Source organism: Luteimonas sp. A534 (assembly GCF_054072805.1).
Genome location: NZ_JBSVRR010000007.1, coordinates 53,982 through 101,036 on the forward strand (window position 1 = coordinate 53,982; position 47,055 = coordinate 101,036).

The 47,055-nt window shown below is 70.7% G+C and carries 37 protein-coding genes and 1 pseudogene (1 of these 38 cut by a window edge); 11 read left to right on the top strand and 27 right to left on the bottom strand.

Translation table 11 applies throughout. The features are described 5' to 3' along the window. Together ACW5F0_RS13850 and ACW5F0_RS13855 are read right to left on the bottom strand one after the other, a co-directional pair. Positions 1-140: the 5' end (the start) of a TerC family protein gene (locus ACW5F0_RS13850; protein ID WP_456965141.1), read on the bottom strand. It extends 598 nt beyond the left edge of the window; the window shows 140 of its 738 coding nt (coding positions 1-140); its start codon is at positions 138-140; its stop codon lies beyond the left edge, outside the window. Positions 141-186: 46 nt separating this feature from the next. Continuing rightward, positions 187-567, bottom strand: coding sequence for a diacylglycerol kinase (locus ACW5F0_RS13855; RefSeq protein ID WP_456965140.1), 381 nt, complete (start codon positions 565-567; stop codon positions 187-189). 106 nt (positions 568-673) lie between these two features. Between ACW5F0_RS13855 and ACW5F0_RS13860 the strand changes: the two genes are divergently transcribed. Both ACW5F0_RS13860 and ACW5F0_RS13865 read left to right on the top strand, forming a co-directional pair. Beyond that, positions 674-1,420 (top strand): SGNH/GDSL hydrolase family protein, encoded by a 747-nt coding sequence (locus ACW5F0_RS13860; RefSeq protein WP_456999951.1) that lies wholly within the window; start codon positions 674-676, stop codon positions 1,418-1,420. Positions 1,421-1,550: 130 nt separating this feature from the next. Next, on the top strand, positions 1,551-2,099 hold the full coding sequence (locus ACW5F0_RS13865) for a hypothetical protein (RefSeq protein ID WP_456999952.1): 549 nt from the start codon (positions 1,551-1,553) through the stop codon (positions 2,097-2,099). A gap of 298 nt (positions 2,100-2,397) precedes the next feature. Here ACW5F0_RS13865 and ACW5F0_RS13870 read toward each other — a convergent pair whose 3' ends face one another. From ACW5F0_RS13870 to nudE, 10 genes are all read right to left on the bottom strand, one after another. Next, the gene (locus ACW5F0_RS13870) at positions 2,398-3,045 is read right to left on the bottom strand and encodes a C40 family peptidase (RefSeq protein WP_456999953.1); all 648 of its coding nucleotides are present in this window, start codon (positions 3,043-3,045) and stop codon (positions 2,398-2,400) included. 109 nt (positions 3,046-3,154) lie between these two features. After that, on the bottom strand, positions 3,155-4,387 hold the full coding sequence (locus tag ACW5F0_RS13875; RefSeq protein WP_456999954.1) for an ABC transporter permease: 1,233 nt from the start codon (positions 4,385-4,387) through the stop codon (positions 3,155-3,157). After that, the gene (locus tag ACW5F0_RS13880; RefSeq protein WP_456965135.1) at positions 4,384-5,088 is read right to left on the bottom strand and encodes an ABC transporter ATP-binding protein; all 705 of its coding nucleotides are present in this window, start codon (positions 5,086-5,088) and stop codon (positions 4,384-4,386) included. The genes ACW5F0_RS13875 and ACW5F0_RS13880 overlap by 4 nt, the downstream gene beginning before the upstream one ends. Then, positions 5,085-6,584 carry an efflux RND transporter periplasmic adaptor subunit gene (locus tag ACW5F0_RS13885; protein ID WP_456999955.1) on the bottom strand — a complete coding sequence of 500 codons (1,500 nt, stop codon included), beginning with the start codon at positions 6,582-6,584 and terminating at the stop codon, positions 5,085-5,087. Before ACW5F0_RS13885 ends, ACW5F0_RS13880 begins: the two co-directional genes overlap by 4 nt. A 63-nt stretch (positions 6,585-6,647) precedes the next feature. Continuing rightward, the gene (locus ACW5F0_RS13890) at positions 6,648-7,952 is read right to left on the bottom strand and encodes a sensor histidine kinase (protein ID WP_456999956.1); all 1,305 of its coding nucleotides are present in this window, start codon (positions 7,950-7,952) and stop codon (positions 6,648-6,650) included. A gap of 21 nt (positions 7,953-7,973) precedes the next feature. Further along, positions 7,974-8,687: a response regulator transcription factor gene (locus ACW5F0_RS13895; protein WP_132985343.1), complete on the bottom strand. Its 714-nt coding sequence runs from the start codon at positions 8,685-8,687 to the stop codon at positions 7,974-7,976. A 70-nt stretch (positions 8,688-8,757) separates the two neighbouring features. Next, the gene (locus ACW5F0_RS13900; RefSeq protein WP_456965132.1) at positions 8,758-9,060 is read right to left on the bottom strand and encodes an Mpo1-like protein; all 303 of its coding nucleotides are present in this window, start codon (positions 9,058-9,060) and stop codon (positions 8,758-8,760) included. Between the two features lie 38 nt (positions 9,061-9,098). Then, positions 9,099-9,935: a nucleoside triphosphate pyrophosphohydrolase gene (mazG, locus tag ACW5F0_RS13905; protein WP_456999970.1), complete on the bottom strand. Its 837-nt coding sequence runs from the start codon at positions 9,933-9,935 to the stop codon at positions 9,099-9,101. Between the two features lie 197 nt (positions 9,936-10,132). Next, the gene (cysQ, locus tag ACW5F0_RS13910; protein ID WP_456999957.1) at positions 10,133-10,927 is read right to left on the bottom strand and encodes a 3'(2'),5'-bisphosphate nucleotidase CysQ; all 795 of its coding nucleotides are present in this window, start codon (positions 10,925-10,927) and stop codon (positions 10,133-10,135) included. Beyond that, a complete protein-coding gene (gene nudE / locus ACW5F0_RS13915; RefSeq protein WP_456999958.1) occupies positions 10,914-11,468 on the bottom strand; it encodes an ADP compounds hydrolase NudE in 555 nt (184 codons plus the stop codon). The genes cysQ and nudE overlap by 14 nt, the downstream gene beginning before the upstream one ends. Before the next feature lie 38 nt (positions 11,469-11,506). Here nudE and bioA point away from each other — a divergent pair, with 38 nt between their 5' ends. After that, a complete protein-coding gene (bioA, locus tag ACW5F0_RS13920; RefSeq protein WP_456999959.1) occupies positions 11,507-12,916 on the top strand; it encodes an adenosylmethionine--8-amino-7-oxononanoate transaminase in 1,410 nt (469 codons plus the stop codon). A gap of 351 nt (positions 12,917-13,267) precedes the next feature. Continuing rightward, positions 13,268-14,005, top strand: a complete 738-nt coding sequence (locus tag ACW5F0_RS13925) for a 16S rRNA (uracil(1498)-N(3))-methyltransferase (RefSeq protein ID WP_456965127.1) — start codon at positions 13,268-13,270, stop codon at positions 14,003-14,005. A 12-nt stretch (positions 14,006-14,017) separates the two neighbouring features. Here ACW5F0_RS13925 and ACW5F0_RS13930 read toward each other — a convergent pair whose 3' ends face one another. Genes ACW5F0_RS13930 through ACW5F0_RS13940 form a run of 3 tightly spaced genes read right to left on the bottom strand, consistent with a single transcriptional unit; the run spans position 14,018 to position 18,462 of the window. After that, a complete protein-coding gene (locus tag ACW5F0_RS13930; RefSeq protein ID WP_456965126.1) occupies positions 14,018-14,506 on the bottom strand; it encodes a chemotaxis protein CheW in 489 nt (162 codons plus the stop codon). Between the two features lie 10 nt (positions 14,507-14,516). Beyond that, positions 14,517-16,058 carry a chemotaxis protein CheB gene (locus tag ACW5F0_RS13935; protein ID WP_456965125.1) on the bottom strand — a complete coding sequence of 514 codons (1,542 nt, stop codon included), beginning with the start codon at positions 16,056-16,058 and terminating at the stop codon, positions 14,517-14,519. Then, complete coding sequence (locus ACW5F0_RS13940) at positions 16,051-18,462, bottom strand: response regulator (RefSeq protein WP_456999971.1); 2,412 nt, start codon at positions 18,460-18,462, stop codon at positions 16,051-16,053. Before ACW5F0_RS13940 ends, ACW5F0_RS13935 begins: the two co-directional genes overlap by 8 nt. Between ACW5F0_RS13940 and ACW5F0_RS13945 the strand changes: the two genes are divergently transcribed. Beyond that, positions 18,411-19,292 carry a pentapeptide repeat-containing protein gene (locus tag ACW5F0_RS13945; RefSeq protein WP_456999972.1) on the top strand — a complete coding sequence of 294 codons (882 nt, stop codon included), beginning with the start codon at positions 18,411-18,413 and terminating at the stop codon, positions 19,290-19,292. The two genes, ACW5F0_RS13940 and ACW5F0_RS13945, sit on opposite strands and share 52 nt — an antisense overlap. A gap of 826 nt (positions 19,293-20,118) precedes the next feature. On the opposite strand, the pseudogene ACW5F0_RS13950 reads toward ACW5F0_RS13945, so the two are convergent. The 5 genes and pseudogenes from ACW5F0_RS13950 to pilG all read right to left on the bottom strand — a co-directional run. Further along, positions 20,119-22,302: pseudogene (locus ACW5F0_RS13950) on the bottom strand (Hpt domain-containing protein); the annotation flags it as partial. Between the two features lie 11 nt (positions 22,303-22,313). Then, positions 22,314-24,335: a methyl-accepting chemotaxis protein gene (locus tag ACW5F0_RS13955; protein WP_456965124.1), complete on the bottom strand. Its 2,022-nt coding sequence runs from the start codon at positions 24,333-24,335 to the stop codon at positions 22,314-22,316. 30 nt (positions 24,336-24,365) lie between these two features. Then, a complete protein-coding gene (locus ACW5F0_RS13960) occupies positions 24,366-24,923 on the bottom strand; it encodes a chemotaxis protein CheW (protein ID WP_456965123.1) in 558 nt (185 codons plus the stop codon). Between the two features lies 1 nt (position 24,924). Beyond that, on the bottom strand, positions 24,925-25,290 hold the full coding sequence (locus ACW5F0_RS13965; RefSeq protein ID WP_456965122.1) for a response regulator transcription factor: 366 nt from the start codon (positions 25,288-25,290) through the stop codon (positions 24,925-24,927). A 19-nt stretch (positions 25,291-25,309) separates the two neighbouring features. Continuing rightward, positions 25,310-25,711, bottom strand: coding sequence for a twitching motility response regulator PilG (pilG, locus tag ACW5F0_RS13970; protein ID WP_132985356.1), 402 nt, complete (start codon positions 25,709-25,711; stop codon positions 25,310-25,312). A gap of 177 nt (positions 25,712-25,888) precedes the next feature. On the opposite strand from pilG, the gene gshB reads away from it, so the two are divergent. Together gshB and ACW5F0_RS13980 are read left to right on the top strand one after the other, a co-directional pair. Continuing rightward, a complete protein-coding gene (gshB, locus tag ACW5F0_RS13975) occupies positions 25,889-26,848 on the top strand; it encodes a glutathione synthase (protein ID WP_456965121.1) in 960 nt (319 codons plus the stop codon). Between the two features lie 34 nt (positions 26,849-26,882). Next, positions 26,883-27,746, top strand: a complete 864-nt coding sequence (locus tag ACW5F0_RS13980; RefSeq protein WP_456999960.1) for a TonB family protein — start codon at positions 26,883-26,885, stop codon at positions 27,744-27,746. Positions 27,747-27,766: 20 nt separating this feature from the next. On the opposite strand, the gene tsaB is transcribed toward ACW5F0_RS13980, so the two are convergent. From tsaB to mrcB, 4 genes are all read right to left on the bottom strand, one after another. Beyond that, the gene (gene tsaB, locus ACW5F0_RS13985; RefSeq protein WP_456965119.1) at positions 27,767-28,516 is read right to left on the bottom strand and encodes a tRNA (adenosine(37)-N6)-threonylcarbamoyltransferase complex dimerization subunit type 1 TsaB; all 750 of its coding nucleotides are present in this window, start codon (positions 28,514-28,516) and stop codon (positions 27,767-27,769) included. Between the two features lie 59 nt (positions 28,517-28,575). Continuing rightward, positions 28,576-30,648, bottom strand: a complete 2,073-nt coding sequence (locus tag ACW5F0_RS13990; protein WP_456999961.1) for an ATP-dependent DNA helicase — start codon at positions 30,646-30,648, stop codon at positions 28,576-28,578. Between the two features lie 91 nt (positions 30,649-30,739). After that, a complete protein-coding gene (locus ACW5F0_RS13995; RefSeq protein WP_456965117.1) occupies positions 30,740-31,285 on the bottom strand; it encodes a hypothetical protein in 546 nt (181 codons plus the stop codon). Further along, on the bottom strand, positions 31,282-33,675 hold the full coding sequence (gene mrcB / locus ACW5F0_RS14000; RefSeq protein ID WP_456999962.1) for a penicillin-binding protein 1B: 2,394 nt from the start codon (positions 33,673-33,675) through the stop codon (positions 31,282-31,284). The genes ACW5F0_RS13995 and mrcB overlap by 4 nt, the downstream gene beginning before the upstream one ends. A 139-nt stretch (positions 33,676-33,814) precedes the next feature. Here mrcB and ACW5F0_RS14005 point away from each other — a divergent pair, with 139 nt between their 5' ends. Further along, on the top strand, positions 33,815-35,908 hold the full coding sequence (locus tag ACW5F0_RS14005) for a glycosyltransferase (RefSeq protein WP_456999963.1): 2,094 nt from the start codon (positions 33,815-33,817) through the stop codon (positions 35,906-35,908). 9 nt (positions 35,909-35,917) lie between these two features. Here ACW5F0_RS14005 and ACW5F0_RS14010 read toward each other — a convergent pair whose 3' ends face one another. Continuing rightward, a complete protein-coding gene (locus ACW5F0_RS14010; RefSeq protein WP_456965114.1) occupies positions 35,918-37,279 on the bottom strand; it encodes a hypothetical protein in 1,362 nt (453 codons plus the stop codon). A 57-nt stretch (positions 37,280-37,336) separates the two neighbouring features. After that, the gene (locus ACW5F0_RS14015) at positions 37,337-39,502 is read right to left on the bottom strand and encodes a RelA/SpoT family protein (protein ID WP_456999964.1); all 2,166 of its coding nucleotides are present in this window, start codon (positions 39,500-39,502) and stop codon (positions 37,337-37,339) included. A 69-nt stretch (positions 39,503-39,571) separates the two neighbouring features. On the opposite strand from ACW5F0_RS14015, the gene ACW5F0_RS14020 reads away from it, so the two are divergent. Then, the gene (locus ACW5F0_RS14020; protein WP_456965112.1) at positions 39,572-40,051 is read left to right on the top strand and encodes a hypothetical protein; all 480 of its coding nucleotides are present in this window, start codon (positions 39,572-39,574) and stop codon (positions 40,049-40,051) included. On the opposite strand, the gene hrpA is transcribed toward ACW5F0_RS14020, so the two are convergent. Continuing rightward, positions 40,044-44,204, bottom strand: coding sequence for an ATP-dependent RNA helicase HrpA (gene hrpA / locus ACW5F0_RS14025; RefSeq protein WP_456999965.1), 4,161 nt, complete (start codon positions 44,202-44,204; stop codon positions 40,044-40,046). The genes ACW5F0_RS14020 and hrpA overlap by 8 nt on opposite strands. A 77-nt stretch (positions 44,205-44,281) precedes the next feature. Here hrpA and ACW5F0_RS14030 point away from each other — a divergent pair, with 77 nt between their 5' ends. Continuing rightward, positions 44,282-44,866, top strand: coding sequence for a Dps family protein (locus ACW5F0_RS14030; RefSeq protein WP_456999966.1), 585 nt, complete (start codon positions 44,282-44,284; stop codon positions 44,864-44,866). A 105-nt stretch (positions 44,867-44,971) separates the two neighbouring features. Continuing rightward, the gene (gene recQ / locus ACW5F0_RS14035; protein ID WP_456999967.1) at positions 44,972-46,798 is read left to right on the top strand and encodes a DNA helicase RecQ; all 1,827 of its coding nucleotides are present in this window, start codon (positions 44,972-44,974) and stop codon (positions 46,796-46,798) included. Positions 46,799-47,055 lie beyond the last annotated feature (257 nt).

Genomic DNA, 47,055 nt, shown 5'->3' on the forward strand with positions numbered 1-47,055 from the left:
GCGAACTCGCGGCGCTCGGCGGGGAGCCGGCTGACCGCGATCGAAATGAACACCAGGTTGTCGATGCCGAGCACGATTTCGATCGTGGCCAGCGTGACCAGCAGGATCCATACCTGCGGGTCGGTTATGAGTTCGATCATTGCTTGCTTGTCCTTCGGGAATCGATTGCCGTGCAGCGCACGGAGTTCATGGCAGTCGTGGCAGCAGCAGCGCGCCCCACACCAGCAATACGTTGAGCATCAGCACGAAGACCGCTGCAGAGCCCATGTCCTTGGCGCGGCCGGCGAGCTCGTGGTGTTCGTCGCCATAGCGGGCGATGACCGCTTCGACCGCTGAATTCAGGAGTTCCACGGCCAGCACCAGCAGCAGGCACCCTACGAGCAGCGCGCGCTCGACGCCGTCCTGGCCCAGCCACAGGCCCAGCGGCGCCAGCAATGCGAACAGATAGACCTCGAGCCGGAACGACGACTCGTGGAGCCAGGCCGCGCGCAGGCCCTGGAGCGACCAGAGGGTCGCCTTCAGCATGCGTGCCGGGCTGCGGGGCAGGTGTCCGGTCTCGTCGGCCATAAGCGCGCAATTTTGCCACAAGGCGGCGCGCGCGACCGGGTCTTCCCCGGATTGCGTCCGTGGCCGGGCGCTGCTCCACTGGTCCCAGGCCGTTTCCGGTGCAGGCATGCCCACCACCATCACTCTCGCCCCCTTATCGAACCGCCTCCGCGCCGCAGCCCGCGCGGCGGCTGGCCTTGCGGCCGCGGCCGTGCTGCTGGCGGCCTGCGCCACCGCGCCCTCGTCCCCACCCTGGCAGCCGCCGCCGGGCCTGGATCCGGTTTCCACGCCCGACTGGGAGGCCGACATGGCGCGGTTCGCGGCGGAGGACGTGCTGCATCCGCCGCCACGGCGCCCGGTGGTATTCGCCGGTAGTTCATCGTTCAGGATGTGGCCGTCGCTGTCGCGGGATTTCCCCGGCATCCCGGTGCGCAACCGGGGCTTTGGCGGCGCCCAGGTCCGCGACCTCGCCTGGCATGCGGACGCCGTCGCCATCCAGTACCAGCCGCGCGTGGTGCTGCTGTACGCCGGCGACAACGACATCGACGCCGGCCGCAGCCCCAGGCAGGTGCTGGCCGACACGCAGGTCTTAGTCACGCGCCTGCGCGCGGCCCTGCCGCGGGCCACCCTCGCCTGGGTCTCGATCAAGCCCAGCCCCGCGCGCATCGATCAGCTGCCGGCACAGCGCGAGGCCAACGCGCTGGTCGAAACCTGGCTGCGCCAGCAGCCCGGCACGGCCTACATCGATGTCACCACGCCCATGCTCGATGACGCGGGCCGCCCACGCGAGGCGCTTTTCATCGCCGACCGCCTGCACATGAATGCCGCGGGTTATGCCGTCTGGCGCGAAGCCATCGTGCCGTGGCTACGCTGACCAGCGTTCACCCGACGCGCAGGCCCAGGCTGCCACGATGCAGGCGTCACGCAACCGCACCAGGAATCCGCGCATGCGCAGACCCGCTGCTATCCTCGGATCGATCGCCGTACTCGCCTCCGGAGTCGCAATGAATCCTTCGTTCGCACAGGCCACGCCGCAATCCATGCGGCCGGGTGATGCCGGCTACGACGCCATGCTCGAAGCCGCCACCGGACCGCTGCGTGCCGCCCTCGACGGAAAGGTTGAGCTCGACGTCGAACGCATGGATCGCCTCGGCAGCTGGGCCTTCGTGCTCGGCACCATGCGCGCACCCGGGGGCGGCCGGCCGGATCTTTCCGGCACGCGGTTCGCCGAAGCTTCGGCGCAGGGCGCGATGTCCGACGTGTACGTGGTCCTGCTCCGGCACGAACAGGACGCCAGCCCTGTCGACGACGGCGAGGCCGTCGATGCCACGGGCGATGGCGATGCGGCTGCCGATGCCGATGCCGACGCTGCCGCCTCTGCCGCCCCTGCAGCAGCAGCGGCGCGCGACCAGAGGGGCGACTCGACGGGTGCCGATGGCGTCCCCTTCGGCGGCACCTGGCGCGTGCTCGACCACGCCATCGGGCCGGGCGACGTGGCCTGGCTCGACTGGCCGCAGGCGCATGCCGCACCGAGGGCGCTGTTCGGCTTCTGATGCTTTTGGGTGGTGGCGGGGCTGAGGACGCATGGGGTACTCCGCCGGCTGAGCACGTGGTGCTCTTTATGCGGGCTGCGTACCCCATGCGCCCTCAGTCCGACCGCTGCGGCGAGCTTGCGCGGCGCTGCGCGCCGCGGTGGCCGCCGGAGCACGCGCTCGGCTCTTGCCATCCCGCCAGCGCGCGTCGGCGCCTGGATGGCGGGGTGGTTGGGTACGCAGCGCGCATAAAGAGCAGCGCAACTGCTCAGCGCGCGGAGTACCCAATCACTCCGCCACGCAGGCGGCGAGCGCCCCCTCAGCCCGGCGGGGTGATGATTTCGTAGTTCCCCGACGCACCGCCCCAGCTGACGCGCTGCGAACCGTCGGCGTTGACGTTGTTGGAACCGATGAACTTCGGCTGCCCGCCCTCGAAGCCCGCGAACAGCACCACGTGCGACTGCCCGTCGCGCTGCATCAGCACCACGTCGCCGGGCCGGGCGTCGGCCAGCGAGACCGTCTTCCACCCGTCGCCCTTCAGGTTGCTCGCCAGGTTGTCTACCGAGGCACTCGCCTGGCTGCCATCGATCAGCCCCGCCTTCTGCAGGCAGGCTGAAACGAAGTTCGCGCAGTTGACGTTGTTCGGCACCCAGCTCTGCATCGGCAGCTCGTCGCTGTGCTTGAGCTCGCCGGCGTTGCGGCCGATGAACTGCTCGGCGATCGCGGCAGCGCTGTTGCCGCTGACGCCGGTGCCAGACGTGACACCCCCGCTGGCCGAGACGCCGCTGGCGCCGCCGCCACCCGCACCGCCCGACGTCCCGCTGATGTTCAGCGTGTCGCCGGCGTAGATCAGGTCTGCGTCCTTGATCTGCGAGTTGGCGTCCATCAGCGCGTTGACGGTGGTCCCGTAGCGCTGCGCGATCTGCGAAAGCGTGTCGCCCGAGGCGATGTTGTGGATGGCGGTCATGTCGCGTCTCCGGTCCGCTGCGCGGCGCGTTGCAATGGAGACAGTCTCCGCGCGCCCCCGGTGGCCGCCAACCCCGGGCCGGTCCCTATGGGGGCGACCCGAGGTCGGGTTACTGCCGCAGCGCTTCGATCGGATCCAGCATCGACGCCTTGCGCGCCGGGTAGTAGCCGAAGAACAGGCCCGTCGCCACCGAGAAGCCGGCCGCGAGCGCCACGATCTGGCCGTTGAGCACCACCGGCAGGTTGCCGAAACGGCCGACCAGCAGCGCCCCGGCGATGCCGATCACGATGCCCAGCGCACCGCCGACCAGCGACAGCAGCATGGCCTCGGCGAGGAACTGGCGACGCACGTCCGACGGCCCGGCGCCCACCGCCATGCGCAGGCCGATCTCGCGGATGCGCTCGGTCACCGACACCAGCATGATGTTCATGATGCCGATGCCGCCGACGATCAGCGAGATCGTCGCCACCGCGCCGAGCAGCAGCGACATCAACCGCGTGGTCGCGGTGCGCGTGGCCACGATCTCGGAGATGTTGCGCACGGTGAAGTCGTCGTCGTCGCCGGGGCCGATGCGGTGACGCTGGCGCAGCAGCGATTCCACCTCGCCCTGCACGTAGCCGAGATCGTCCGCGTTCGAGACGGTCAACGCGACCTGCATGACTGCCCCCGGCGGCAATCCGATCGAGCCCAGCAGCCGGCGGCGGGCCGTCTGCAGCGGCACCATCATCACGTCGTCCTGGTCCTGGCCCCAACCGCCCTGCCCCTTCGGCGCAAGCGTGCCGACGACCACGAAGGGCACGCGGCCCAGGCGCACCGTCTGCCCGATCGCCGGTTCGTCGCCGAACAGTTCGCGGCGCACGGTCTCGCCGAGGATCACTTCCTTGGCCGCACCGCCGTAGTCCTGCGCGTCGAAGGCCTCGCCCTCGACGATGGTCCAGCCGTTGATGTCGAAGTAGTCCGGCTGCACGCCCTGCCAGCGACTCGACCAGTTGTTCTCGGCATAGACCACCTGGCTGCTGCCGTTCAAGGAGCCGGACACGAACTGCACTTCCGGGATGTCGCTGCGGATCGCTTCGACGTCGCCTTCGGTCAGGGTGTAGAAGCTCGACGCGCTCATGCGCACGCCACCCGGACCGCGGCGCGAGCCGGGCGAAATGTCCAGGCGCTGCGAACCCAGGCCCGAGACCATCTTGTCGATCTCCGACTGCGTGCCCTGGCCCACGGAGACCATCACGATCACCGCGGCGATGCCGATGATCACGCCGAGCGAGGTGAGCACGCTGCGCATCCAGTTGCCACGCAGGGCATGGATCGCGGTGCGGATGACGTCGCTGAATTTCATCGCGCCGCCTCCGCGTGCTCGGGATGCAGTTCGCCGTCGCGGATCACGTAGGTGCGGTCGGCGTGCGCCGCGACCTCGGCGTCATGCGTGATCAGGACCACGGTGTGGCCTTCGTCGCGCAGGCGCTTGAACAGTGCCAGGATTTCCTCGCCGGTCTTCGAGTCAAGCGCGCCGGTGGGTTCGTCGGCCAGCAGCAGCGGCGGCCGGTTGACCAGCGCGCGCGCGATCGCCACGCGCTGCTGCTGTCCGCCGGACAGTTCATTGGGCCGGTGCCCCGTGCGCCCGCCCAGCCCGACGGCTTCAAGCACTTCGGTGGCCATGCGCGCGCGCTCCTCCGGGGGCACGCGGGCGTAGCTCAGCGGCATCGCAACGTTCTCCAGCGCGCTCATCCGCGGCAGCAGGTGGAAGCCTTGGAACACGAAGCCGATCTTCTCGCGGCGCAGCGCCGCAAGCTCTTCGGCATCGAGGGTCGACACATCCACGCCGTCGCAGTGATAGCTGCCCGAGCTCGGTGTATCCAGGCAGCCGACCAGGTTCATCAGCGTCGACTTGCCCGAACCCGAGGGCCCCATGATCGCGACAAAGGAGCCGTGCTCGATGCGCAGGTCCACATCCTTCAGCGCCACCACCTCGGCCTCTGAGCCGGCCGAGTAGACCTTGCCCAGGGCGCGCGTCTCGATGATCGGGACGGCGGTGCTCATCGCGCGGCGCGCTCGCCCGTGACCAGCACATCGCCGGCCTGGAGCCCGCCCGAGACTTCGGTGGCGGTGCCGTCGGTCGCTCCGACGCGGACCATCACCGGCTCCGGCTTGCCACCCGACAGCCTGTACACGGTCGCGCGGGTCGCACCGACCAGGCTCGCCACCGCGGCGTCCCAGCGCTGCGCCTGGCCGTCGTCGAGGCTGGCACGGAAGGCCGCGAAATCGTCCCGGTAGCGCTGCAGCATGCGCTGGCGGATCTGCGATGCCATCGCGCCCGAGGGCGCACCGCCACCGCGCGACCCGCCGAACATCGGGCCACCCGCGGGCCCGCCGCCGGCAGGCGCCGCTGCTTCGCGGGCCTGCTGGCGGGCCTGGATCGCGGCGATGGCCTCGTCGAATGCGGCCTGCTGCTGTGCCGCGAGGCCGAGCGCGCCTGCCTCGCGGCGAAGGTCGTCGGTGACGCCGTTTCGCGCGCCCCCACGCGCCGCGGCCGGGACCGCGCCCCCGGCGCTGGTGGGCTTGTAGCGCAGCGCGGCGTTGGACACCTTGTGCACGTCGTCGCGGCGGCTGACCTCGATCTCCGCGTTCACCGTCAGGCCGGGCAGTAGCGTGCCGTCGCCGTTGTCCACGGTCACGACCACGGGGTAGGTCACCACGTTGCTGGTATTGGTGGCGCTCAGCCGCACCTGGTCGACCACGCCGCGGAACTGGCGGTCGGCAAAGGCATCGGCGGTGAAGCTCACGGCCTGCCCCGCCTGGACCTGGCCGATATCGGCCTCGTCCACGGCGAGCTCGATCTTCATCTTCGACAGGTCCTCGGCGATGGTGAACAGCTCCGGCGCCTGCAGGCTCGCGGCCACCGTCTGCCCGGGCTCGATGGTGCGGGTGAGCACCACGCCGTCCACGGGCGAGCGGATCACGGTGCGCTCGAGGTTGATGCGCGTGGTCTGCGTGGACGCGGTCTGCTGGTTGATCTGCGCCTGCGCGGACGCCACCTGCGCGCGCGCCTGGTCGAGCGCCGCGCGCGCCAGATCGACGTCGCTGCGCGCGACCAGCTGGCGCTCGCCCAGCTCGGTCTTGCGCCTGTGGTCGAGTTCGGCGTTGCGAAGCGCCGCCTGCGCCTGTGCAAGGCTCGCGCGGGCGCTCGCGATCTGCGCCGAGCCCTGCTCGATCTGCGCCTGGTAGCTGCTCGGGTCGATGCGGGCGAGCACCTGGCCCTGCTCGACCTTGTCGTTGAAGTCGACCAGCACGTCGGTCACCTGGCCCGAGATCTGGCTGCCCACGACCACGGTCGAGATCGCGCTCAGGGTGCCGGTGGCGGAGATCGCGACGCGGATGTCGCCCTGCTCGACCTCGACGGTGCGCCAGGTCCCGGCATCGGCGGATGCGTTGCGCTGGCTGAAATACCAGGCGCCCGCGCCGATGGCGAAGACGGTGATGACGGCGATGGCGAGGATCTTGCGGGGGCGCTGGGCGCGCTTGGGTCGGTGGCTCATTCGCTGCGGGATCCGGCTGGGGTCGTGAAGGCTAACGCACCAGCATGGCAGGCGTTGACCGGCTCAGGTCTCCCGACTCGGCTGGAAGCGGAGGATGACGTCGGTACCCTTCCCGGGCGTGCTGTCGATATCCACCGACCAGCCGAAGCGACCGGCCAGCCGCCGCACGACGGCCAGCCCCAATCCGCGCCCGCCGATGTACTGGTCGGCGCGGTAGAACGGCTCGAACGCGCGCTCGAGCACATCGCGCTCCATGCCCACGCCGGTATCGCGCACTTCGATGCGATCCGGTTCCACGACCACTTCGATGGTGCCTTCCGAGGTGAACGTGCAGGCGTTGCGCACCAGCTGCTCCACGATGACCGCCAACGCCCGCCGCGAGCCGCGCAGACGCGGAGCGCCATGCTCCAGCAGCGTCAGGCGCACGGCCGGAGGACCGGCTTGTTCGCGGAGCAGCGTCTCGCCGACCGCGACCGCCTCGATCACCACGTCCAGCGCGTCGAACTCCTCGATGCTGCCCGGTTCGTCCTCCCGCGCCAGGATCAGCAGCGCGTCGACCACCGCCTCCATGTCGCGCGCGGCCACCTGCACGCGGTCCAGCGAACGCTGCATGCGCGGCGGCAATTCGGGATCCCGACGCAACATATCGGCGGCCACGCTGACTACGGTCAATGGCGTCCGCAGCTCGTGGCTGGCCTCGCGGGTGAAATCGCGTTCGCGCTGGATGAAGGCCTGTGTCCTCTCCGCCAGGCCCTTGAGCGCGCCGCCCAGCAGGCGCACCTCGCTGCCCACGTCGCCCGGCAATCGCCCCGGATCGATGGCGTCGAGATCGGGACGCCGCGGATCCCAGCGTGACACCTCGCCCGCCATCGTGGTCACGGGCAACACCATGCTGCGCGCGATGCGATAGCTCAGCCAGCTGACCGTCGCGATTGCGAGCACGGCCAGCACGGACGCGATGAGTACCGACCAGCGTCCCACGTTGTCCATCAGCCGGAACGCGATCTGGAGGTAGAGGCGCCCGCCCGGCCCATCCTCGACGAGCAGCCGCTGGGACGCCCCCGTCGGGTTCAGCCGGTACACGCCGGGCCCCATCGCCACGTACTCCGCCGGGACCCCCACGGCCGTGGGGTCGCTTCCCGTCGGCACGAAATAGCCGTGCACCGACGACGTCCACGGCGGCGGATAGGCAGGATCCTTCGCCTTCTCATCCCAGAACCGGGCCGCCTCCGCGCGCACCCATTGCGTGGACAGCACGCCGCGCGCGAACACCGTGGATACGTACAGGCAGGCGACCACCGCCAGGATCGCCAGCATTGCCTGCAGCAGGAATACCCTGCGCAGCTTGTGCGGCAGGCCATCTGGCATTGCGATGTCCCCGCCTCCGCGTCAGGCCGGCGGCTGTTCGATGTCCGCGATGCGGTAGCCCGCACTCTGCACGGTGTGCAGCAGGGGCTTGTCGAACGGCTTGTCGATGGTCTTGCGCAGGTTATAGAGGTGGCTGCGCAGCGTGTCGGAGTCGGGAAGGCTGTTGCCCCAGATCTCGCGCTCGATCTCCTGGCGGTTCACCACGCGTGGCGACTCGCGCATGAGGATGGTGAGCAGCTTCAGGCCGATCGGCGAGAGCTGCAGCTCGGTACCCGAGCGCGTGGCGCGCAGGCTGGCCGGGTCGAGCACCAGGTCGGCGACCTTCAACACCTCCGAGCCCACCTGCCTGCGTTCGCGCCGGATCAGCGCGCGCAGGCGTGCCTCGAGTTCCTGCACCGCGAAGGGTTTGACGAGGTAGTCGTCGGCGCCGGCGCCGAGGCCGGTGAGCTTTTCGTCCAGGGTGTCGCGCGCAGTGAGCATGAGCACGGGGGTCGACTTGCGTGCTTCCTCGCGCAGGCGCTTGCAGACCTCGATGCCGTCCAGGCGCGGGAGCATCAGGTCGAGCACGACCACGTCATAGTTGTTTTCGCTGGCGAGGCGATAGCCGTCCAGGCCATCGGCGGCATAGTCGACCTCGAAGCCACGGCCCTCGAGGTACTCCCCCACCATCTCCGAAATATTGCGGTTGTCCTCGACGATCAGGACAAGGCCACCGGGTTCCTGCGATCCACGCATACAGTTCTCTCCACGGACGTCTTCAGCTTTGTGAAATGTGCCGTGGAACGAGTCTAGGCCACGTGAAGGCTCAGAACGGGATCCGGCCGGTGAGGATGTCCTTGAACATCACCCAGTCCCCCACGAATGAGTAGAGTGGATGGCGAAACGTGGCCGGCCGGTTCTTCTCGAAGAAAAAGTGGCCGACCCAGGCGAAGGCATAGCCACACACCACCGCCGCGAGCAGCCACCACGCGTTGGCGCGGGCAACGGCCGTGGCAGCGAAGGCCAGCGCGCCGCAGCTGCCTACGAAGTGCAGGCGCCGCGACATGCGATCGCTGTGCTCGCCAAGGTAGAACGGATAGAACTCGCGGAAGCTTGCGAAGCGGGCCATGGGACGGCTCCTGGTGCGGCCTGTGCCGGCATCATGCCTCAGTCGCTGGCATCACGCCCTGTGTCGGACGCGGCCAGCCGTTCGGCGTCCTTCGCACGCGTCCAGTACGCGTCCTGCGCCCGGAGCGGCTGCCCGGCAAGCTGCCTGCCTTCGGACGCGGCCAGCGCTTCCATGGTGCGGAAGCGGCGCTCGAACTTGTGGTTGGCGCGGCGCAGCGCGGCACCGACATCGACCTTCGCGTGGCGCGCGAGATTGGCCGCCACGAAGAGCAGGTCCCCGAGCTCTGTCTCCAGTCGGTCACGGGCAGCCGCATCATCCGGCGCGGTGGCGACCGCATCGAACTCCACGCGGACCTCTTCCAGCTCTTCCTCGAGCTTGGCCATCACCGGCGCGGGCCCGGGCCAGTCGAACCCCACGCGCGCGGCACGGTCCTGCAGCTTCACCGCCCGCTGCCACTCCGGCAGCCCGCGGGCGATGCCGGCCAGCGCGGAATCGTCGCCATCTCCTGCCGCCGCGCGCTCGGCACGCTTGATCTGCTCCCAACTCGTGTGCACCGCTTCAGCATCCTCGCGGTCTTCATCGCCGAATACGTGCGGATGCCGTCGCTCCATCTTGTCCGAGATCGCACGGGCCACGTCCCCAAACGCGAACTCGCCGGCCTCGCTGGCCATCTGCGCGTGGAACACCACCTGCAGCAGCAGATCGCCCAACTCTTCGCGCAGCCCATCCATGTCGCCGCGGTCGATCGCATCGGCCACCTCGTAGGCCTCCTCGATCGTGTACGGCGCAATCGTCGAGAAGTCCTGCGCCAGATCCCACGGGCATCCGCGCTCCGGGTCGCGAAGCCGCGCCATGATCGCCAACAACCGCTGCATTTCATGGACTTGTTCGGACACTTCGGGACTCCAGGGAAAGCTCTTTTTTGCCACGGATTGACGCGGATCACGCGGATCTGGCCGAGGCGAGTTTGTGGGGAAAATCCCTGTTTGAGGGAAATGCGGGAGCAGCGCGTGGTGATCGAACTGGACTCGGCCAATCCGCGTGATCCGCGTCAATCCGTGGCAAAGCGCTCTTAGACCCAATCCCGCCACGGCAGCGCCGGATCGCCCAGCGCAACGAAGTCGCCATTGAGGATCGTGTCGCGCTGGTTGTAGCGGAAGGGACGGCCGCGCAGGTCCAGCACGCAGCCGCCGGCGGCTTCAAGGATGGCCTGGCCGGCAGCGGTGTCCCATTCGCTGGTGGGGCCCAGGCGCGGGTAGGCGTCCATGCCGCCTTCGGCGAGCAGGCAGAACTTGAGCGAGGAGCCCAGGCCGATCGATTCGTGTTCGCCGATACGCTGCAGCATCGCCGCGGTGCGGGCGTCGAGGTGGGAGCGGCTTGCGGCCACGCGCAGCGGCGCGGTGGCCGGGCGACGGGTGGCGATGGCGCGCTCGACGCCGCCGTCGCGGCGGAAGGCGCCCTGCCCCGGCACGCCGTGCCAGACGGCACCACCCACGGGCACCTGGATCACGCCGAACACCGGCACGCCATCGTCCACCAGCGCGATGTTGACGGTGAATTCGCCGTTGCCCTTCAGGAACTCGCGGGTGCCATCAAGCGGATCGACCAGCCAGAAGCGCGACCAGCCACGGCGCTGCTGCAGCGGCACCATGTGCGCGGACTCTTCGGACAGCACGGGGATGTCAGGCGTCAGCAGCGCCAGGCCGTCCACGATGCAGCGGTGCGCGGCCATGTCGGCAGCGGTGACCGGACTGGCGTCGGCCTTGGCGCGCACTGCGATGTCGTCACCGTGCACGGCCAGGATCGCGGCGCCGGCCTCGCGGGCGATCGCGATCACGCCTTCGCGCACGACCTCAACCAGTGACATGGTGCTGCAGCCAGTCGCGAGCGATGAAGAGCGCCGCGATCGAACGGCCCTCGGAGAAGTCCTCGCGCAGGATCAGCTCGTGCAGGCGATCAAGCCGCCACGGCACCACTTCCAGCTCCTCCGGCTCGTCGCCCGGCAGACGCTCGGGATACAGGTCGCGGGCGATCACGAGGTGGGTGGAATGGCTCATGTAGGTCGGCGCCAGCGTCAGGCTGCGCAGCACGTCGATCCGGCGCGCGCCGTAGCCGGCCTCCTCCTTGAGTTCGCGGTCGGCCGCCTCGGCCGGGGTCTCACCGGCGTCGATACGGCCTTTCACCAAGCCAAGCTCATAGCGATGCACGCCGGCGGCGTACTCGCGCACCAGCAGCACCGTCTCGTCGTCGATCAGGGGCACCACCACCACCGCGCCGTGGCCGCGGCCGTGCAGGCGCTCGTAGCGCCGGCGCTCGCCGTTGGAGAACTCCAGGTCCATGCGTTCGAGCCGGTAGGGGCCGGCGTCGGACTCGGTGATGCCGTGGATGATCGGCAGGCGGCGGCTCATGCGCGCGCCCTCGCTGCCCGAGGGGCGATAATGCTGCGATGTCCGACAAGTCTTTCCACGATCCCGCCATTCTAGCCGAGGGCGAAAGCTGGCGATCCCGCGACCTGGCCGTGCTCTGGCACCCCTGCACCCAGATGCGAGAGCACCCCGACACGCTGCCGCTCCTGACCGTTGCCCGCGGCGATGGGGCCTGGCTGGTCGGCCACGACGGGCGCTGCACGCTGGACGCGGTGAGCAGCTGGTGGACCAACATCCACGGTCACGCCGAGCCGCGCATCGCCGAGGCCATCGCGCGCCAGGCGCGCACCTTGGAGCACGTGATCCTCGCCGGCGCTACGCACGAGACGGCGATCGAGCTGGCCGAACGCCTGCTAGCGATCGCCCCGCGCCAGCCCGGCCGCGACCCGCTGGCCAAGGTGTTCTACGCCGACAACGGATCGGCCGGCGTCGAGGTCGCGTTGAAGATGGCCTTCCAGTGGTACCGCAACCGCGGCGACGAGCCCCGGCGCACGAAGTTCGTCGCGCTCGCCAACGGCTACCACGGAGAGACCATCGGTGCGCTGTCGGTCGGCGACATCCCGCTGTACCGCCGCGTCTACGCACCGCTGCTGATGGAGGCGATGTTCACGCCCTCCCCCGATGCCTGGCACGCGCGTCCCGGCCAGTCGGATGCCGACTGCGCCGAGGAAGCCGCCGACGCGCTGGCGCGCCTGCTTGATGAACACCCGGGCGAGGTCTGCGCGCTGATCCTGGAACCGCGCCTGCAGTGCGCCGGGGGCATGCGCATGCACCATCCGGTGTACCTGAAGCGCGCGCGCGAGCTGTGCGACGTGCACGGCGTGTTCCTGATCGCCGACGAGATCGCGACCGGCTTCGGCCGCACCGGTACCATGTTCGCCTTCGAGCAGGCCGGCGTGATGCCGGACCTGATGTGCATGTCCAAGGGCCTGACCGGTGGCTTCCTGCCACTGGCCGCGGTGCTGGCCACGCAGTCGATCTACGATGGCTTCCTCGACGACTCGCGCGACCGCGCCTTCCTGCATTCGCACAGCTACACCGGCAACCCGCTGGCCTGCGCCGCCGCCTTGGCTTCGCTCGACATCTTCGAATCCGACGACATCATCGCCCGCAACCAGGTCACGGCCGCGAAGATGTCCGCCGCCGCCGCGCCGCTCGCCGACCTGCCGCACGTGGCCCAGGTGCGCCAGGCCGGCATGGTGCTCGCGTTCGAACTGACGCGCGACGGTGACCGCAGCACGCCTTTCGACGCCGCCGACAAGATCGGCCTGCGCGCCTACCGCGCCGCCCTCGATCACGGCGTGATGCTGCGCCCGCTGGGCGACATCCTCTACTGGATGCCGCCCTACTGCATCGACGACGACCAGCTGGCGCTGCTGGCCGACGCCACGCGGGTGGCGATCGAGGCGGCGACCGGGAGAACGGTTTAACAACGGATTTACGCGGACAGGTGCGGATTTGCACGGATAGAGCAAAGGCTTTTCGGCCACGGATTTGCGCGGATGGACGCGGATGGAGCAATAGGGCAGTAGAGAAACAGAGCAAAAGCTTGGCCACGGATCTGCGCGAATCACGCGGATCTGGCCAAGGCCAGTCCAAAGACCGCGCGCTGCTCGCTGCATTTTCTCAAACGAGTTCTTCGCAACAAACTTGCCTCGGCCAGATCCGCGTCATCCGCGTCAATCCGTGGCAAAAAAAAAATGCTCTTCCGCTTCTTCCGCTCTATCCGTGTAAATCCGCACCTGTCCGCGTAAATCCGTGGCTAAAAAAGGGGATCCCCCATGCGACTCACCCGCGCCCACATCGAAGCGCCCCTGACCGTCGGCGCGCGTCTCGCGCTGCCTGAGGGCGCGGCGGCGCACCTGTTGCGCGTGCTGCGCCTGGATGTCGGCGACGCCTGCGTCCTGTTCAACGGCGACGGGTTCGATTACGGGGCTCGGGTCACGGCCGCCGGCAAGCGCGGGGGCGAGGTGGAGATCCTGGCCGCGCATGCCGTCGACAATGAATCCGCGCTCCGCATCCTGCTGCTGCAGGGCGTGGCGCGCGGCGAGAGGATGGACTGGATCCTGCAGAAGGCGACCGAGCTCGGCGTGGCCGCCTTCGTGCCCGTGAACAGCGAGCGCAGCGAGGTGCGCCTGGATGCCGCGCGCGCCGCAAAGCGGCTGGCGCACTGGCAGGGCGTGGTCGGTTCGGCCTGCGCGCAGAGCGGTCGCGCCGTGGTGCCCGCGGTGTCGACACCGATGTCGCTTGCAGACGCCGTGGCAGGGCTGCCGGCTGACGCGCTACGGCTCACCCTGGATCCCACCGCCGACGCCGCCGTGCGCGGGCTGGCGCATCCTGGTGGTCGTAGCGTGGTGATCGCGATCGGTCCCGAGGGCGGCTGGTCGCCGCGCGACCGCTCGGTGTTGGCTGACGGCGGCTTCAGCGGCCTGCGCCTGGGGCCGCGGATCCTGCGTACGGAAACCGCCGGCATCGCCGCGATCAGCGCATTGCAGGCCGCGTTCGGCGACCTGGCCTGAAGCGCTTCCCGGTCAGGCGGCCAGCGCGTCGCGGATGGCGGTTTCGATCGCGTCCACGTCCGGGAGCAACGCCGCTTCGTCGTTGAGCAGCACGCGCATCAGCACGCCCAGCGGCAGAATCGCGGCCTCGCCATCGACATCGCCCTCGCCGGCATCGGGCACCAGCGCATCGCGCGGCACCGTGACCAGGCGCGGGAAGCCCTTGGTCAGCAGCGCGACGTAAGGCAGCCGGCTGTCGCCGCCCAGTGCCTTGAGCACCACCACCTTGCTTCCCAGGCCGCCGACTTCGTCGGCGATGCCCGCAAGGCGCGAGAACGAGGCCAGCGGGAGCTGCCAGCCGCGCCAGCGGATGCGGCCAAGCAGCCAGTCCGGCGCGCCGGCCACGGCTTCGGGCTCGGCGTACGACAGCACTTCGGCGATGGTGGCGTTGGGCAGCAGCAGGCGCGCGCCTTCGACCTGGATCAGGACACCGCGGATGTCCTGGATGGCGGGGGAGTTCATGGGCAGGTCCTCATGCGGGCCAACGGTCGAGCAGCGCCGTCGCCAAGTCGCCCGGCTGGGCGGCATCTGCGCCGCGCCCGACCAGCGCGCCGACCGCGGTGCTGTCGTAGCAGCTGTCGGGGGCCTGTGCCAGCACCAGCGCACCCGCCGTGGCCAGGGCCATCGCCTCGTCCACGCGGGCAACCTGGGCGCCGCTCAGGAAGATGACGGCACTGTCCGCTGCAGGCAGTGCGCCGTAGCTGTCGCCATCGTCTTCCGCCGTCGCGAACACCATCCGCGCACGATCCTGGACCACGACGGTGTCGGGTGCCAGGAAGTAGACGGTGCCGGGTTCGGCGGAGCCGCCGGGCTCGGCCAGGGCCACCGGAAGCGAGGTTGCGCGCTGCATCTGCTGGACCAGGCGCTCGTAGCGCCCGCCGTCGAGCTGGAGCCGCACCAGTACCGCCCGCGCGAAGCCCGCATCGAGGCCGCCGATCAGCTGGCGGACGGCGTCCGGCCCGCCGAGACCCGCTTCCACCACCACCGCGCCGCGCAGCACGCCGTGGCCGTAGCTGTCGGGGTCGGCCAGCGACAGTCCGTCGAGCCTGGACGCGAGGGCATCCAGGTCGATCGCCGGCGCATCGGGCGCGCGGGTGGCGATGGGCGCATCGTCGTCGGCCAGCGACAGTCCGTCGCCGAGCGAGAGCGGGTCGATGGCCGGCGGTGCATCGTCTTCGCCGCCGGCCACGACGGCCGCATCGTCATCGGCTACGCCGCCGGGCACGTCGCCGGCACTCCATTCGTCCGAGATATCGAGCTCGAAGGCGTCACTGACCGACGCGGCGTCCGCGTCAACCGCCTCAGCACCATCGATACCGGCGGCAGCGTGCATGTCATCCGCGCCGGCGTTCAGCGACCGGGCCTCGTCGGCGCTGGCGATGAGCCGGACCAGGTCCGGATCCTCGGCCAAGGGGGCCTCGTAGGCCTCCGATGACGACGACCAGTCCATGTCTTCCACGGAGACCAGTCCCGCGAATCCCGCCGCTGGCGCATCCGCTTCCCCAGCCAGCGGCGGATCAAAGGCTTCGGCACGCGGCACTTCCGCGGCCAGGTCATGCGCGGCCCCGGTCAGTGCGCCGATATCGACGCTGGCCGGATCGAACTCGCGCTCCGGGAGCGGGCCGGGCGCCGGATGGATGGCGTCGTCGGCATCCGCACCCGGGGGCAGCACGTCTTCGTGGCCGTTGAGCTTGGCGGCGAGGTGCCGCACCCAGCGCGCGGCGTCCCAGCCATCACGCTGCGCGGCGACTTCGGCCTCGTCGAACATCACCAGCACGCCGGGGTCCGACAGCAGGCTGTCGTAGCGCTCCAGCGAATCCTCGATCGACGGCTCCAGCGCCACCAGCACCGCGGCAGGTGCGAGCGCGATGGCGGCGGCGGAATCGCCATCGACCGGGTCGACCGCGGCCACCAGCTCGGCGCCGGCCTCCGCCAACGCGGCTTCCAGGCGCTGCCTGGCCTCGCCGGCGCGCGCAAGGAGCAGCACCCGCACCGTGGCGCCCTGCTCAGCCATCACGCTGCAGCTTCAGCAGATCGTGGACGTTGCGCAGCAACTCGTTCTCCTGGTACGGCTTGCCGAGGTAGCGCTCGACACCGATCTCGAAGGCGCGTTGGCGATGCTTCTCGCCGGTACGCGAAGTAATCATGATGATCGGCACGTTGCGCAGGCGCGGGTCGGCCTTCATCGCGGTCGCGAGTTCGTAACCGTCCATGCGCGGCATCTCGATGTCGAGCAGCATCAGGTCGGGCACGCGCTCGACCATGCGCTCAAGCGCGTCGATGCCGTCCTTCGCGGTCCCGACCTCGAAGTTGTGGCGCTCGAGCACGCGGCCGGTGACCTTGCGCATGGTGATCGAGTCGTCGACCACCAAGACCAGGGGCACGCGGCGCTGGTCGGGCATTTCCACCGGCGTCGCATCGCGCGGCCGGGCGACCTGCTGGCGGCGCACGAGCGGCGCGATGTCGAGGATCACGACCACGCTGCCGTCGCCCATGATGGTCGCGCCGAAGATGCCCGGCACCGATGCCACCTGCGGACCCACCGGCTTCACCACGATCTCGCGGTTGCCGACGATCTGGTCGACCGCCACCGCCACCCGGAGTTCACCCGAGCGGATCAGCAGCAGCGGCATCTGCATGTGGCCCTCGGCGCGTGCAGCCGCGTGGCCGACCAGGCCGCCGAGGTCGTGCACCGTGTAGTCCTCGCCGCCGTAGGCATAGCTGGCGCCGGGCCGGTCGAACTCTTCGCGCGAGAGGCGGCCCACGCCGCGGACCGATGCGATCGGCACCGCGAAGCTGGTATCGCCGATCTTGACGAAGACCGCCTGCGTGACCGCAAGCGTCTGCGGCAGGCGCATGGTGAACGTCGTGCCCTTGCCACGCGTGCTGGCGATGTCGAGCGCGCCGCCGAGCTGGCGGACTTCGCTGGCCACCACGTCCATGCCGACGCCGCGGCCGGCCAGGCGGCTGACCTCATCGGCGGTCGAGAAGCCGGGCTGGAAGATCAGGCTGTCGAGGTCGCTGTCGATCAGCGCCGCATCGTCGCGGATCAGGCCGCGCTCGATGCCGCGGCGGCGGATCGCCTCGCGGTCGAGGCCGTTGCCGTCGTCGGCCACTTCCAGCACGACTTCCGAACCTTCGCGGCGCACCGAGATGCGCACCGTGCCCTCGTCGGCCTTGCCCGCGTCGCGACGCTTGCCGGGCTTCTCGAGGCCATGGGCCACGGCATTGCGCAGCATGTGCTCCAGCGGCGCGGTCATGCGCTCGAGCACGTTGCGGTCGAGCTCGCCCTGGGCGCCGTCGAGCTTGAGCTGTGCGTGCTTGCCGGTTTCCGATGCGGCCTGGCGGACCACGCGACGCAGGCGCGGTACCAGCGAGTCGAAGGGCACCATGCGCGTGCGCATGAGGCCTTCCTGCAGGTCGGAGCTGACCCGCGACTGCTGCAGCAGCAGGGTTTCGTACTGGCGGGTCAGGTCGTCGAGGGTCCCCTGCAGGCTGGACAGGTCGGCCGCGGACTCGCCGAGCGCGCGCGAGAGCTGCTGCAAGGTGGAGAAACGGTCGAGTTCGAGCGGGTCGAAGGTGGGATCGGCGGAGTCCTGCTCGCGCTGGTAGCGGGCGATGATCTGCGCTTCGGTCTCGATGTCGAGGCGACGGAGCTGGTCGCGCAGACGCATGTTCGTCTGCTCCATCTCGCCCATGGCGCCGCGGAACGCGCCAAGCTGCTGTTCCAGGCGGGCGCGGTAGATCGCGACCTCGCCGGCGTAGTTGACCAGGCGGTCGAGCAGGTCGGCGCGGATGCGCACCTGCTCCTGGGGCGCACGGATGGTGATGTCATCGTCGTCGCCGGCAAGCATGACATCGCCCATGGGCGCGGTGAGCGGCGGCAGCACCACGGCCGGGGCCGGCATGCGCGAACCCGCGGGGGCGCCGCTTTCGGCCGAGAGTTCCTCGCCACGGGCACGGGCGTCGAAAGCGTCGATCAGGCCCTGCGACGGGCTGATCGCACGACCCTCGCCAACGCGCGTGACCATCGCATGCAGGCGGTCGAAGCCGCGCTCGAGCAGCGGCACGTCGTTGCGTGCGAGGTCGAAGCGCTGCTCGGACACCGCCTCGAGCAGCGATTCCATCGAATGGCCAAGTTCGCCGATGGCGAACACGCCGGCCATGCGCGCACCGCCCTTGAGCGTGTGCAGGTCGCGCTGGAGGCCCATCAACGACTCGCGATCATCGGCCGATTCACGCAGTCTGGCGAGCAGGCCGTCCGAGTGGTCGAGCAGGTCGCGGCCTTCCTCGACGAAGATTTCGACCAGTTCGGAGTCGAGGCCGGTGAAGTCGAAGTCGGCGTCGGGATCGTCCTCGGTCGGGATTGCAGTCAGCACGGCCCTGGTCGCGGCGGCGGCGACGCGGTCGACATCCATGCGCTCGGCTGCAAGGCGTTCTGCTTCGATGCGCGCCACTTCGATGCGTTCGGACTCGACACGTTCGGCTTCGAGACGTTCGGCTTCAAGGCGTTCGGACTCGAGGCGTTCGGCCTCCAGGAGTTCTGTTTCGAGGCGTTCTGTTTCGAGGCGTTCTGCTTCGAGACGTTCTGCTTCGAGACGCTCGGCTTCGACGCGTTCCGCTTCGAGACGCTCCGCTTCGATGCGGTCTGCTTCGAGACGCTCGGCTTCGACGCGCTCGGCTTCGAGGCGTTCTGCTTCGACACGCTCGGTTTCAAGGCGCTCCGCCTCGGCACGCTGTGCGTCAGTCCGCTCAGCCTCGGCCTGCTGCGCTTCGACGAGCGCAGCTTCCAGGCGCTCGGCCTCGACGTGCTCCGCTTCGAGACGCTCCGCTTCAAGGCGCTCCGCTTCGACGTGCTCCGCTTCGAGACGCTCCGCTTCGAGACGCTCCGCTTCCAGGCGCTCCGCTTCGACGCGCTCCGCTTCAAGGCGCTCCGCTTCAATGCGCTCCGCCTCAATGCGCTTCGCCTCAATGCGCTCCGCTTCGAGACGTTCCGCCTCGGCGCGCTCGGCTTCGAGACGCCCGGCTTCCACGCGCTCCGCTTCCAGGCGCTCCGCCTCGACGCGCTCCTGCTCCAGGAGCTGCGCTTCCATTTCGGCGAACCGGAGCCGCTCGGCCTCGGCCTCGGCTTCTGCTTCTGCTTCTGCGGCAGCCGCTGCAGCGGCGGCGTCCACATCCGCGTCCACGCGCGCGATCCCGAACCCGTCAGCCGACGCGTGCTCCTCGTCCGGAGTGGCAGCAGCAGTGATCCCGCCTTCGTCCCCGGCCACATCGCCACCATCGGCGGCGCTGGATCCCGCGGGGAAGCCGGTATAGGCACTCAGGTCGATGTCGACCAGCTCCGGCACGCGCTCGCCCAAGGTCGCTTCCGCGGGTTGGCCTGCGTCGTCGGAGGCGTCGTCGCCGACGGACGTGTCAAGGCCCATGGGCGTCGGCTCCGGAAGGCCGTCGCGCAGCGCCGCGAGCCGCGCGGCCAAGGCGGCGGCCACGGGCACCTGCGGCTGCGCCGACAGGAGGCCCGCGATCGCGGCACGCGCCACTGCGGCAAGCTCACCGATGGCGGCCACGCCCTCGACGGACGCCGGCTCATCCGCCGACAGCAAGCGGCGTACATAGCCTTCACCCGGCGTCAGCGCCTGGGCGACGGTCGGCACCTCGGTCATCGCGAAGGCGCCGTTCATCGTATGCAGCGCGCGCAGCAGCGCCTCGGACACCTGCGCCGGGGACGTGGTCGCACGATCCAGCCAGGCGTCGACCGTCACCAGGTGCCCGCCGACTTCCGCTTCAAGGATTTCCAGCAGCAGGGCGTCGACCGAGGCCGGCACCATCTCCAGCGGCACGGATACCTCGGCCGTGTCGGCCTGCGGCACGGGCGCCGCAGGCTCGGCGGCGTCCGCAACGGAGGCCTCCGGCACCAGCGCGTCCATGGCCATCTGCGCACGCGTCGTCTCTTCCGGCATGCCCTCGTCGCCGCTGCCGATGCGCTCGGCCGAGGCCTGCATGCGCTCGAGGTCGGAGCGGACCACGCCATCGCCGCGCAGCGCGGCCTGCAGCTCGGGCAGCGTGTAGAACGCCTGGTCGACCATCGCGACCACGGCGGGGCTGGCCGATCGCGTGCCATCGAGCACGCGGTTGAGCATGTTCTCGACCTTCCAACTGAACTCGCCGAGCTTGCGCGCGCCGACCAGGCGTCCGCTGCCCTTCAGTGTGTGGAAGACGCGACGGATCGGGCGCAGGCGCTCGAGGTCGTCGGGCTGCGCGCGCCACAGCGGCAGCAGCTGGTCGAGGTTGTCGATCTCCTCCGCGAACTCTTCGAGGAAGACCTCGCGGATCTCGTCGTCGATCTCGTCGCCCGTGGCTTCGAAGCCACCCGGAGGGGCCGGAGCCGGCGCGGCTTCGACCGCGACCGGTGCCGGGGCCTCGGCGCCCGGCAGCGATCCCGTGCCGCCACGATCGATCAGCGCCGCGACGGTGCGTTCGATGTCTGCCTCGCTCACCACCGCCTGCTCGGACTCGAGCGGCGCAGCGGCCGCCTGCGAGGAGGGTCTTTCAGCCGGCAGCGGCCAATAGCCCAGGCTCTCCAGGCTCTGGCGGCTGACGTCCAGGATTTCGTCACGGTTGAAGCGGTTCTCGCGCAGCGCTTCGAGGTAGTACTCCAAGCTGGCCAGCGCGTCGGCGAAGGTGTCGAGCTGGCGCCCGTTGGGCACGCGACGGCTGTCGATCAGCTCGTCTTCGATATAGCGGCGCACGCCGGTGAGATACGCCGCGGGCTGCGGCAGCTCCAGCATCTGCAGCGCACCGGTGACCTCGCGCAGCAGGCGCGGCACCTCGACCAGTTCGCCGTGGTCCCAGCCGGTCTCGATGAAGGCGACGAAGGCCTGGCGGGCATCGGCGAAGTTGCTGATCGCTTCGCGCGCGAGCACGTCGAGCACCTTCTCGGCCTCGCCGGCGGTGAGTTCGCCCTGCACGGGCGCATCCTGGTCGCCGGCGCCCAGGCGGGCAACCTGGTCGTCGAGCGTGGCGTCGACATAGAGCAGCGCGCCGGCGACATCGAGCAGGGCGCTTTCGTCGGCGGGCTTGCGGCCCCGCACGATCTCCTCCATCGCCGCGCGCTGCTGCTCGACCACGCCACGCGCGACGCCAAGGCCGAGCATGCCGAGGGTATCGGCGACGCGGCCCAGCGCCTCGACCTGCGGCGCAAGGCGCCCGAGGTCGGCTTCGCCGGTGCGCAGGTGCAGGTCGAGCGCGTCCTTGACCCGGAGCAGGTCTTCCTTGACCGCGGCCGCCACGGTGTCGAGCAGGGCGCGGTTGCGCCCGCTCATGCTGCCCTGGGCGTGGCTGATCTCGGAGTCGGTGGGCAGCTGCTGCTGCAGCTCGAAGGTGTCGTGCAGCGCGCGCAGTTCGGCATGGTCCGTGCTGGCATGGACCACGTGGAACAGGAGCTGGCGGGTCGGCTCGAGCGCGGACTCCGCGCGCGGGATGCCGAAGCCGTCGTCTTCGAACAGGCGCCTGGATTCGCGCTCGACGCTGGCGAATGCCTGGCGCAGCGCGGGCGTCGCCTCGAGCGCGCCATCGGCGACGCCTTTGGCGACTGACGACGCCACCCACAGCATGCGGCGTGCAGGCTCGGCCTGGACGTAGGCGATCAGCGCGTCCAGCGCGCCGGCAAGCGCGCGGGCATTGGCCGGGGCACCGTGCTCCGGCCAGGCAGCCATCGCACCGCGCAGGTCGCCGAGCAGCGGCTGCGCGCGCGCATTGCGCACCGGCACGGGATCATTGGCGACCGTTGCCGGCGCCAGCGTATCTGGGAGCGGACGCTGCAGGTCGGGCGCGAACAGCACGCTCTCCGACAGGCCGGACTCCCCGCGCGCGGCGCGCAGGTCGTTGAGCAGGGGCAGCAGGACGATCGGAATGTCCTTGTGGCCGCTCTGCAGGCGCTCGAGGTAATCGGGCAACAACACCACGCCGCGCATCAGCATCGCGCAGGCGGCATCGCGATCGGCCACGGCACCATCCTGCAGCGCCTGTGCCAGGCGCTCCATCTCCTCGGCCACCATCGCCGGCGCATACAGCTCGACCATGCGCAGCGTGCCCTGCACCTGGTGCAGGTAGCCGGCGCAGAAGCGCATGCGGCTGGTGTCGGCGGGGTCGGCGGCGAAGTCCTCGATTTCGATCCGCGCCTGGCGCAGGGTCTCGTCGAGCTCCGGCTTGACCCAGCCGAGCGTGGTGTAGTCGATCGCGTCGCGCAGAGCGGTCATCGGTCTGGGCTTCAGGCCGGCAGCTTGAAGTCGGCGACCGAGCGGCGCAGGTCGGCTGCGAGCTGGGCGAGGTTTCCGATCGAGGCTGCGGTCTGGTTCGCGCCCTGGGACGTCTGCGCGGTGATGGACTGGATGGTGTTCATCGTGTCGGTGATGTTGCTCGCCGCCGCGGACTGCTGCTGCGAGGCGCTCGAGATGCCTTCAATGAGCGCCGCGAGGCTGGTCGACACGCTTTCGATCTCGCCCAGCGCCGTACCGGCGTCCTCGGCCAGGCGCGCACCGGCGACCACCTCGGAGGTCGTCTGCTCCATCGAGCTGACCGCCTCGTTGGTGTCGGACTGGATCGTCTCGACCAGCGTCTCGATGCGCTTGGTCGCGTTCGAGGCGCGTTCGGCGAGTCGCTGCACTTCGTCGGCCACCACCGCGAAGCCGCGGCCCGCCTCGCCCGCCGATGCCGCCTGGATGGCTGCGTTCAGCGCGAGGATGTTCGTCTGTTCCGAGATGTCGTTGATCAGTTCAACGATGGAGCCGATCTCCTGCGAGCTTTCGCCCAGGCGCTTGATGCGCTTGGAGGTTTCCTGGATCTGGTCGCGGATCGAGTCCATGCCGGCGATCGTCTCGCGCACCACGCCCGCGCCCTTGGTCGCGATCTGCACCGAGCGCTGCGCCACGTCGGCGGACTCGGCGGAGTTGCGCGACACCTGGTTGATCGACTGCGCCATCTCGTTGATGCGGTCGGACGCGGAGTTGATCTCCTGCGCCTGGTGCTCGGCGGCCTCGGCCAGGTGCATGGCGGTGGCCTGCGTTTCCTGGGCGCTGGACGCGACCTGCACCGAGGTGTCGTTGATCGTCTGCACCAGGCTGCGCAGCTGTTCGACGGCGAAGTTGATCGAGTCCGCGATGGCGCCGGTCATGTCCTCGGTCACCGTCGCCTTCACCGTCAGGTCGCCTTCTGCGAGCGAGCCCATCTCGTCCAGCAGGCGCATGATCGCCTCCTGGTTGCGGTTGTTGAGCTCCATCGTGGTTTCGTAGCGCTCGCGGCGGTCGCGGCTGAGTTCGCGCATCAGGCCGACGAGGGCCAGCGCCGCGAGTGCCAGGAACGCGATCGAGATCCAGATGTTGCCCAGGATCGAGGTGTCGCGCAGCGAGCCGAAAGTGGTCAGCGACTGGAACAGGGCCTCGCTGTCGGCAAGCAGCTTGTCGGACCCGGTGGTCAGCGACGCCGCCGCGCTCTGCGCGTCGAACAGGTTCCGGGAGCTGGCCAGAATCGCGTCCAGGTCCTTCTTCATCTCTTCCCACTGCCCGGCCGCCTGGTCGAGCGCCGCGAGCGCGGAGCTGTTGGACAGCGCCTGCACGTTCATGGCCTCGTCGCCCGAGCGCAGGCCGGTGAGCACCTGCTCGAACACGCCCGCGTCGCGGGCCAGCGCGTCGCCGGCCAGCGAAGCACCCGGGCCGCCGGCCTGGATCTCGGTCACGCGCCGGGCCATGGTCGAGGCCAGCACCACTTCGCGAAGCGCGATGTAGATCTGCGACGACGGCGAACCGCTGGCCGACATCGCGCGCACCACCTCGTCAAGCTGCGCCTGCAGCTGCGGGACCGCCTGCGTGAAGCGTGCAGCGTTGCCTGCGAAGGCCACCACCGCCGCCTCGCTGGCGACCACCTGGTCGGCGTTCGCCGCCAGCGGCTCCCAGGTCGCGGCCACGGTGCGGATTTCGCCGGCGACGTCGGGCGTGCCGCCGAAGTCGCGGACGAGCTGTTCGATGTCGCGGTCGATGGCCGCCCTGGTGCCCTTGAACGCCGCGTACGAGTCCGTGTTGCCGTCGACCGCTTCCCGGCCCTGGATGGCCAGGCGCTGCGAGTTCACCTGCAGGCTCGAGGCCGCCGTGCTGGCACCGCCCAGGCGCGCGGCCTTGGTCATCGCGTAGATGGTGTTGCCGGCGAAGACCAGCAGCGATGCCACCAGCAGCCAGATCCAGACCCTGGCGCCGATGCTGCGACCCTTGCCGCTCTCGTTGTCGATGACGTTGCTCATGGGATTACCTCTGGCCTGTCTGATGCGGCATCAGGCCGCTGCTTGTCTGAATTCGGGGGTGCGCGACAGCCGGTCCAGGCTGAACACGCCCCATGCATGCCCGCCCACCTTGTAGGCGCGGTCGATGAAGCTGGAATAGCGGCCCTCGGCGAGGGCCTCGTGGCCGGACTGCTGCTCTTCGAGGAAGCTGCGCTGGCCGAAGAGTTCGTCGATGGTCACCGCGACGTTGCCGCCGGGCTGGCGCACCACCAGCACGCGCTGGCCCTCGTGGATCACCGTGCGCTCGCCTTCCAGGAACAGGCGCAGGTCCACCACCGGCAACAGGGTGCCGCGGATGTTGGCGACGCCGAGCATCCACGACTGCGCGCCAGGTACGGGCGTGAGCTGCGGCAGGGGCAGGATTTCGAGGACCTCGTCGAAACCCGAGGCCAGCAGGCGCTGGCCGACGCGGTAGCCGACGCCGCGCCAGAGGCCCGGCGCATCGAGCTGTTCGGGCAGGCCGACGACGTGCGCGAGGCTGCGGCGCTCGAAGCCGGCGAGGGCCTCGAAGGGCTCGACGGACCGCGTGCGTGCGTCGCGTCGTGCCATCTCAGCCTCCCAGCAGCGCGTTGATGCTTTCGACGAGCTCGCTCTCGACCGGAGGCTTGACGATGTAGCCCTTGGCACCCTGGCGCATGCCCCAGGCCTTGTCGGTCTCCATGCCCTTGGTGCTGACGATCAGCACCGGGATGGCGGTCGTGGCTGCGTCGCGCGACAGCGCGCGGGTCGCCTGGAAGCCGTTCATGCCCGGCAGCACGACGTCCATCAGCACCAGCGCCGGCTGCTCGCGTCGCGCGACCTCGATGCCGTCCTCGGCGTTTCCGCAGGCCAGCACCTCGTGCCCGTTGCGCTCGAGAAGCTGGGTCAGGACCGCGGTGTCTGTCGGCGAGTCCTCTATCAGCAGGATCTTTGCCATGGTGTACCTGCCCCCCCGGTCAGGTGTTGACGTGCGTACGGATCGCGTCGAGGAGTTCCTCGCGCGTGAAAGGTTTGGTGACGTACTGCTCGGAGCCGACGATGCGGCCGCGCGCCTTGTCGAACAGGCCGTCCTTGGAGGACAGCATGATCACCGGCGTGTGCTTGAACAGCTGGTTGTTCTTGATGAGCGCGCAGGTCTGGTAGCCATCCAGGCGCGGCATCATGATGTCGACGAAGATGATCTGCGGGCGCTGGTCGGCGATCTTGGCCAGCGCTTCGAAGCCATCCGTTGCGGTGACGACGTCCGCGCCTTCGCGTCGCAGCAGCGTCTCCGCCGTGCGCCGGATGGTCTTCGAATCATCGATCACCATCACGCGCAACCCGTCGAGGCTGCCGGCGCGATTTTGGTCCTGCGTCATCGTGTCTCCCCGTGCATGGCCCCGTGACTGCCGGCGCCTTGCGAGCGGCCAATCTTCCAGTCCGCTGCTGCAGTGTCAAGCACGACCGCTGCGGACTGTGCGCGTCTGCAGCTTATCCCTGCTCGGGCGCTGCCGTCAGCTGATAACATTTGTCACTATTTGCCGCAGGTGGCCCAAATGTCGCTGGATGTCGTCGTCGTGATGGATCCGATCGGGTCGATCAAGGTCGCCAAGGATTCCACGTTCGCCATGTTGCTGGAGGCACAGCGGCGTGGTCATCGGCTGCACTACGTGCTGCCGGGCGGGCTGTCGATGGACGGCGGCGCCGCCCGTGCCCTCGCCGCACCGCTGAAGGTCCGTGACGACCCCGAGGACTGGTTCGAACTGGGACCGGCGTCACAGCGTCGCTTCGGCGACGGCGACGTGGTGCTGATGCGCACCGACCCGCCGGTGGACGCCGATTACGTCCACGACACCCAGATCCTCGATGCCGCCCGCCTGGCCGGGGCGAACGTGGTCAACGACCCGCGCGGCCTGCGCGACCTCAACGAGAAGCTCGCCGCGCTGCTGTTCCCGCAGTGCTGTCCGCCGACCCTGGTCAGCCGCGATGCCGCCGCGCTCAAGGCCTTCGTGGCCGAACACGGGCAGGCGGTGCTGAAGCCGCTGGACGGCATGGGCGGGCGCTCGATCTTCCGCGCCGCCGCCGGCGAGTCCAACCTCAACGTGATCCTCGAGACCCTGACCGATGGCGGCCGCCACCTGGCGATGGCCCAGCGCTACCTGCCCGAGATCACGCAGGGCGACAAGCGCATCCTGCTGATCGACGGCGTGCCGGTGGACTACAGCCTGGCGCGGATTCCGCAGGGCGACGAGTTCCGCGGCAACCTCGCCGCCGGCGGCCGTGGCGAAGGCCGCCCGCTGAGCGAGCGCGACCGCTGGATCGCAGCCCAGGTCGGGCCGGAAATGGTGAGGCGCGGCATGCGCTTCGTCGGGCTCGATGTGATCGGCGACTGGCTCACCGAGGTCAACGTCACCAGTCCCACCTGCATCCGCGAGCTGGACGCCGAGTTCGGCCTCAACATCGCCGGCCTGCTGTTCGACGCCATCGAACGCGGCGCCCCCGGCACGCCTGCCTGATGGCGGGCGTGGAGACCATGCAGCGGTGAGCGCGATGGCGGCACCCGGCGGCATCGGCGAGCGCGAGCGCCTGGGCGCGACCCTGGTGCTCTCCCTGCTCGTGCACGGCATGCTCGTGCTCGGCATCGGCTTCGCGCTTGAAGAGGCGGCGCCGGTGCTGCCCACGCTCGACGTCATCCTGACCCGCACCACCAGCCCCCTGACCCAGGCACAGGCCGACTTCCTGGCGCAGGCCAGCAACCAGGGCGGTGGCGAAGACGAGGCGAGCCGGCGGCCGCGCGATGCGCAGGCCGGGCAGCTGCCGCAGGACGAAGCCGGCGTCGCGCAGCGCGCGGTGCGCGCGCAGTCCCCGGACGTGGCGCCGCCCCCCGAGGCGCGCGTTGTCACGAGCCGCCACGGGGAGGACGCGGTGCCCACGCCCGACGCCACCCCGCGCGCCGGCGAGCAGCCCCTGCCGAGGGGAGAGGAGCGGATCGAGCGCGATCTCGCCATGGCGCGCCTGGCCGCCGAGATCCACCTGCAGTCCGAGCGCTACGCCAAGCGCCCGAATCGCAAGTTCGTGTCGGCGAGCACCCAGGAGTGGGTCTATGCCACCTACCTGCGGGCCTGGGTCGACCGCGTCGAGCGCGTGGGCAACCTCAATTACCCCGACGAGGCCCGCCGCCGGCAGCTGTCGGGCACGCTCGTGATCAGCGTGGCGATCCGCCGCGACGGCTCGGTCGAGCGCGCGGAGGTGATCCAGTCCAGCGGCATCCGCCTGCTCGACGCCGCCGCGCTGCGCATCGCAAGCCTCGCCGAACCCTACCCGCCGCTGCCGCGGACCGACGAGGAAATCGACGTGCTCCACGTCACCCGCACCTGGAACTTCCTGCCGGGCGGCGAGCTCGTCGACGACTGAGCCCGGCCGCGGCGGCAGCCTCAGCCGCGGCGTTCGCGCGCAGCGACCTGCTCGGCGAGGGTGAGCGCGACGTTGTCGCGGAGATACGCGGGCTCCACCCGCTCCGGTGCGATCGCGTCGCCTGCGGCATACGCGAGCGCAGCCAGGCGCGCGAGGTCGGCGGCGTGCGGAAGGGCCTGGGCATCGACCGATGCCAGTCGATTGCCGAGGCGCTGGACCAGCGCGCCATCCGCGGCGGCAAAGCCGGTGCCCACGCCATGCCACGCGTCGCCGGGCGGAAGTTCGATGGCTTCGGGTGCCGCCACGATTTCCCGATCCAGGGCGCGCAGGCCATCGCCTTCGCGCACGAAGGCCCCGGCATAGACCTGGCCCATGCGCGCGTCGATCGCGGCGAGCACGCACTGCGTGCCTGCGGCGCCATTGCCAGCAACGCCTCCCGTCCCGCCTGCGGTTGCGTCGCGCACTCCGCCCAGGGCCAGCACCGCCAGCGTTGACACCGGAAGCAGCGGCAGCTCGAGCGCCAGCGCGATGCCCTGGGCGATGGAGATGCCCAGGCGCACGCCGGTGAACGCACCCGGTCCGCGCCCGACCGCAATCGCGTCGAGGTCGGCGCGCCGCAGCCCGGCCTCGGCCAGCAGTGCCTCCGCCCATGGCAGCACCAGCTCCGCGTGCCGGCGCGGCGCCAGCTCGAAGCGCTCGATCACCGCATCGCCCACCAGCACGGCGACGGAACAGGCTTCGGTGGAGGTTTCGATGGCGAGCAGGCGCATGCGGGGAGTACGGCAGGAGGGTGCGACAGGGTAACCCCGCGGCCCGTCGCCACGCCCGCTCACTCGGCGGCGAAGAACTCCACCGCGTCGGCAACGTCGCGCGTGCGCGGGAACGGCGGCAGCGAATCGAGGAAGCGCCGGCCGTAGCCCTTCCCAAGCAGCCGTGGATCACAGAGCACCAGCACGCCGCGGTCGGTCTCGGTGCGGATCAGCCGACCCACGCCCTGCTTGAGCGCGATCACCGCCTGCGGCACCTGCTCATCGCGGAAGGGATTGCCGCCGGCGCGGCGGATTGCTTCCAGCCGAGCCTCGAATACCGGATCGTCGGGCGAGGCGAAAGGCAGCTTGTCGATCACCACCACGCTCAGCGCACCGCCGGCGACGTCGACGCCCTCGCGGAAGCTGGCGGCGCCGAGCAGGACACCGTTGCCGGACTCGCGGAAGCGCTGCAGCAGCACGTGCCGCGGCGCTTCGCCCTGCACGAACAGCGGCCACGGCCCGCCGCGCAGGACCTCGGCGGCCTCGCGCAGCGCGCGGTGCGAGGCGAACAGCAGGAAGGCGCGGCCGCCCGAGGCTTCGAGCACCGGGCGCACGGCGGCGACGATCGCCGCGGTGTAATCGCGCGAAGACGGCTCGGGAAGGTCCGGCGGCAGGTAGGCCAGCGCCTGGCTCGCCCAGTCGAAGGGACTGGGCACGATCAGGGTGCGCGGCGCATCCAGGCCCAGGCGCGTGGAGAGGTGGTCGAAGCGGCCTTCGACCGCAAGCGTCGCGGACGTAAACACCCAGGCCGCGCGCGAACGCTCGCGGTGTTCGCGCAGCGGTCCAGACACATCCAGCGGCGTGCGCTGCAGGCGGAAGCCGCGTGGAGAGAGCTCGTACCAGCGGACGTCATCGTCGCTGACGGGTGGTGGCGCCCTGCCTTTGGCGGCGGCCGTGCCGACGTCCGCAGCCGCGTCCGCACCCTCCGCCGCGCCGGTGTCGGCGGGACCGTCCAGGTCACGCCAGCGCCCCAGGCGCCCGCGATGGTCGCGTGCGCGCAGCAGGCAGGCCTCAAGCCCCGGGGCGGCATCGGCCAGCGGCTCCAGCGCATCCGCAAGCGCGAGCAGCGCGACGTCGAGGCCGTCCAACGACTCGACCACCTCAGGCACGGCCAGCAGCTGCGGGCGCGTACCGCGCGCGGCCAGCACCTCCATGGCAGCGCGCAGCAGGCGCGTGGATTGCTCCAGCGCGCGCGCCGGCTCCTGCAGCGCGGCCAGCGCGCCGTTGACGCCGTGCGATTCCGAGATCGCATCGCGCGCGAGTTCGACCAGCGGCCGCGCCGACAGGCCCTCGCCGAAGAACTGCGCGGCGAGCTCGGGCAGCTGGTGGGCCTCGTCGACGACGAAGGCCTCCGCGCCGGGCAGGATCTCGCCGAAGCCTTCCTGCTTGAGCGCGAGATCGGCGAGCAGAAGGTGATGGTTGACCACCACCACGTCGGCCTCCTGGGCGCGCTGTCGTGCCTGCACCACGAAGCACTCGCCCCAGAAGGGACACTCGCTGCCCAGGCAGTTGTCGGCGGTCGACGTGACCAGGGGCAGCAGCGGCGAATCCTCGGGCAGCGATTCAAGCTCCGCCAGGTCGCCCATGCGGGTGCGTCCGCTCCAGGCCACGATGCGCTGGAAGTGCTCGGCCTGGGCCGGCGTCTGGAAGCGGTTCTCGCCGCGCGCACGCTCCAGCCGGTGGCGGCAGAGGTAGTTGGCGCGCCCTTTCAGCAGCGAAGTCCGCAGGCCGGTGCCCAGCGCATCGCGCACCCGCGGCAGGTCGCGGTGGTAGAGCTGGTCCTGCAGCGCGCGCGTGCCGGTGGAGACGATGGTCTTGCGCCCCGACAGCAGCGCCGGGACCAGGTAGGCGAAGGTCTTGCCGGTGCCGGTACCGGCTTCGGCCAGCAGCACGCCGCGGTCGTTGAAGGCCGCAGCCACCGCGGCCGAAAAGTCCTGCTGCGCCTGCCGCGGACGGAAACCCGGCAGCACCGCGGCCAGCGGACCATCGGCGGACAGGGCGTCACGGCTCTCACGGGCGAGCGCGGGCTCGCACGGCGCGTCGGCGCCGGCCGCGTCATCGAGGGCGGGATCACTGGGTCGGGAAAGGTTCATCAGGACGCCATGATCGCCGCAAACCGCTGCCTGCGGACTCGTCCGCGGACAGGCAGCACTGTCGGGATTCTCCCAGCGCGCTCCGTGCAGCTCACCAGCGCTGGGCTGGCGCCACCCTGCATTCGGCCATCGCGTCCTTCGCGGCGGCCGCACCGGCGGCGTCGCCCTGCACCAGGCGGACCTGCTCGCGAATGGCCCAGTGGCGGCGGCACAGCGGGCCCACGCCCGAGCCCAGGGCCTGCGCCCGGGCCGCGAGCTCGTCCGCGCGCGTGAAGTCGGACATCAGCAGCGCGACCTCGGCGCGCTCCTGGAGCAGCGCGGGATCGTCGGGCACCAGCGTGATCGCGTGGTCGAGCGCGGCGGCGGCGTCAGCGGGGTGGCCGGTCTGCAGCAGGCGGTCGGCCTGCTGGCGCAGGTCTTCGACTTCGGCGTTCCGGAGCGGCTGCACGTTGAGTTCGCCCGCACCATCACCGGCGGCCGCGTGGACGTACTCCACCATCTGCGCGGGGGTGGCGTCGGTCAGCGGCTGCACTGCCGGCGCCTCGGGCGCGGACGCGCAGGCGGCCAGGCCCAGCAGCACCGCCGCGGCCAACACGCCACGCGTGCGAAGAAGGGGTCGTGGGGGATCGTGGATCATCTGCGCGTCTCGGACTCGGACTCGGATTCTGGAGGCTGCGGCGTAGTGGCGGGATCACGGCCGAAGCCGAACCACTCGCGCCAGCCACCCGACTGTTCTTCGGGCGGCAGTTCGCGCACGCAGGGCTGCCAGGGCGGCACGAAGTCGGCATTGAAGGGGAAGCGACGCGCGCCCTCGCAATCGGCGTCGGTGCTGTGGCCCTGGACCACCCAGCTCCACTCCAGGCCCCGGCCCGCGACCTTCAAGGGCGCGCTCGGCAGGCGCTTGAACATGCCCGACCAGACCCGCATCGCGCCGGTGGCACCGTACAGGCCGGTCTGCTCGTTCTGGTCGTTGCCGACCCAGACCACGGCCAGGTGGTCACCGGTCCAACCAGCGAACCAGCTGTCGCGGCCGTCGTTGCTGGTGCCGGTCTTGCCGGCCGCGGCCAACCGGCCCAGGCCGTCGTTGACGAGCTGCCGCCCGGTACCGGAACTCACGGCCTGCTGCAGCGCCAGGGTCACCAGGCGCGCGGCGGTGCGGTCGCGGTCGTCGGGCTGGGCCGGCGCCTTGTCGTAGCGGGTGAGCAGCTTGCCGTCGCCATCGAGCACGCCGCGCACGGTGTACAGCGGCTGGATCTCGCCGTCGGATGCGAGGAACTGGTACAGCTGCGCCATCGCATACGGGCTCTGGTCCACCGAACCCAGGATCAGGGACGGGTTCGCGACCGCTTCGATGCCCGCCAGCTGGCGGATCAGGAACGCCAGCCGCTCGGGACGCACGGCCATGCCCACGCGCACCGTGGCCTGGTTGTACGAACGCGCCAGGGCGTCGATCAGGCGCACGTTGCCGTGGCTCTTGCCGTCGGAGTTGCCGGGGGTCCAGCGCTTGCCGTTCTGCAGCGTGACCGCGACCGGGGAGTCGTCCACCAGGGTGGCCAGCGACCAGCGGTCAGGCAGCGCCAGCGCCAGCAGGTAGACGAAGGGCTTGAGCAGCGAACCCACCGGCCGCTGGGCCTCGACCGCGCGGTTGAAGCCGGGCATGTCGACGTCGCGGCTGCCGACCACCGCCACTACTTCACCGCTGTGCACGTCGGTGACCACCAGGCCGGCTTCCAGCGACGGCCTGTTCTTGCTCGCCAGCGCCTCCAGCGTGCCGGTGACCGCGTCTTCGGCGTAGGCCTGCGCAGACGGCGACATGCTGGTCATCACCGCCAGCCCCGCGCCCTGCAGCTTGTCGGCGGGATAGTCGCTGGCCAGATGGCGGCGGACCAGGTCGACGTAGGCCGGGAAGCGGTTGGCGGCGATGCTGCCCGGCGTCGTGGTCACGCCCAGCGGCGCGGCGACGGCGCGGTCGTGCTCGGCCTGGTCGATGAGCCCGGTCTCGAGCATTTCGCCGAGCACGAAGTCGCGGCGCGTCGTGGCGCGTTCGGGATGCCGGCGCGGGTCGTAGTACGAGGGGCCGCGGATGATGCCGACCATCAGCGCCACGTGCTCGGTGCCCAGGTCGTCCAGCCTGCGCCCGAACCAGTACTCGGAGCCGGCGGCCACGCCGCGGATGGCCTGGTTGCCGCGCTGGCCGAGGTAGACCTGGTTGAGGTAGGCCTCGAGGATCTCGCCCTTGTCGTGGCGCGCCTCGATGATCAGCGCGTACAGGATCTCGTTGAACTTCCGGCTCCAGGTCTGCTCCCGGCCGATGCCGAGCAGGCCGCTGCGCGCCAGCTGCTGGGTCAGGGTGCTCGCGCCCTGGCGCGCCTCGCCGGCCTTGAGGTTGATCCACGCCGCGCGCACGATGCCGCGCACGTCGATGCCGTGGTGGTGGGCGAAATCGCGGTCCTCGACCGCCTGCAGGGCGTCGGTGAGCTGCTGCGGCACCTCCGCCACGCGCACCAGGCGGCGCTCCTCCTGCTGCCGGCCATATAGGGTGGCGATGCGCGCGGGGTCCAGGCGCACGAGCTCGGCGTTGCGGTCGCCAACCAGGTCGCGGACCCGGGCGACGGTGCCCTTCGCGATGCGCACTTCGACGCGGCTGGGCGCCACCGCGCCCGCGACGTCGGTGAAACCACGGCTGGCGATGGTCCAGGTGCCGTCCTTCCCGGCCCAGGTGCCCGGCCGCTGGCCGTCGCCCTCGCGATAGCCGGCGGCGGCAAGTTCAAGCTTCAGCGTGGCGGCGTCCATCGCCGTCCCGGGTGCGAGCGCCAGCGGCCGCGCGTAGACCCGCGTGGGCTGCTGCCACTGCAGCTGGCCAAAGCGCTCGTTGACCTGGTGGTTCAGGTACAGCATGTACGGGACCAGGAACCCGAGCCCCAGCCCTGCCGCTGCCAGGCACCAGGTCAGCAGCGTACGTCGCCAGTCGCGGCGCGGGCTGCCATCATCGTCGTGGTCGTCTTCGTCGTAATCGATGCGTGCCATGCGGGCTCGGCGGCGTGGTGGGAGGACGCCGGGCTGCGGCGCGGAATGCGAGAATGCGGCGATCCGTGCCGAGTCTAGCCCAGCGCCGGCAGCCCCTCCCCGGCCGCGCACGCCCCCCTTCAGCCGGAGTTGTCGCTGGATGTCCCTTACGATCGCCGACGCGCGCTTCCTCATCGCACGTGCCGCCGGCCTCCTCCACCGCGGGCTGCTGAGCCTGCGCACCCGCGGGCTGCGCGCCAGCTGGACGCGCCTGCGCGAGCAGGTGCTGCCGCCCCGGCGGGCGCTGCGGGAAGGCCTGTACCTGCCGGCAGCGGCGCCCTTCGCGCCCTTCGCCCTGGCCACCAGCGACACGCCCGTCGCCAGCATCGTGATCCCGGTGTACGGCCAGTTCGCGCACACCCTGGCCTGCCTGCGGGCGCTGGCCGCGCATCCTCCACGGGCGCCGTTCGAAGTACTGGTGGTCGATGACGGCTCCGGCGACGAGACCCCGGAGCTGCTGCCACGGGTCGAAGGTCTGCGCTACCACCGCCGCGCCGCCAACGGCGGCTTCATCGCCGCCTGCAACGACGGCGCCGCCCTGGCCCGCGGCCGCTACCTGGTGCTGCTCAACAACGACACCGTGCCGCAGCCGGGTTGGCTGGACGCGCTGTTGGACACCTTCGACACCCATCCGGATGCGGGCCTGGCGGGCGCGCAGCTGCTGTATCCGGACGGCCGCCTGCAGGAAGCCGGGGGCGTGGTGTTCAACGACGGCAACGCCTGGAACTACGGGCGCTTCGGTGATCCCTCCGACCCGCGCTACGCGTACCTGCGCGACGCCGACTACGCCAGCGGCGCCGCGATCGCGATCCCGCGGCAGCTGTTCCTCGACCTCGGCGGCTTCGACCGGCGCTATGCGCCGGCCTATTACGAGGACACCGACCTCGCCTTCGCGGTGCGCGCGGCGGGCCGCCGCGTGCTCTACCAGCCGGCCGCGCGGGTGGTCCACGACGAAGGCACCAGCGCCGGCACCGACCTTGGCAGCGGCGTGAAGGCGCACCAGGTGCGCAATCGCGAGGTGTTCCTCGCCCATCGCCGCGAGGCCCTGTCCAGGCTCCAGCCGCCGCACGAGCCCTCCCCGGCGAGCCTGCACCGCCACCAGCGCCAAGTGCTGGTGATCGATGCCCTGACGCCGCAGCCCGACCGCGACTCGGGCTCCCTGCGCCTGGTCAACCTGATGCGCCTGCTGCGCGAGGAAGGCGCGCACGTGGTGTTCCTGCCCGCCAACCGCCATTACGACGGTCGCTATACCGATGCCCTGCGCCAGTCCGGCGTCGAAGCCTGGAGCGCGCCGCACGCCGCGCGCGCACCGGCGTGGCTGGCCGAACACGGGCCGCGCTTCGACGTGGTGATGGTCTGCCGCCACTACGTGGCCAGCGAGTTCCTGCCCCTGCTGCGACGCCATGCGCCGCAGGCGCGTGTGGTCTTCGACACCATCGACCTCCACTACCTGCGCGAAACGCGCACCGCCGACGTCACCGCCGACCGCGCGCTCGCGCAGGCGGCCGCGCGCACGCGACGCCAGGAGCTGGCGGTGATCGCCGCTGCCGACACGACCCTCGTGGTCAGCGCGGTCGAGCGCGAGGTGCTGGCCGCCGATGCGCCCGACGCCCGGGTCGAGGTCCTGTCCAACCTGCACAGCGTGGCCGGCCCGGGCCTGCCCTTCGACCAGCGCCGCGACCTGGTCTTCGTCGGCGGTTTCCGCCACCCGCCCAATGTCGATGCCGTGCGCTGGTTCGGGGGCGAGGTGATGCCGCTGGTGCGCGCGCGGCTGCCCGACGTCGGCTTCCACTGCATCGGCGCCGACGTGCCGCCGGAGGTCGCTGCGCTGTCAGGCGTGCCCGGCATCACCGTGCACGGCTACGTGCCCGACATCACTTCGTACATGGACGGCTGCCGGCTCGCACTGGCGCCGCTGCGCTACGGCGCCGGGGTCAAGGGCAAGGTCAACCTGAGCATGGCCCACGGCCAGCCGGTGGTGGCCACCAGCTGCGCAGCCGAGGGCATGCACCTGATCGACGGCCACGACGTGCTGGTGGCCGACGACGCCGTCGCCTTCGCGGATGCCGTGGTCCGCGCCTATGGCGATCGCGAACTATGGGAACGCCTGGCTGCGAACGGCCTGGACAACATCGCCCTGCATTTTTCGGCGGATGCGGCGCGCGGCGTCGTGCGCCGGGTGTTCATCGACTGACGCGCGCGCTCATTCCGGCCTGAGCGCGGCGGCGGCCGCGCGCACGCGCAGCTCGAAGTCGGCGAGCCCGGGAACAGCCGGATCCGCCACGCGCGCCGCCGCGAGGGCGCTGCGCGCATTGCCGATCTCGCCGGCGCCCAGGCGCTCGTCGCCGACGGCCAGCCAGCGTTCGGCGAGCTGCCGGCGTGCAGCCGAGAGTTCACCGGCGTCGTCGCCGAGCGCGGCCCGGGCATCGAGACAGGACGCGGCGCTGCGCAGGCGGTTGCCGCGCAGCGCAAGCGCATGGCACTCGTTCGCGGCCGGCAGCAACCGGCCCACCGCCGCCGCCACGGCCGGCGATGCGGGATCCAGGGCGCGTGCCGCAGCGACCTTCTCCACGGCGTTTTCGCCCGCGGGTGCAAATATCTTTCCGTCGGTGCGCGCGACCTCGGCCTCCGCCAGCAGCACGGACACCCGCTGCGCACGCGCGCCTGCGGACATCGCCAGGACGCCGGCATCCGCGTCGGGACCGCCGCCGACACCCGGACGCACCGCGACCTCGCCCGCAAGCAGCCTGGCCACCCCGTCGCTGTCCAGGCCGGACTCCTCGGTCAGCCTTGCCACGGTGTCGGTCATGTCCATGTGCGCGGGGTCGTAGTCGCGCACGGTGGCGACCAGGCGCACCGCGTGTTCGACATCGCCGGCACGCAGCGCCTCGCGGGCCTGCGCCAGCAGCTCGCCCAGCGCATCTTCACGACCGCGCAGCGCGCCCGCATGCGCCGGCTCCAGTGCCAGTACGCGCGCGTAGAGCGGCAGCGCGCTGGCGGTGCCGTCGTCGAGCCGCCCCTGCGCATGCGCGAGTTCGGCGCGGGCGAACATGCCGTCGATGCCCGCTGCGCCGGCCTCGCGCATGCGCAGGGCATCCGCCAGTGCGTCGGCCTCGGCGCGCGGAACCGACAGCGCGCGCGCCAGCGCCAAGTGGCGATGGGCGTCGGCAAAGCGATCCTCGGCCAATGCCATCCGTGCCTGGCCCAGCGCGGCCAGCGCCACCCGGGCCAGGCCCTGGCGCGCTTCGCCGCGGTCGGGATCCATGGCCAGTGCGGCTTCGAACAGCTCGCGTGCACCGCGTCCGTCCTCGGCGCTCAGCATGCCGCGGGCCAAGGCACGCTCCGCTTCGTCGTTCAGCGCCTGCGCGCGCGTCTGCGGCCACAGCCAGGCGCCGATGGGCGCGCGCAGCATCGCCAGCGCCACCACCAGCAGCATCAAACCGATCAGCCACCAGCGCCAGTGGCGCCGCATGCCCAGGCGTTCGGGCATGCCGGCGAGCCAGCGCGCGATGGCGTCGGCGCCGGGGGGATCGGGAAACGGATCGGCCTGCCTGCGTGGATTCACGCGGCCGAGCTTAAACGGCGGCGCATGAACATGTTGGCGGCGGGCACGCTGCCGGGCTCAGGCCCGGCGCGCACGCTCGACTCCGGGCAGCGCTTCCAGCCGGCCCAGCAGCCGCGAGAGCTGGCCGAAGTCCGCCACGCGCAGCGACAGCCGCAGCTGCACGCGCCCCGCGCCGCGCGACGCGCCACCGTCGATGGACAGCACGTGCGCTTCTTCCTGCGCGATCAGGTTGGTCACGTCCTTGAGCAGGTGCTTGCGGTCGACCGCGTCCAGGGTCACCGCGGCCTCGTGCCCACCGCCCGATGCACCCCACTCCACCGGCAGCACGCGCTGCGATTCCTTCTCCGCCAGGCGTGCGAAGGCCGCACAGTCGGCACGATGCACGCTCACGCCGCGCGAGCGCGTCAGGTAGCCGCGGACGGCCTCGCCCGGCAGCGGATGGCAGCAGCGCGCGATCTGCACCAGCAAGTTGTCGACGCCGACGACGGTGAAGTCCTGCCCGCCGCTGCGGCGCACGCGCTTCGGGGCGCGCAGCGCGATGACGCCGTCGTCGTCGGGCACTTCCGACTCGCGCTGGGCCCGCTCGTGCTCGGACAGGGCGCGCGCCACCTGGTGGGGTCCGACGTCGCCCAGCGCGACATGGACATGCAGCTCATCGACGCTGTCGACGTTGAAGCGGCGCAGCACCGGCGCCAGGTCGGCCTGCCCCAGGCCCACGCGCTTGAGCTCGCGCTCCAGCAGTTCGCGGCCATCCTGCAGGTTGCGCGCGCGGTCCAGCTTGTGGAACCACGACCGCACCTTCTCCCGCGAACGCGCGCTGGCGAGATAGCCGTTGGTGAGCATCAGCCAGTCGCGTCGCGGCTCCGCGACCTTGCCGGTCATGATCTCGACGCGGTCGCCGCTGCGCAGCACGTGGTCGAGCGGCACGATGCGGCCATCGACCTTGGCGCCGCGGCAGCGGTGGCCTACCTCGGTGTGCACGCGGTAGGCGAAGTCCAGCGGCGTCGCGCCGCGCGGCAGGTCGATGACCTCGCCCTTCGGTGTCAGCGCGTAGATGCGGTCTTCGACCAGCTCGGTGTCGAACGCGCCGGCCAGCACGCCATCGCCGGAGTCGGCGGTCGCGTCGAGCAGGTTGCGCATCCATTCGATCTTGCGGTTGACCGCGGCCTCGCCGGCGGCCGAGCGCTGCGAGCCCCCGCTCTCCTTGTAGCGCCAGTGCGCGGCCACGCCGCGCTCGGCCTGTTCGTGCATTTCACGCGTGCGGATCTGCACCTCGAGCGTCTTGCCGCCGGGGCCGACCACGGCGGTGTGCAGCGAACGGTAGTCGTTGTTCTTGGGGCGCGCGATGTAGTCGTCAAACTCGCCCGGCACCGGCGTCCACAGCGCGTGCACCGTGCCCAGCGCTGCGTAACAGGCCTGCACGTCGTCGACCAGCACGCGCACCGCGCGCAGGTCATAGAGCTCACCGATCGGCACGCCCTTCTTCTGCATCTTCTTCCAGATGCTGTAGATGTGCTTCGGACGCCCGGCGATGTCGCCGGTGACGCCGGCCGCGGCCAAGGCATCGTCCAGTGCCCCGGTGACATCGGCGATGTAGCGCTCGCGGCCGGCGCGCGTGTCGTCGAGCAGCTTGGCGATGCGGCGATAGGTCTCGGGCTCGAGGTGGCGGAACGCGAGGTCCTCGAGCTCCCACTTCAGCTGCCAGATGCCCAGGCGGTTCGCCAGCGGCGCGTGGATGTCACGGGTCAGCCGGGCCAGCGCCAGGCGCTCGGGTTCGGGCAGCGCTGCGGCGGCGCGCATCCGCGCCAGCTGCCGGGCGAGCAGGATCGGCACCACGCGCAGGTCGCGCACGATCGCCAGCAGCAACCGGCGCAGGCCCTCGTGGCCGCGGCGGGCGCCCTGCTCGGCGTGCAGCGCCCAGACCTGGTTGGCGGCGGCCTGGCCTTCCAGCAGGGCCGGCAGCGCCGGGCAGGCCACCTGCTTCAAAGCGGCGTCGCCTGCGGCCCAGTCCGGTACTGCGTGCAGGATGGCCGCGGCCATGACGTCGCCATCGGCATCGAGCAGGGCCAGGGCGGCAAGCGTGTCCTCCAGCACCGCGCGCGGATCGACGCAGGGCGCGGGTCCGCACGCGGCGGCATCGCGCAGCAGCCCGGACACCGGACGCGGCAGCGTCCGCAGCGCAGGCAGCGCCAGCAAGGCCTCGATATCCACTGTGTCGACCACGGCGACGGGTGCTGTGCGGAAGGAAGGACGGTCTACACTAGCCCGACCTCGCCCCCGGGAACAGACGCCATGCCGGTACGCAGCATCCTCCTTGCCGCCCTGCTCTTCGTCGCCGCGCCGGCCGCGGCCCAGCAGGCGATCCAGACGCAGATGACACCCGAGGAGTTCAAGGCCACGGGCCTGGACAAGCTGAGCGCGGACGAGCTTGAACGGCTCAACGCCTGGCTCAATCGCACGATCGACACCGAGTCCGAAAAGGCTGCGGCCACGGCGAAGAAGGAAGTCGAGGACGAGAACCGCGGCTTCTTCTCCTTCGGTTCCACCGAACCGGTGGTCGGGCACATCGTCGGCGAGTTCCGCGGCTTCTCGCGGGGCCGCGAGTACACGCTCGACAATGGCCAGGTCTGGCGCCAGACCGATGCCGCGACGCTGTCGGGCGCCCGCCGCGACAGCCCCGAAGTCCGGATCACCCCGGGTCTGATCGGCAACGCGTGGTACATGGCGATCGAGGGCTACAACACGCGCGCCAAGGTCGAGCGGATCAAGTAAGCGCAGCCAGCCGCGTCGCCAGCTTCTTCGGCGACACCCCGCCCTTCGCGCCGAGTTCCTGCGCGAACACCTGCACGCGCAGTTCCTCCAGGTCCCAACGCAGGGCCTGCCAGCCGGGTTCGCCCGCGCAACCCTGGGCCGTCGCGCGCGCCAGCGCGTCGGCGAAAGGCATGAGCTCGAGCATGCGCTGCTGGTCGCGCGACGGGTCGTTCAGCGCGCGGGATGCCCGCGTCACCAGCGCCTTCAGGTAGCGCGGGTACTCGGCCAGCACGCTGGCCGGCACGTCGCGCAGGAAGCCGGCCGGGGCGAGTGCAGCCAGCTGCGCCTGCATGTCATCCAGGTTGCCGCGCGCCCAGCCCATCAGCTTGCCATCCAGGGCAGCCCGCGCGTCGGCCACCAGGGACAGGATCGCTTCCGCCTGCTTCAGGCGGCGCATGGCCTCCGGAAACAGGCCCTTGCCCACTGCGTCGGCGCACGAGGCAAACGCCGCGGGATCGCGGATCGCGCCCAGGCCTTCGGCGGTGAGCGCCGCGAAGGCGCCGTCCACCAGGTCTTCGCGCAGCGTGTCGGCTGGACGGCTGCCACCGGCGCCCCGCGGCGCGGTGGACTCGATCGCGGCATACAGCAGGGCCGTCTTCGGCTGTATCGGCAGCTGCTTGCGTGCCTGCCGAATGCGCTCGGCAACCCCCAGCGCGAGCAGCCGGCGCACCCCGCGGGGGTGCTGGCGCTCGGCCTCCGTGCGGTCGGCGTGCACGTCCAGCGAGACGCTGTCGCCGTCGTCGTGCAGCGCGGGGAAGGCCGGCACACCGCCGGCGCCGGGCACTGAAACGGGAATCGGCGTGTCCGGGAACTCGGTCAGCGCCTCGCGCGCGAGACCGGCGGACGCGTGCGCCGCGAAAGCATCGGCGGCGCGCGAACCGAAATGCGCGCGGAGATCGTCCAGGTCGCGCGATTCGGCCAGCACGCGGCGGCCGTCGGCATCGAGCAGGCGCAGGTTGGCGCGCAGGTGGGGCTCCAGCGCTTCGTCGAAATCGGTGGGTGCGATCTCCACGCCCGTCAGGCGCTTGAGGAAGCGGGCCAGCGCACCACTGATGCTGTCGGTGGCGGCGTCGGCATCGCCATGGGCATCGGCAAAAGCACGCGCGAAGTCGGGCGCCGGCACGAAGTTGCGGCGCAGGGCCTTCGGCAGGCTGCGCAGCAAGGCGGTGGCTTTCTCCTGCACGAAGCCCGGGGCCAGCCAGCCCAGCCGCGGCCCGTCCATGGCGTTGAGCAGGTGCAGCGGCACGACCACGGTCATGCCGTCGTCGGGCGCGCCGGGCTCGAAGCGGTAGTGCACGGCCAGGCGCGCATCCCCCAGCGGGTAGTACGCGGGGAAGCGCTCCGCATCGCTGCCGTCGGCGACCAGCAGGTCGTCGCGGGTCCACTGCAGCTGGCGCCGCTGCTCCTTGGGCAGCTTCGCGTACCAGGCATCCAGCGCCTGGGCGCTGATCAGCTCGCTGGGAACGCGGTCGCGATACCAGCGCAGCATCCAGTCCTCGTCCACCACCAGGCCGGTGCGGCGCTGCTTGGCCTCTTCCTCTTCGGCCGACTCCAGCGTGCGGCGATTGCGGGCGACGAAGTCGGCGCGCAGGTTGATCTCGCCCGCCACCAGGCCGTCGCGCAGGAACAGTTCGCGCGCCTCCTCCGGATAGTGCGCGCCGTAGTGGAACGGCCGCGCCGCCGCGAGCACCAGGCCGAACAGGCCAACCTGTTCGCTGCCGACCACGCGCCCCTGCTTCCGCGACCAGCGCGGATCGAAGTGGCGCCGCGAGAGCAGGTGCGGCAGTTCGGCTTCGACCCACTCCGGCTCGATCGCGCCATTGGTCAGCGCCCACACTTTCTCGGTGTCGAGCAGGGTCGCGGTGAGCAGCCACGGCGGCGGACGCGAGCCCAGCGTCGACCCGGGGAAGAGCTGGAAGCGGCGGCCGCGCGGGCCTTCGTAGCTGGCCTGGCGGCGTTTGTCGCGTTCGGGGAGCACATGGCCGACCTGGGTCGGTAGCCCTGCCAGCAGCGCGCGGTGGACGCTCTGGTAGAGATCGCGCGCTTCGGCAGCCGCATCCTTCCCCGGGCTGGCGGAGACACCGTGCCGCTGGCTGTGGCCCTGGTCTTGGCCCTGGTCTTGGCCTTGACGCCGGCGCTGGCGCTGGCGGGGCGGTCGGGCGCCATCCTGGACTTGAGCAGCCGCGGCCGCCTGCCCCGACGCATCGTCTTCACTGCCCGCAGCGAAGAGCACATCGCCGGCCCGATCCTCTTCACTCCATCCCAGCCCTTCGCACTGCAGCTTCAGCTGGCGATGCAGCTCGCGCCATTCGCGCATGCGCAGGAAGCCCAGGAAGTTGCGGTCGCACCACTTGCGCAACTGCGACTGGGTCAAGTCCTGGTGCGCGACGCGATAGGCCTCCCACAGGCGCAGGATGGCCACGAACTCCGACTTCGGGTCCCGGAACGCGGCATGTGCGGCGTCGGCCGCGCCGCGCTGGTCAGCGGGGCGCTCGCGCGGATCCTGGATGCCCAGGAAGCTCGCGATCACCAGCATCTCGCGCAGGCAGCGATGCTCGTTCGCGGCCACCAGCATGCGCGCGAGCTTCACGTCCACCGGCAGCTTCGCCATCGCCTGGCCGTGCGCGGTGAGCTTGCGCGCCGCATCCACCGCGCCCAGTTCGGCCAGCTGCTGCCAGCCGTCGGCGATCGCGCGCGCGTCGGGCGGCTCGAGGAAAGGGAATTCCTCGATCGCACCAAGACCCAGCGCCAGCATGCGCAGGATCACGCCCGCCAGCGCGGCGCGGCGGATCTCGGGATCGGTGAATTCCGGGCGCGCGGCGAAATCGGCTTCGTCGTACAACCGATAGCAGGTTCCCGGGGCGATGCGGCCGCAGCGGCCGGCCCGCTGGTTGGCGCTGGCCTGGCTGATCGGCTCGATATGCAGGCGGTCGAGCTTCTGCCGCGGGCTGTAACGCTTGACCCGCGCCAGCCCGGGATCCACCACGTAGTGGATGCGCGGCACCGTCAGCGAGGTTTCTGCGACGTTGGTCGCGAGCACGATGCGCCGCTGCGAGCCGGGGTTGAACACCCGGTCCTGGTCACGCACGGACAGGCGCGCATACAGCGGCAGCACCTCGGTATGGCGGTACTTGCGGCCCTCGAGCGCGCGATGCGCGTCGCGGATCTCGCGTTCGCCGGGAAGGAACACCAGCACGTCGCCGCCCATCCCGTTGCCGCCGCGCAGGATGATCTCGTCGCAGGCGGCCACGATGCCGTCGGTGGTCGACATCGCGCCATCCTCGCCCGGGCCATCGCCGCCCGCACTGCCGTCGAGCGCGCGGTAACGCATCTCGACCGGGTAGCCGCGGCCTTCCACGTTGACTACCGGCGCATCGTTGAAGTGCGCGGAGAAGCGCGCGGTGTCGATCGTGGCCGATGTCACCACCAGCTTCAGGTCGGGCCGCCGCGCCAGCAGCTGCTTCAGGTAGCCGAGCAGGAAGTCGATGTTGAGGCTGCGCTCGTGCGCCTCGTCGATGATCAGGGTGTCGTAGCGCGACAGCCAGCGGTCGGACTGGATCTCGGCCAGCAGGATGCCGTCGGTCATGAACTTGATCGCGGTCTGCTCGCCGACGTTTTCGGTGAAGCGCACCTGGTAGCCCACCGCGCCGCCCAGCGGCACCTGGAGTTCCTCGGCCACGCGCCGCGCCACGGCGCGCGCGGCGATGCGGCGCGGCTGGGTGCAACCGATCAGGCCCGCCGCGCCGCGGCCCGCGGCCAGGCAGAGCTTGGGGAGCTGGGTGGTCTTGCCGGAGCCGGTCTCGCCGGCGACCACCACCACCTGGTGCGCGCGCAGGAGTTCGACGATGCGCTCGGCCTCGGTCGCGATCGGCAGCGAGGGATCGACCTCGGCATGCGGCAGGCTCGCGGCCCGGGCTTCGCGCTGCGCCACCGAGCGCGCCAGCGCGTCCTCGAACGCCTTGCGGGGCGCATCGTCGTCCCGCGCCTGCTCCCGGCGCCGCCACAGGCCGAGCAGCCGGCCGCGGTCGCGGCTCATCGCTTTACCGATGTCCCCGCGCCCCGGGCGTCTTGACGCCGGGCTTGCATCACGAGGGCTAGACTCCATTTCACTCATGCGATTCACAGTTCCGGGCCGCTTCAATCCCGCCCCTATCGCGCCATTGTCGCGCGCTGACAAGAAAGGACACAGTGATGGCGAAGACCAAGACAAGTACCAAGGACAAGAGCAAGACCACGAATGCCAAGCGCAGCTCGCGCAAGGCCTCGCCCGTTGCTTCGCCCGCCTCGGGTTCGGTGGCACCCGGCGTGGATATCGGGATCGCGGACAAGGATCGCAAGACGATTTCGCAGGATCTCGCCCAGTTCCTGTCCGACAGCTTCACCCTGTACCTGAAGACCCACAACTTCCACTGGAACGTGACCGGGCCGATGTTCAACTCGCTGCACGCGATGTTCATGGACCAGTACACCGAGCAGTGGAACGCACTCGACGACATCGCCGAGCGCATCCGCGCGCTGGGCTACAACGCGCCGGGCTCCTACGCCGAGTTCATCAAGCTGTCGACGATCGCCGAAGAGCCGGGCCTGACCGAGGCACCGGACTGGCGCGCCATGGTGGCCCAGCTGGTCGGCGGCAACGAGGCCGTGTGCCGCACCGCCCGCCGGGCGCTGTCCCACGCCGATGATGCCGGCGACGACCCCACCGTCGACCTGCTGACCCAGCGCCTGCAGGTCCACGAGAAGAACGCCTGGATGCTGCGTTCCCTGCTCCAGTAATCGCCCCGGGGCGGGATTCCCCGGCATCCGCGGCGCGCAACGCCCGACCCCGCGTCGGGCGTTCGCGTTCCGGGCCCTGAGACGCCGCCCCGGTATCCTTGTCGCATGAGTGACGCCGCACACCGCATCCTGCACGAGGTCTTCGGCCACGAGACCTTCCGCGGCGAACAGGCCGCCATCATCGAACACGTCGCCGGCGGCGGCGACGCCCTGGTGCTGATGCCCACCGGCGGCGGCAAGTCGCTGTGCTACCAGGTGCCGGCGCTGCTGCGCGAAGGCACGGCAGTGGTGGTCTCGCCGCTGATCGCGCTGATGCAGGACCAGGTGGAATCGCTGCGCCAGCTGGGCGTCCGCGCGGCCTTCCTCAACTCCACGCTCGACGGCGCCGAGGCCGCGGCCATCGAGCGCGAGCTGCGCGAAGGCAGCCTCGACCTGCTCTACGTCGCCCCGGAGCGCCTGCTCACGCCGCGCTTCATGTCCCTGCTCGACGCCAGCCGCATCGCCCTGTTCGCGATCGACGAGGCGCACTGCGTCTCGCAGTGGGGCCACGACTTCCGCCGCGAATACCGCGAGCTCACCGTGCTGCACGAGCGCTGGCCGCAGGTGCCGCGGATCGCGCTCACCGCCACCGCCGATCCGCCGACCCAGCGCGAGATCGCAGAGCGCCTGCAGCTCGAAGGCGCCCGGCGCTTCACCAGCTCCTTCGACCGCCCGAACATCCGCTACACCGTCGTCAACAAGGACAACGGCCGCCGCCAGCTGCTGGACTTCATCGAAGGCCATCGCGGCGAGGCCGGCATCGTCTACTGCCTGTCGCGCAACAAGGTCGAGAAGACCGCCGCCATGCTGCAGGAGGCCGGCGTCGACGCCCTGCCCTACCACGCCGGCCTGGACGCCTCGGTGCGCGCCGCCAACCAGCGCCGCTTCCTGCTCGAGGACGGCGTGGTGGTGGTGGCGACGATCGCCTTCGGCATGGGCATCGACAAACCCGACGTGCGCTTCGTGGCGCATATGGACCTGCCCAAGTCGATCGAGGGCTACTACCAGGAAACCGGCCGCGCCGGCCGCGACGGCGACCCCGCTGAGGCCTGGATGTGCCAGGGCCTGGGTGACGTGGTCATGCTGCGGCAGATGATCGACCAGTCCGAATCCGGCGACGAACGCAAGCGCCTGGAGCACCGCAAGCTCGACGCCCTGGTCGGCTACTGCGAATCCACCCGCTGCCGGCGCCAGGTGCTGCTGGCCTGCTTCGGCGAGGACTACGCCGCCAAGGGTGCCGGCGAGCCCTGCGGCAACTGCGACAACTGCCTGCAGCCGCCGGAAACCTGGGACGCGACGGTGGCCGCGCAGAAGGCGCTGTCCTGCGTCTATCGCACTGGGCAGCGTTTCGGCGCGGCGCACCTGATCGACGTGCTGCGCGGTTCGGAATCGGAACGCATCCGCCAGTTCGGACACGACACGATCAGCACCTACGGCATCGGCACCGAACTCGACGCGCGCAGCTGGCGCGGCGTGTTCCGGCAGCTGGTGGCCGCCGGGCTGCTGGACGTCGACAGCGAAGGCTACGGCGGCCTGCGCCTGACCGCGGACAGCCGCGAGGTGCTGCAGGGGCAACGCGAGGTGCTGCTGCGCAAGGAAGCGCCGCGGGCGCGGGCGCGCGGGAAGGAGCGCACGCGCGACGGCCGCGCCGCCCTGCCCCCGGACCTGCCGGCCGAGGCGCAGCCGCTGTTCGAAGCCCTGCGCGAACTGCGCACCCGGTTGGCGCGCGAGCAGAGCGTGCCGCCGTACGTGATCTTCCACGACGCCACCCTGCGCGAGATCGCCGCGCTCAGGCCCGAGACCGAAGAGGAGCTGTCCGGCGTCGGCGGCATCGGCGCCGGCAAGCTCGAACGCTACGGCGGCCTGGTGCTGGAAACAGTCCGCGCCGCCTGAACAGCACCTCCGCCGCCCGCCGCACATGAAGAAGGCTCTTCTCCCAACTGAGGGAATGGCGCGCCATTGATACAGCGCGGGCGCCGGGTGCCAAGGCCCTTGAGTGCTCATGTCCCCCGGCGCTGGCCTGCGGCCATCGCCTCCTCCTTGACTTCGCTCTCAAGGGCCTTGCCACCCGGTGCGCAGCAGTACGCGGTGACCCGGAAGCAAAGCCCGGGATCTCGCACATCTGCAGCGGAACCCGAGCCCCGTCGTGG

Excerpts from the sequence above, each read along its gene's own strand:
- ACW5F0_RS13855 (WP_456965140.1), bottom strand. The coding sequence starts at position 567 with ATGGCCGACGAGACCGGACACCTGCCCCGCAGCCCGGCACGCATGCTG.
- ACW5F0_RS13860 (WP_456999951.1), top strand. The coding sequence starts at position 674 with ATGCCCACCACCATCACTCTCGCCCCCTTATCGAACCGCCTCCGCGCC.
- ACW5F0_RS13865 (WP_456999952.1), top strand. The coding sequence starts at position 1,551 with ATGAATCCTTCGTTCGCACAGGCCACGCCGCAATCCATGCGGCCGGGT.
- ACW5F0_RS13870 (WP_456999953.1), bottom strand. The coding sequence starts at position 3,045 with ATGACCGCCATCCACAACATCGCCTCGGGCGACACGCTTTCGCAGATC.
- ACW5F0_RS13875 (WP_456999954.1), bottom strand. The coding sequence starts at position 4,387 with ATGAAATTCAGCGACGTCATCCGCACCGCGATCCATGCCCTGCGTGGC.
- ACW5F0_RS13880 (WP_456965135.1), bottom strand. The coding sequence starts at position 5,088 with ATGAGCACCGCCGTCCCGATCATCGAGACGCGCGCCCTGGGCAAGGTC.
- ACW5F0_RS13885 (WP_456999955.1), bottom strand. The coding sequence starts at position 6,584 with ATGAGCCACCGACCCAAGCGCGCCCAGCGCCCCCGCAAGATCCTCGCC.
- ACW5F0_RS13890 (WP_456999956.1), bottom strand. The coding sequence starts at position 7,952 with ATGCCAGATGGCCTGCCGCACAAGCTGCGCAGGGTATTCCTGCTGCAG.
- ACW5F0_RS13895 (WP_132985343.1), bottom strand. The coding sequence starts at position 8,687 with ATGCGTGGATCGCAGGAACCCGGTGGCCTTGTCCTGATCGTCGAGGAC.
- ACW5F0_RS13900 (WP_456965132.1), bottom strand. The coding sequence starts at position 9,060 with ATGGCCCGCTTCGCAAGCTTCCGCGAGTTCTATCCGTTCTACCTTGGC.
- mazG (WP_456999970.1), bottom strand. The coding sequence starts at position 9,935 with ATGCAGCGGTTGTTGGCGATCATGGCGCGGCTTCGCGACCCGGAGCGC.
- cysQ (WP_456999957.1), bottom strand. The coding sequence starts at position 10,927 with ATGTCACTGGTTGAGGTCGTGCGCGAAGGCGTGATCGCGATCGCCCGC.
- nudE (WP_456999958.1), bottom strand. The coding sequence starts at position 11,468 with ATGAGCCGCCGCCTGCCGATCATCCACGGCATCACCGAGTCCGACGCC.
- bioA (WP_456999959.1), top strand. The coding sequence starts at position 11,507 with ATGTCCGACAAGTCTTTCCACGATCCCGCCATTCTAGCCGAGGGCGAA.
- ACW5F0_RS13925 (WP_456965127.1), top strand. The coding sequence starts at position 13,268 with ATGCGACTCACCCGCGCCCACATCGAAGCGCCCCTGACCGTCGGCGCG.
- ACW5F0_RS13930 (WP_456965126.1), bottom strand. The coding sequence starts at position 14,506 with ATGAACTCCCCCGCCATCCAGGACATCCGCGGTGTCCTGATCCAGGTC.
- ACW5F0_RS13935 (WP_456965125.1), bottom strand. The coding sequence starts at position 16,058 with ATGGCTGAGCAGGGCGCCACGGTGCGGGTGCTGCTCCTTGCGCGCGCC.
- ACW5F0_RS13940 (WP_456999971.1), bottom strand. The coding sequence starts at position 18,462 with ATGGATGTCGACCGCGTCGCCGCCGCCGCGACCAGGGCCGTGCTGACT.
- ACW5F0_RS13955 (WP_456965124.1), bottom strand. The coding sequence starts at position 24,335 with ATGAGCAACGTCATCGACAACGAGAGCGGCAAGGGTCGCAGCATCGGC.
- ACW5F0_RS13960 (WP_456965123.1), bottom strand. The coding sequence starts at position 24,923 with ATGGCACGACGCGACGCACGCACGCGGTCCGTCGAGCCCTTCGAGGCC.
- ACW5F0_RS13965 (WP_456965122.1), bottom strand. The coding sequence starts at position 25,290 with ATGGCAAAGATCCTGCTGATAGAGGACTCGCCGACAGACACCGCGGTC.
- pilG (WP_132985356.1), bottom strand. The coding sequence starts at position 25,711 with ATGACGCAGGACCAAAATCGCGCCGGCAGCCTCGACGGGTTGCGCGTG.
- gshB (WP_456965121.1), top strand. The coding sequence starts at position 25,889 with ATGTCGCTGGATGTCGTCGTCGTGATGGATCCGATCGGGTCGATCAAG.
- ACW5F0_RS13980 (WP_456999960.1), top strand. The coding sequence starts at position 26,883 with ATGGCGGCACCCGGCGGCATCGGCGAGCGCGAGCGCCTGGGCGCGACC.
- tsaB (WP_456965119.1), bottom strand. The coding sequence starts at position 28,516 with ATGCGCCTGCTCGCCATCGAAACCTCCACCGAAGCCTGTTCCGTCGCC.
- ACW5F0_RS13990 (WP_456999961.1), bottom strand. The coding sequence starts at position 30,648 with ATGAACCTTTCCCGACCCAGTGATCCCGCCCTCGATGACGCGGCCGGC.
- ACW5F0_RS13995 (WP_456965117.1), bottom strand. The coding sequence starts at position 31,285 with ATGATCCACGATCCCCCACGACCCCTTCTTCGCACGCGTGGCGTGTTG.
- mrcB (WP_456999962.1), bottom strand. The coding sequence starts at position 33,675 with ATGGCACGCATCGATTACGACGAAGACGACCACGACGATGATGGCAGC.
- ACW5F0_RS14005 (WP_456999963.1), top strand. The coding sequence starts at position 33,815 with ATGTCCCTTACGATCGCCGACGCGCGCTTCCTCATCGCACGTGCCGCC.
- ACW5F0_RS14020 (WP_456965112.1), top strand. The coding sequence starts at position 39,572 with ATGCCGGTACGCAGCATCCTCCTTGCCGCCCTGCTCTTCGTCGCCGCG.
- hrpA (WP_456999965.1), bottom strand. The coding sequence starts at position 44,204 with ATGAGTGAAATGGAGTCTAGCCCTCGTGATGCAAGCCCGGCGTCAAGA.
- ACW5F0_RS14030 (WP_456999966.1), top strand. The coding sequence starts at position 44,282 with ATGGCGAAGACCAAGACAAGTACCAAGGACAAGAGCAAGACCACGAAT.
- recQ (WP_456999967.1), top strand. The coding sequence starts at position 44,972 with ATGAGTGACGCCGCACACCGCATCCTGCACGAGGTCTTCGGCCACGAG.